The following is a 56,927-nucleotide window of genomic DNA, read 5'->3' as shown; positions in this document are numbered from 1 at the left end:
GCGCCGGGCGTGCGCGCTCATTGGCCTGAATCGCCGAACGTTCCGGCGGCCGGCGGCGCCTGACGCCGACCACGAAGTGCGGCAACGGCTGCGCGAGCTGGCACAGGAGCGGCCACGGTCTGGCTCGCCCCGCCTGCATGTCTTGCTACGCCGGGAGGGCCTGGTCCAGAACCACAAGCGCACTGAGCGGCTGTACCGCGCAGAAGGCCTATCGCTTCGCCTGAAACGTCGAAAGAAACGCCCGAGTCATCTACGCGTGGTCATGCCGACGCCCAGCGGCGCAGACGAAAGCTGGGCGATGGACTTTGTTGCTGATGCGCTGGTGCATGGACGACGCATACGCATGTTGACGATCATCGACGCGTGGAACCGCGAGTGCCCGCACATCGAGGTCGACTTCTCGCTAACGGGTGTACGCGTGGCACGTGTGCTCGAGCAATTGCGGCAACGAGGGCGGTGTCCCAATCTGATTCAGGTGGATAACGGGCCGGAGTTCGTCAGCAAGGCGCTCGATGCCTGGGCGCACGAACATGGCGTCAAGCTGCAGTTCATCCGCCCAGGCAAGCCGGTGGAAAACGCGCACATCGAAAGCTTCAACGGCCGACTGCGCGAAGAATGTTTGAACCAGCATGCGTTCGTCAGTCTCGACGATGCGCGCATGCGCATCGAGGCCTGGCGCACTGACTACAACTCAGTGCGCCCGCATAGCGCCTTGGGGCAGTTGGCGCCGGACCAATTCCGGCAGTTGCATCAACCGAAAACCGGCGAGCCCACTAACTTACGAATGGTGTACTCGGCGGGGTAAGGTCAGTCGAGGCAAAAAAAATCAGAAGTCCCCACACCAGCGGTCCAGCGTTATCACCAACGCCGTGCGCCGGCGAATCTTGGTGCTGCGTACGCGAACTCACGTCTCGACGACTTCAGCATTCTCACGGGACAGCCCTGCCGGAATTTTCCAATTAAGACTGGGACGGAAATTGGGCCAGCCTCAGGGATATTCCTGGACTAGGCATCGGCAGCGCAACGCGCGGGTCAATTGCAATGCTGCCAAGGGAGCAATCGACGGGTTGCCGGATCGGCACACCCGATTTGTCTCATTGCCGGACGCCGTATGCTGTTTGCCGGACACTCGGGTGATATCCGCTATTCCGAGACGCCGGGCCCACGCCGCAGGTCTGAAATTCCGGAGGCAGTTCTGCCAAGAACAAGACTATCAACGCACAAGAGGCGATAGTCAAACGCACTCAAAATGGGGCACTGAACCATACTTTCCCCCGCTGCTGCATACTTTGATGTTTCTGAAACTGCTCTTCTGCTTTGCTGCAGACTTTGATGTGCGCCGATAGGGAGAACGGGGTTTGCCGACCGGCTGATGAAAACGTTTATGCGCATAAACTTAAATTTCTTATATTTCTAATAGGCGCGACACAACGCGACGGTCGGCGTTGACGGCATTTTTACGCGGCCGCCCGATTTCTTTAGATCGAGCGATCCGGCAGCGCGCTACGCTGGAAACGTCTCGATTCCGGAGCGTCTTCCATGCTCAAGCTGCTGGTTCCTGTCGGTCATTCGCCCCGTTCGCTGCAGGCGGTGCGCCACGCGACCTTCCTGTATCGCGAACGCTGCGCGTCGGAGATCGTGCTGATCAACGTACAGGCGCCGCTCGAAGCGACGCGGCTCGAGGCGTTTCATCCGCTGTCGCGGCTGCGGTCGATCGAGGACAAGTTCGCGTGCAACGATCTGGCGATGGCCGAGCGGGTGCTGCGGGAGGCCGGCGCCCGGTACAGCGTCGTGAAGAAGGTCGGGCCGGTGGCCGACACGATCGCGGCCGTCGCGGCCGAGACGGGCTGCGACGAAATCGTCGTCGTCGCGCCGCGGCACGATCCCGTTCATACGATGCTGTCGATGTTCCGCCGCAGCGTGATGAGCCGGCTCGTGCGGATTTCGAATGTGCCGGTGACGGCGGTGCGATAAGCGGCTGATCGCCGCCGCGTCGCCGTCGTGTTGTGTCGTGTTGTGCGGCATCGCGCCGTCGACCTCGATGCGCACCGGCACGACGTGGTTGTCATGGCCCGCTCAGGCGGGTCGTTTCATTCGAGTCGACGCGACGACGTTTCCGGCACGGCGCACAGCCGCCGCGCGCCATGTATCGATACTGCGACGCGCACACGTGCGCCGTCGCGCAGCATCGACCTGTTTACTGGATGGCCTTGCGCCAGAACACAAGATAGGCCGCCACTGAAGACGCGCCCAGCAGAATGACCCACAACGGCGCCATGCTGATCAGGACCGAAGAGACGTTAAGCATTTGGATTCCTCACTAATTCGATAGCGATGTTCAACACGTACCCGCTGCATTCGGAACGGCCGCGCCCACCGCTTGCCGCGCATCGCGTTCCGCCAGAACATGCATTCATGCTATCGCTTCGACCGCTCGCGCGGCCGTCTCGCCCCGCCCGCACCCTGACATTCGTCAAACTCGCATCGATTGCGCGCCGGTCCGGCCAAACACCGCCCCTTTCCCCGCCGCGATGGGCGGAGAAAGGACGCGATTACCTCGACCAGCGGACATTTCAGCAGACGATTACCCGGGGAAGCCCCAATGCTTCGCACACCGTGTCCGCGTTACGCTTGAGCGACGAGGAGACGAATCATGAGACGAGTGGTACATATCGCTTTTTTCGCGCTGCTGGCCTACCTGATCGGCGATCGGGCGCTGCTGCGTGCGCAAGGCCGCGACGCCAGCCCGACGGCGTGCTCGCAAGGCGCCGAGCAGGTGAAATACGACGCACTCGGCCGCGGCTTCGGCAACGCGGCAGCCACCAGCCAGAGCGAGGCGTTCATGTCCGGCTGCCTCGTGACCGGGCGCGGCAATCAGGATGCCGCGATGGCGGCGCGTTGAGTTCGAACGGGCGCCGCCGTGCCGGCTGCGCCCGCGTCGCGCCGCGTGGCCGGGAGCGGTCGCGACCGGCGCTTTCCGTCCTTTGTGCTCCGCGCGACCGGCCCTGACCTCCCCGTAGCCGGCAATACGCCGTCAATGCCGCGCTCGACGAATCGATGAGCGGCCTGCCCGCCGCTTCACGCAAGTCCATGCCATAGCGGCCACGGCACTTAGTGCTCCGCGGGACCGGCCCTGACCTGCCGTTAGCCTGCAATACGCCGTCAATCCCGCGCTCGACGAATCGATGAGCGGCCTGCGCGCCACTCCACGCAAGTCCCTGCCATAGCGGCCGCGGCAAAAAGCGCCGGGCAACGCGCGTCGATGTCCCGATTGGGATGCTGCTGATTCCCCCGCGTGCCGTCCGCCCAGCCTCCCCTGTCCTCGCCACCCCGCGCGCCGCGCGCAGCGGCTTTCCGCTGCGCGCGGCTCCGCAACTGAAGCCCATCGTCCCGCCAACCCCGCCCGGGCACGCGGCTTGCGACTCCGTTGGCCTTCCTAACGGGCCGCCAACATGAACGACAACGAGTCCATCGATTCCGCACAACGTCGCCCGCGCGCGACCACGTGGCTCCGCCGCCTCGGGCCGGGCCTCGTCACCGGCGCCGCCGACGACGATCCTTCCGGCATCGGTACCTATTCCCAGGCGGGCGCGCAGTTCGGCTTCGAACTGCTCTGGTCGCTGCTGCTGACCTATCCGCTGATGACGGCCATCCAGCTGATCAGCGCGCGCATCGGCCGCGTGACGGGCAAGGGCCTCGCGTCGAACATGCGCACGCATTATCCGCCGTGGCTGCTCTATGCCACCGTCGCGCTGCTGACCATTGCGAACGTGATCAACATCGCGGCCGACCTGTCGGCGATGGGCGCGGCGGTCAAGTTGCTGCTGCACGGCCCGCAAGAGCTCTATGTCGTCTGCCTGGGTGGTGTGTCGGTCGTGTTGCAGATTTTCGTGCCGTACGACCGCTACGCCCGCCTGCTCAAATGGACCGCGCTGACCCTGCTCGCCTATGTCGCGGTCGCGCTCATCGTGCCCGTCCCGTGGCGCGAGGTCGGCCGTGCGATCGTGCTGCCGCATATCCAGTTGAACGCCGCCTACCTGACGACGGTCATCGCCGTGCTCGGGACCACGATCAGCCCTTATCTGTTTTTCTGGCAGGCCTCGCAGGAAGTCGAGGAACTGCGCGCGGCGCCGAACCAGCAACCGCTGCGAAGCATGCCGCACCAGGCGCCCGCGCAGTTGCGGCGGATCAGCGTCGATACCTGGGTCGGCATGGGCGTGTCGAACATCATCGCGTTCTTCATCACGCTGACGGCGGCGACGACGCTCCACATGCATCACATCGACGTGAAGACGTCGGCGGATGCCGCACGGGCGCTCGAGCCCGTCGCCGGGCACTTCGCGTACGTATTGTTCGCGCTCGGGATCATCGGCACCGGCCTGCTCGCGCTGCCGGTTCTCGCGGGATCCGCCGCGTATGCGGCCGCGGGCACCTTCCGCTGGCGCAACAGCCTCGCGTTGCGGCTGGGTGTCGCGCCCGAGTTCTACGGCGTGATCGCACTGGCGACCATCGGCGGCGTCGCGATCACGTTCACGCATTTCGATCCGATCCGGGCGCTCTACTGGAGCGCGGTCATCAACGGCGTGACGGCGGTGCCGATCATGTTCGTGATGATGCTGATGGCCGGCAGCAGACGCATCATGGGCGAATTCGCGGTCAGGGGCGTGCTGGCATGGGGCGGCTGGCTCGCGACGCTCGCGATGATGATCGCGGCGATGGGCGTGCTCGTGCCGGGTTGAACCGCACCGCCGCACCGCCCTGTCGGCGCGTCGCATCGCCCGAACGAACCGGCATCGCGTGGTGCACGCGCACCGGGAACGCATGCCGCGGATGGAAGGAGGACGCATCGTGGCCAAGAAAACCGCCGGATCGGCACGGCTGCCGGCCTGCGACCAGCGCGCGCGCATTCTCGCCGACCTGCGCAGCAGCAAGATGGCGCGCTCGATCCACACCTATACGCGCGGCAGCGCCGAGCACTTCTACGCATGGCTGGCGGACCATCGATCCGGAACCTTGCCCGACGGTCCCGCGATATGGATCGGCGGCGATTGCCATCTCGGCAATCTGGGCCCCGTCGCGTCGAAGACGGGTGAGGTCGCCGTGCAGATTCGCGATCTCGACCAGAGCGTGATCGGCAATCCGGTTCACGATGTGCTGCGCCTGGGGTTCTCGCTCGCCACCGCGGCGCGCAGCTCCGATCTGCCCGGCATCATCACGTGGCGGATGATCGAGGCGCTCGTCGACGGATACGAGCAGGCGTTCGACAGCCGGCGCCGCGACGAACTCAGCCACATGCCACGCCCGACCGAGGTGAAGATCGCGATGAAGGCGGCGCTGCATCGCTCGTGGCGCAAACTCGACCGGCAGACGATCAGCAACGCCGCGCCGCACATCCCGTTGGGCAAACGCTTCTGGCCGCTGTCGGAACGCGAGCGGAGCGCCATCCTCACCCTGTTCGAATCCGCGCCGGTTTCCACGATCGGCGCTGCGCTCAGCCGCTCGGCACGCTGCGACGCCGGGATGAAGGTGCTCGACGCCGCCTTCTGGGTGAAGGGCTGTAGCTCGCTGGGCCGGCGCCGCTTCGCGGTGATGCTCGATATCGACGACGCATGTTCCGATGGACATCCGCCCTACCTGATCGACATCAAGGAAGCCACGGCCGCCAAGGCGCCGAAATACCCCGGTGTACGCATGCCGAGCGATGCCGCACAACGGGTGCTCGAAGGGGCGCGGCACGTGTCGCCGATGTTGGGAAACCGGATGTGCGCGGCGCGCCTCGACGGGCGCTCCGTCGTCATGCGCGAATTGATGCCGCAGGATCTGAAACTCGAAGCGGAACGACTGTCGGAGGCTGACGCGGTGAAAGTCGCACGATATCTTGCGCTGGTGATCGGCCGCGCGCATGCCGCGCAGATGGACGACGCGACGCAACGCGCGTGGCGCGCCGAGCTGCGGCGCCAGCGTCCGAAGACCCTCGACGCGCCTTCATGGCTGTGGCGAAGCATCATCGAACTGATGGCCGCGCATGAACAAGCGTATCTCGAGCATTGCCGGCGCCATGTGCTGGGCAAGGCGGCCCGCTGAATCGACGCACCGGTCACGCACCGGTCACGCGCCGCGAACCATCCGCGCGATCAGCCGATGTCCGGGCGAATCACCAGCTCGTTGAATCCGGTGCCCGCATCGGGTTCGCGGGAGAAACGATGCGCGGGCAACAGCACGAGCAGTATCTCGGCGGTGGTACGCACCACGCAGCCGCTCGCGACATGCCCGCCCGATACGCGGCCGTGCGCGTCGGAAACCGACATATGCAGGTGCGCGCCGTCCGGCGAGACCGAACCGGCCAGCGTCAGGATTTCGAGGTCGCCGCGCAGTTCGGTCGGCGAGTCGACGCCTGCATAGCGCAACTGCGCGACGTTCAGGCTGCCGATGCCCTGGATCACGAATGCGGCGTGTGCGCCAAGCCCGCGCAACGCGTGCTCGATGGCGGCGCGCAGATCGTCGCCGGGGGAAAGACGCAGAGGATGGGCGTGCATGGTCGATCACCTGCTGGTGAGCCTGGGTGTCGACAAAGGGTACTTTCGGCCAGGCAATCCGGCAAGCTGCCGCCTGCCGGATGGAACGCTGTCGCCGCAACGATCGGCGCTCGCGTTACACGGTAAAGCGTTCGCTCGCGAACTGCGCGTCCGGCACGCCGGCGGCGACGGCGACTTCCCGCGCACCTTCGACGAGCGGCGGCGGCCCGCAGACATAGACATCCGGCAGCACCTGCGCGTGCGCCAGCGCCGCGCGCAACGCGTCGACCGGCGTGCCGCGCAGCCCGGTCCAATCCACGCCGGGCCGCCATACGCACACATCGACCCGCAACTGCGGCAACTCGGCCCGCAAGCGCTCCAGTTCGTCGAGCATGAACAGTTCGCTTTCCTCATTGACGCCGAAGAACAACCGCGCGTCGCCCGCCTCCTGATACTCGGCCATGCGCCGCAGCATCGACAGGATCGGCGCGAGCCCCGTGCCGCCCGCGACGAACCAGCGCGGCCTCAGGCTGTCGGCGAACAGGCCGAACCCGCCCATCGGCACCCGTACGGTCAGCCGATCGCCGGGCCGCGCGCGTTCGCGCAGATAGGTCGAGAACCAGCCGCCCGGCCGCAGCCGGATCAGGAACTCCAGCCGGCCATCCCAGTTGCTCGTGTTCGCGAGCGAATAGGGCCGGCGCAGGCCGCTGCCCGGCACCTCCAGTTCCGCGAACTGGCCGGCTTCGAACTCCGCCGCCGCGCCGAACGCGTCGTCGGGTTCGATCTGCAGCTCGACGCGCATCGTGTCGCGCGCGATCGCATCGAGCGCGGCGATCCGCGCCGTGCGCACGGGCACCGGCTGCAGCAGCACCTTCGCCCGGTCGTACGGCGCCGTAACCTGCAGATCGCCGAGCGGCGTCGTCCGGCACAGCAATACCGCGCCGGGCTGGTCGGCCGGCAACGCGTCGGCGCTGTGCGCCTGCATCTCGTACGGGCCGTCGACGACGGTCGCCTGGCATGCGCCGCAGCTCCCGCGCCGGCATTGCGATGGCAGCGTGATGTCGGCTTGCGCCGCCGCCGCGAGCAGATCCTGGCCGGGCTCGCAGTCGAAGCCGAACGGCGCGCCGTCACGCGTCGTGATCTCGATCCGGTAGCTCATCGAACGATCCTGCTCATGCCGCCCGGCGCGCGAGCGCCTCGGCGAGGTCCGCGCCGGCGTCGCCGATCGGCTGGATCCCGAACTGCTCGACCAGCACCGCGAGCACGCCCGGCGTGATGAACGCCGGCAGCGTCGGCCCGAGCCGGATGTTGCGGATGCCGAGCGCGAGCAGCGTCAGCAGCACGGCCGCTGCCTTCTGTTCGAACCACGAGATGACGAGGGACAGCGGCAGGTCGTTCACGCCGCATTCGAACGCATCGGCGAGCGCGGTCGCGATCCGGATCGCCGAATAGCTGTCGTTGCACTGCCCGACGTCGAGCAGGCGCGGGATGCCGCCGATATCGCCGAACGCGTGCCGGTTGAACCGGTACTTGTTGCAGCCGAGCGTCATCACGACCGTATCGTCGGGCGCCTGTTCCGCGAACTCGGTGTAGTAGTTGCGCCCCGGCGCCGCGCCGTCGCAGCCGCCGATCAGGAAGAAGTGGCGGATCTGCCCGGCCTTCACCGCGTCGATCACCTGGTCCGCGACGCCCAGCACCGCATGCCGGCCGAACCCCACGGTGATGGTCTCCTCCGGCGCCGTCGCCTGAAAGCCCGGCAGCGCCTGCGCGGCACGGATCAGCGTCGGGAAATCGTGATGTTCGAGATGGCGCACGCCCGGCCAGCCGACCGGCCCCGTCGTGAAGATGCGCTGCCGGTATTGCGGCAGCGGCTCGATGATGCAGTTGGACGTCATCAGGATCGGCCCGGGGAAACGCGCGAAGTCGCTCTGCTGGTCCTGCCATGCGCCGCCGTAGTTGCCGGCCAGATGCGGGAAAGCCTTGAGCGCCGGATACGCGTGAGCCGGCAGCATCTCGCCGTGCGTGTAGACCTGGATGCCGGTGCCCGCCGTCTGTTCGAGCAGCGCGTGCAGATCGCCGAGATCGTGGCCCGACACGAGGATCGCCTTGCCGGCCACCGGCGATACGCGCACGGCGGTCGGCTGCTGCGCGCCGAAGCGGCCGGTGTTCGCGCTGTCGAGCAGCTCCATCACCGTCAGGTTCAGCCGGCCGAGGTCGAGCGCGTGCGCGAGCAGTGCGTCGACGTCGTCGGGATTGCCCGCGAGGAACGCGAGCGCCGCGTCGACGCCTTCATAGATGTCGTCGCGCTCGTAGCCGAGCACCCGCGCATGATGCGCATACGCGCACACGCCCTTCAGGCCATACAGCACCAGCGCGCGCAGCCCGACGATATCCGAGCCCACCGTGTCGAGGCCCGCGTCGATGCCGACGCTCGCCGCCTGCTTCAGCAAGCCCGCCAGATCGTCCGCCGGCTGCCATTCGGCCGGCCCGTGCAGCACCGGCACCGCCGTGCCCGCGGTGCGTGCGTGCGCTTCGCAGGCGGCCTTCACGCGATCGCGCGTCTGCGCGGCTTCACGCAGCAGCGCGACGAAGCGCGCCGCATGGAAGTTCACGTTGGTCAGCGTGGTGAACATCGCGTACAGCACAAAGCGCTCGGCGTCGCGATCGGGCTCGCCCATCGTGCGCGCGATCGCGCCGTACTGCGCAATGCCCTTCACCGCATGAACCAGCAGGTCCTGGAGGTCGGCCGTCGTCGAATCCTTGCCGCAGTTGCCTTTCGCCGATGCACAGCCGGGCCGCGCGCCGGTCCGGTCGGTCTGTTCGCATTGATAGCAAAACACGGTGCTCTCCTTTGTCGATCATGGGGGCGCGGGTCGGTGCGAACGGCGGCCGGACGCGTGTTCCGGGCCGCCGGGCTTCTCGCCCGCTCAAGATGCGTTTCTTGTGCATCTTTTTCATGATGTTTCGGCACGCAGTTCGTGACCGTGACGCAGATCAAGAAACGGGACGCCCGCCGATGAGGCAACTTGTCGCTATGATCACCCGCCGGCTTCGCTCGACGGTGCGCTTGCGTCGTCGGCATCCGCGCACGCGATGCCCCAGTCGCCGTATCGATACCAGTCGTCGCCGAGCAGCTCGCTCGGGTGCTGGGTCCGGCTGGAGCCGTTGCCGCAACGCATCGCCTGCGTCGGGCAATAGTTGTCGCATCCCCAGCAGATCCGCTCCGGATGCACGGGATGCAGAGGAAATTTCTTGGCCATGATGCGTCGTCTTCCCGGTGTCGGTTCATTCGCTACCGTTCGACTCTAGTGCACCGGCAAGCGACGCCGATGCGGCATTCGTTCGCACCACCGCCGGCCTCGCCCGAAAACGAACAAGGCCCGGACATCGTCCGAGCCTGCCGTATCAGCGGTTGCAGTCGTATCAGCCGGCCGCGCTTATGCTTCCAACGCCTCCAGCACCTTGCCCTTCGTCTCGATCCCGACGAAGTGGACTGTCAGCGCAGCGATCAGCGGCACGATGCCGATCAGGTAGAACGCCGGCGCGAGGTTGCCGCCGATGATCGCGTGCGGCACGATCATCGGCGCGGCGAACGATGCGATCTTCAGCCATGCGCTGCCGAGCCCGCAGCCGGACGCGCGGATGCTCGTCGGATACTGCTCAGGCGTATAGACGTACGCGGTGATGAAGCCCGACGCCATCAGCCCCAGCGACAGCGAGCAGAAGATCGCGACGACATACACCGACGACGCGTGATAGACGCCCGCCAGCGCCAGCGACAGCGCACACAGCACGAACGACCAGACGATCACCGGCTTGCGTCCGAGCTTGTCGACGAGCAGCGCCGACGCGAGCGAACCGAGCACGCCCATCACCGAGCCGATCACCGCGAGATTCAGCGCGAGCTGCAGCGGCGCATGATAGAAGTTCTTGTAGATCGTCGGCAGCCACGTGGACAACCCGTACTGGATGAACCCGCAGGTTGCCCACAGCGTCGCCACCGCGAGCGTGCGCTTGCGATACGCGGCGCTGAACAGGTCGCTCATCCGGCGCTTCGGGTGCTGGCGCACCATCTCGTCGAACGCGGCCGCCTGGGTGGCCGGCGGCAGCTCGCCGCGCACCGACGCCTCGAACACGCCGACCGCACGCCCGGCTTCCGCGAGCCGCCCGCGCGACGCGAGCCAGCGCGGCGATTCCGGCACGAGGCGCGTGAGCACCAACGCGAGGATCAGCGGCAGCCCGCCGACGAAGTACATGATTTCCCAGCCGAAGCGCGGCACGAGCCACGCGCCGAGCGCCATCGACACCAGCAGGCCGATCGGGAACACGATCTCGTACAGCAGCACGAAGCGGCCACGGCCGTGCGCACGCGTGATCTCGTTGATGTAGGTCGCGGCGACCGGCAGCTCGCCGCCCAGCCCAAGCCCCTGCAGGATCCGCAGCAGCACGAAGATCTCGAACGTCGGCGCGAAGCCGCACGCGATGCTGGTGACGCCGATCACGGCGGAACTCCACGCGATCGCCTTCACGCGGCCATGCTTCTCCGCGAGCGCGGGAAACAGGAACGCGCCGATCAGTTGGCCGATCGCGCCGGACGCGATCAGCATGCCGATCTGCGTCGGCGACAGCCCCCACTTGTGAATCAGCAGCGGCAGCGTCGCCGCGATCGTGATCACGTCGAAGCCGTCGAAGAACGTCGCGGTGCCGATCAGCACGCGCGCGCGGATCTGCATCGCGTTGGCCGGAAGCCGCTCGAGCCGCGCGATGATCGCGCCGGGCGTGGAGGCGGCAGCTTCCATCGTGGCCCTGCCGGCCACGACGTTGTCGAAAGTGCTCATGCGGGGAGTCTCCTGGATCGTTCGCCGGTCAGGCAAGCGCTTTGGTCGTGTCCGCCAGGGCTTCCGTATCCACTGCCCGGCCCTGGTTCATCCACTTGCGTGCGAGCTTCAGCTCGCGTGCGTTGTTGATGGCGATGACACCTCTTACATGCCCATCGCCCAAGAAAAACAGCGTCGCGCGGCGCGCGGCGAGATCGCCGCGCACGACGAGCTGCGCATCGGCCGGCAGATCGCCGAGGATCTGCAGGTTCACGTCGTACTGATCGGACCAGAACCACGGAATTTCCGCATACGGCGCGCGCACGCCCAGCACGGCCTTCGCGGCCGCGATCGCCTGGTTCTGCGCGTTCGCCCACGATTCGAGCCGCACGCGCCGCTTCAGCCAGCCGTTGTGATGATTCGCGACGTCGCCGCACGCGAAGATCGCCGGGTCGCTGGTCGCGCCGAATTCGTCGACGACGATGCCGTCGTCGAGCGCCAGCCCCGCGTCGCTCGCGAGCGACGCATTCAGCGCGAGGCCGATGCCGGCCACCGCGAAATCGGCGTCGATCGTCGTGCCGTCGGCAAGCGTCGCGCGCACCTTCGACGCGTCGTCCGGCTGCGCGTCGAGCGACGCGAGCGCCGCGCCCAGACGCACGTCGACACCGTTCGCGCGATGCAGGTCGAGCAGGAAGTCCGACACGATCCGCGGCACCGAGCGGCCGCACAGACGCGGCGCGCCTTCGACGACGACGGCCTCGACACCGAGCTTGCGTGCGGTCGCCGCGACCTCGAGGCCGATCCAGCCGCCGCCGATCACGAGCACGCGCCGGCTCGCACGCAGCTTCTCGCCTAGTGCGGCCGCCTCGTCGAGCGTGCGCAGGTAGTGCAGGTTCGACGTCCTGACGATCGCTTCGGGCAAGCGGCGCGACGTGCCGCCGGTCGCGATCACGAGGCGGTCGTATTCGATCTCGCGGCCGCTTTCGGTCTTCACCACGCGGCGCGCACGGTCGATCGACGCCGCGCGTTCCGGCTGCCACGCCTCGACGTTCAACGCGTCGAATTCGTCCGGGCGCACGACGCGCACGGTCTCGATGTCGGCGTCGCCGGCCAGTACGGCCTTCGACAGCGGCGGACGCTCGTACGGCAGGTGCGGCTCGTCGGCGATCATCACGAGGCGGCCCGCGAACCCTTCCGCGCGCAGCGTCTTGAGCACCCAGCCGGCGGCCTGGCCGCCGCCGATCACGACGACCGTGCCGGGTGTGGCCAGCTCCCGCGTGTTCTTCTCGGTCATGATTTGCGCTCCGTCATGAACTTGCCTTCCGGCGCCTTCGCGTTCTTCTGCCGGCGCGTGTTGCCGTCGAGGCCGCCGTCGACGGCCCATTCGGCGAACACGGTCGGGCCCGGTTCGAATTCGCGCGGCCGCCATTCCGGTGTCAGCACGTCTTCATCCGCGTAGTACTCGATCAGCGCGCCGGCCGGATTCTGGAAGTACCAGAAGTACGCGGACGACACCGGGTGACGCCCCGGGCCGAGCTGCGTTTCCCAGCCGCAGCGGTCGATGTGCATGCCGCCGCCGAACACTTCATGGATGTCGCGCACGGTGAACGCGACGTGGTTCAGGCCGCGCTTGCCATTCGGCAGCGCGAGCAGGAACAGGTCGTGGTGCCCGCCGTGCGGTGCGCAGCGCATGAACGCGCCGCGGCCCGGATAGCGATCCGATGTCTCGAAGCCGAGCAGCGCGTGATAGAACGTTTCCTGCGCGTCGAGGCAGTTCGTGAAGAACACGACGTGCCCGACCTCGACCGGCTCGGCGCGCGCATAGATCGGGCTCGGCTGGTCGACGCGCATCGTTTGGCCCCACACGTTCGACGGCGAGCCGGTGATGTCGAGCGCGCGCTTGCGCGTCACCTCGATGCGGATCGCCATCCCGTTCGGATCGATGCAGCCAACCGCATCGTCCTGTGCGTAATAGCCGGGCTGGCCGGCCAGCTTCGGGCGCAGCGCGTCGAGTTCCTGCCGCGTCGGGACGCCCCACGTGACTTCACGCAGCGTCGGGCCCGCTTCGAACGCGGGCGGCAGCGACGGATCGTCGGCCTTCACGACCAGCACGGTGCAGCCGTTCAGCGTCTCGAAACGGGCGCGCGTGTCGTCGTGCGCGACTTCCTTCAGCCCCCAGTCTGCGAAAAAGCGCCGGCACGTCGCGAGGTCGTCGACACCGTACGTGATCTGCTCGATACCCAAGATGCTCATTGCGTCATTCCCCTTCGCTCAGTTCGCCCACGGCAGCGGCGCGTCGTTCAAGCCCCAGTAGAGGCTCTTCTGCTGCATGTACTCGCGGATCCCGAGACGCCCCTTCTCGCGGCCCATCCCGCTCTCCTTCCAGCCCGAGAACGGCGTGGAGATCGAGAACAGCTTGTACGTGTTGATCCAGACGGTGCCCGTCTCGAGCGCGCGCGCGATGCGCCACGCGCGCTTGTAGTCGCGCGTCCAGATGCCGGCGGCGAGGCCGAACACGCTGTCGTTCGCCTGCGCGAGCAGCGACGCTTCGTCGTCGAACGGCATCGCGACGAGCACCGGCCCGAAGATTTCTTCCTGGCAGATGCGTGCGCTGTTCGGCAAGCCTTCGAGAATCGTCGGCTGGTAGAAGAAGCCGTCCTCGCGCCCGTCGCCGGACGGCCGCTCGCCGCCGCACAGCAGGCGCCCGCCTTCTTCCAGCCCGAGCGCGACGTAGCGCTCCACCGATTCGCGATGCTTCGCGCTGATCAGCGGGCCCATCTGCGTGTCGGACCGCGTCGGGTCGCCCACGCGCAGCTTGCGTGCGCCGGCGACCAGCCGCCGCATGAATTCGTCGTAAATCGCGCGCTGCACGAACAGCCGCGAACCCGCGATGCAGGCCTCGCCCGACGAGCTGAAGATGCCGTACAGCACGCCGTTCACCGCGTGATCGAGATCCGCGTCGTCGCACACGATCGTCGGCGACTTGCCGCCGAGTTCCAGCGACACGGGCATCAGCTTTTCCGCCGCGATGCGCGCGATGCCGCGGCCCACTTCGGTGCCGCCGGTAAACGACACCTTCTTCACGAGCGGATGACGGACCAGCACGTCGCCGATCACCGAGCCCTTGCCCGGCAGCACGCTCAGCACGCCCTTCGGCACGCCGGCCTCCTCGCAGATGCGGGCCAGCGCGAGCGACACGAGCGGCGTGACCTCGGCCGGCTTGAGCACCACCGCGTTGCCGCCGGCGAGTGCCGGGGCCAGCTTCTGCGCGTCGGACGCGATCGGCGAGTTCCACGGCGTGATCGCCGCGATCACGCCGATCGGCTCGTGCACGCTCATCGTCAGGTAGTCGCCGCGTGACGGCGTCAGCTCCTCGTCGAGCGTCTCGAGGCATGCCGCGAAATAGCGGAACGTGTTGGCCGCGCTCGCGACCAGCACGCGCGTCTCGCCGATCGGCTTGCCGTTGTCGCGGCGCTGCAGGTTCGCGAGCGCCTCGTGACGCTGCATGATCAGCTCGGCGATCCGGTACAGCACCAGCGCGCGCTGGTGCGGCTTGAGTCCGGCCCAGTCGGCGCGGCGCCACGCGGCGTCGGCGGCCACGACGGCGTCGGCCGCGTCTTGCGCGTTCGCCGTCGATACTTCCATGTTCAGCGACTGGTCGGCCGGATAGATGCTCGTGTAAGGCGCGCCGCGGCCGCGCCGCCACTCGCCGCCGATCAGGATGTCGCCGTTGGGTACGAGGCTCGTATCGAATGGAGTCATGTCACAAGTCCCACAAATCTGTCTCTGCCAGCCGCCCGCGCCGTGGCGCAGGCGGCCGTTCAATGGCCCGAATGGCCCGAATGACCGGAATGGCCGCGTCGCCCGCTCAGATCACGCAGCGGGCCGCGCGGTTGCGCAGCGCGCGGATCGCGCAGTACGCGGTCAACGCGGACGTCTTCGGGTTGTCGGGCAACGGCTTGCCGCTCATTTCGAGCGACATCTCGCCGAATGCGCCGCGTGCGGTGATGCGGTGCACGTTGCGCGTGACGGCCGGATCGGCGATCAGGCGCACGCGCGTCGCGTCGAGGCCGAGGCCCGCGAGCGCCACCGTCGCCGCGACGTTCGCGTTCTTCGGATACAGCCGCGCGGCGTCGCGTGCGGTGCCTTCGAAGATCACCTTCTCTTCGGTCATCGCGCGCAGGTCGCACAGCGCCTCGGCGGGTGTGTCGAGCCAGCCGAGCGGCGGCTTGCGGCCGACGTACAGCACCTCGTCGAGGCCGCCCTGCCTCGCCGACGCCAGCGCATCGATCCCGCCGATCGCGCCGGACAGCAGCGTCAGCGTCGCGTCGCCTTCGTCGGCGGCCTGCGATAGCACGTCGAGCAGCGCGAGATCGGACAACGCGCCGATCGACGCGACCGCGCAGTCGGTGCCGGCCTTCAGCAGCGGCACGACGTGATCGACGAGCGCGCTGTGACCCGCGCATTCGAGCGCGAACTCGGGGCGGCGGGCCAGCGCGTCGACCGACGACACGACCTCCACCGCACCGCCGAGCTCACGCTGCACCGCGTCGCGCTGGTGCTCGGGCACGATCACGTGCGCGACGCGCAACGAAGCATCGTGCTCGACCGCGTGATACACGGCCGCACCGATCGCGCCGAAGCCGATCATCGCGACGTCGACGGGCGCATGCCCGTGTGCGTGTCCGTTACGCATATTGCCGCTCCGACGGTGCTTCCTTCTTCACCGGCGGGCCCGCGAAATTCGATGCGAACGAGCCGACCGACAGCATGTCGACCTCGACCATCACCGGCCCCTCCTTCGCGATCCCTTCGCGCACGATCGCTTCGGCCTGGTCGAGCGACGTGATCCGGTAGTGCGTGAGGCCGAAGCTCGCGCAGAACTGCGCGAAATCGGGCTGGTGCAGCTGCACGAAGCAGCGGCGGCCGCCGTACTGCGCGTCCTGGATGTTGCGGATCACGCCGTAGCACTGGTCGTTCATCAGCACGATCATCACGTTCGCGTTTTCCTGCACGGCCGTCACGAGCTCGCCGACGTTGACCATCAGGCCGCCGTCGCCGACGAGGCACACCGTCTTCGCGGCCGAGCCGGCCAGCGCCGCGCCGATGCCCATCTGGATGCCCTGGCCGATGCCGCCGCCGAGCGCATGCACGCCCGCGCGCGGCTCGAAGATCTTCAGCAGGCGATTGCCCCACGTGCTGTTCGAGATCGTCACGTCGCGCACCCAGTTGTAGTCGCGCCCGACCGCGCCTTGCAGCGTGTCGACGAGCTTCTTGTACGGCCCCAGGCCTTCCGCCACGCTGGCGACGGCCTGCTCGCGCGCCGCCGCGAGATCGAGCGCGAATTGCGGATCGACGGACAGGCGGCCTTCGAGGCGATCGGCCAGCTCGGCCAGCACGCGCTTCGAATCGCCGTGCACGAACAGCTCGTTGCGATAGCCGCGGTTGTCGGCGAGCGCATCGGCGTCGACGCGGAACAGCGGCTGCGGCAGCGCGAGCTTGTACTTCAGCGTCTCGTTGCCGCGCAGGCGCGAGCCGACCACGACGAGCGCGTCGCAGGTCTTGTAGAACGCCTCGACGCACGCATGCACGTTGAACGCGCCGAGCGTCGCCGGGTGATCTTCCGGCAGCACGCCGCGGCCCTGCACGCTCGTCACGACGCCGAAGCCCAGCTTCACCAAGCGTTCGACTTCCGCCCGCGCATGGCGCGCACCGCCGCCGAGCCACAGCAGCGGACGACGCTTGGCCGCCAGCGCATCGGCGAGCTTCGCGACGCGTGCGTCGTCGTGCTCGCGCACCGCGACGTGCGCCGGCGCGAGGTCTTCCGGCCATTCGATTTCGGCGGCCTGGATGTCGATCGGAATCTCGACCGACACGGGGCCGGTCGGCGCCGTTTGCGCGATACGCACCGCTTCGCGGATCGTCGGCAGCACGGTTTCGACGGTGCGCACGCGGAACGCGGCCTTCGAGATCGCGTCGAGCATCGTGAGCTGGTCCGGCGCTTCGTGGATGTAGGCCAGGTCCTGGTCGAGGTACGGCGTCTCGATCTGCCCCGTGATGTGCAGCAGCGCGGTGCCTGCCGTCAGCGCCTCGACCATCGCGCCGGCCGCGTTGCCCGCCGCCGTGCCGGTGCTCGTGAACGCGACGCCAAGGCCGCCCGACACGCGGGCCAGGCCGTCGGCCATGTTCACCGCGCCCGCTTCACCGCGCGCGCCGACATACCGGATGTTGCCGCGCGAGTTGATCGCGTCGAGGATCGGCATGTTGTGGATGGAGATGACACCGAATGCGGTCTTGACGTCGCACTGCTCGAGAAAGGCGGCAATCAGCTCGCCAACCGTGGTTTTTTTAGACATGGCGTGCAAAGCCTCCAGAAACGTCGATATGGCTGCCCGTCGTGTAGGACGACAGATGCGTTGCGAGATAAAAAAGGGCCCAGGCTGCCTCGTCGGGCTTGCCGAAGCGGTTCAGCGGAATGTTCTTCTTGCGGGCGAGCGCGCCCGTCCAGTCTTCCCAGCTTTCGCCGGCCTGCGCCTGCGCTTCGTAGCGGCGGCGCCACTGACCCGACTCGACGATGCCGATCAGGATCGAGTTCACGCGGATGCGCTGCGGCGCCAGTTCGGTCGCGAGCGACTTCACGAGGCTCAGCACGCCCGCACGCGCCGACGACGTCGCGACCATGTGCGGCTCCGGCTGCAGTGCGAGCAGCGAGTTCACGCAGGTGATCGTCGGCGCAAGCGCGTCGCGCAGCAGCGGCAGGAACGCGCGCGTCGGGCGGATGATGCTGAAGTACTTCAGTTCGAGCTCTTCGCGCCATGCGTCGTCGGTCGTGTCGGCGAAGGTCGACACGCGGCCCTGGCCCGCGTTGTTGACCAGCATGTCGGCGCGGCCGAAGCGGTCGGACACGGCCTGCGCGAACGCGGCCACGTCGGCTTCGTCGAGCACGTTGCAACGCACAGCCAGCAGTTGCGCGCCCGGGTATTTCTCGTCGAGCGTCGCTTCGGCGCGCGCGAGGCGTTCGCCGTCGCGGCCGCAAATCGCCACCGACGCGCCGGCCTGCAGGAACCGTTCGGCAGTCGCGAGGCCGATGCCGGACGAACCGCCCGTCACCACCGCCACCTGCCCGGTCAGATCGATCTGGATCATGTCGTCGGTCCTCGCCGGGCCGCCCCTAGAGGGCCGACAGCCCCCTCGGGGGGCAGTGAGCGAAGCGAGCGATGGGGGCGCTTCGTTAATCGCCGGGCCGCCCCAAGAGGATTGACCGCCCCCTCGGGGGGCAGTGAGCGAAGCATGCGTGGGGGTCTCATTTCAATCCTAAGGCTTTGAGAAACGTGTGCTCGTCATCCGAGCGGTAATTGAGGCGCCGCGACAGTTCCGCCGCCGCGCGCTGCACCTTGTCGAACAGGCCGTCGGCGATCAGCGCCGCGTCGATCTCCGGCCGCGGCACCGTCACCGTGATGCACGCGACGATCTTCTGCGTGTCGTTGCGCACCGGCGCCGTGACCACCGAGATACCGCGCTCGAACGACGAATTGCTGATGCCGTAGCCGCGTAGCGCATCCTCGCGGATCATTTCGTACAGCGCATCGACCGTTTCCGGCGTCGCGCTCGTCATCCGGCTCAGCGTGCCTTCCGGATACAGCGCATGCAGCTCCTTCAGCGACAGGTCGCCCATCAGCACGTGGCCGTGGGTCGTCGCATGCGCGGGCAGCCGCGTGCCGACGTTCACGCGAATCGCGCTGAACACCGGCGACTGGCACTGCGCCTTCGCGACGAACACCACGTCGCGGCCGTCGCGGATCACGATGTGCGTCGTGAAGCCGGTTGCGTCGCGCAGGCTCTCGATCACCGGCAGGCCGAGATCGGTCAACTCCAGCGAGCTCAGGTATTCGAAGCCGAGCCGCAGCACGGCGATGCCGAGCTTGTAGTTGCGGTCCTTGTCCGCCCGCTCGAGAAAGCCGAGCGATTCGAGCGTCTGCAGCAGACGGAACACCGTCGTGCGCGGAATGCCGAGGCGCTTGGACAGCTCCGGCGCGCCGAGCACCGGCTCGCGCGGCGAGAATTCGGCGAGGATCCGCAGGCCGCGTTCGAGGCCCGGCACCACGTAGCCGGCGTCGGCCTTGGTGCTCTCGGATTCGGGTTGTTGCAGCGGTTCGCTCATGCCATGCCTCGCTGCGTGTCGCACTGACGGCAGAACGTGTCGATGAGCGACGAATAGACGGCCGGCGCTTCCACGTAGCCGGCATGGCCGGCTTGCGGAATCACCTGCAGCTCGACCTGCGCGGCCGCGGCGATCCGCTCGCACGCGGCGGGCGGCGTGATCGCGTCGTTCGCGCCGACAGCCACGGCCGTGCGGCCGCGAAAGCCGGCGAGATCGGTTGCGAGATCGGCGTTCGCAAGCAGATGCGTGGCCTGCGCATAGCCGGCCGGCACAATGCGCGCCATGTTCCAGCGCACCCATGCACGCGCATCCTCGCTCGCGAAACCCGACAGCATGTTGCCGCTGCGCTGCTCCGCGAGCCCGGCCGGACCGAGTTCCGCGAGCATCGCGAGGCGCGCGTCGCGGCGCGTGTCGCGCGTTTCGGCGGGCGCGCTGCCGTAGCCGCCCGCCGGCGAGATCAGCAGCAGGCCGGCGATCCGCGCGGGCATCAGGCGGCACAAGCCGCCCGCGATGATCGCGCCGAGCGAATGCCCGACCAGCACGCAGCGTTCGATGCCGAGTGCCTCGAGCCACGCGTTCAGCGACGCCGCGTAATCGGCGGCGGTCGGCGACGCGCCATGCACGGGGGTCGACACGCCGTAGCCGGGCGCATCCCACGCGAGCACGCGTCGCGACGCGCCGAGCGTGTCGAGCTGGCACACCCACGATGCGGCGCCCGAGCCGATCCCGTGCAGCAGCACGACGGGCAGCGCGTGGCCCGCATGCTGCGCGCCCGCCTCGCCTGCGCCAGCCTCACGGTAGCCGATCGTGCCCGCCGCGCCGGCCGCGCAGCGCTGTTCGGGAAACTGCCCGAGCAGCGCGGCGTACGCCGCGGTGCGGTCGCGTTCACGTTTGTCGATGACACTCATTGCTTGGCTCCGCCCCGTCTCAGCGCTTGATCTTCGCGAGCGGCGAATCCGGCGGATAGGTCGGCGTGATGGGCTTCGCCGAACCCAGCATCACGCACATCAGCGCGTCTTCCTCGCCGATGTTGATTTCCGTGCGATACACGCCCGGCGGCACCGAGATCAGGTCGCGCTCGCCGAGGATCGCTTCCCAGGTTTCGCCGTCGCGCTCGCAGATCACCTTCATCTTGCCGCGCAGCACGAAGAAGATTTCCTCGACGTCGGTGTGGATGTGGCTCGGGCCGATGTTGCCGGCCGGGATGACCATCGTCGAAAACGTGAAGTTACCGGCCGGCACCGTGTTGACGTCCTTCGCGACGCCCGTGCCGCCCGTGCCGACGTAGCGCATCTGCGCACGGCGGTACTTCGGGTCGTAGTCGGCCTGGAACTTCAGCGCGTCCCAGTCGTAGCGCCGCGTCGCGTAGCGCGCGACGCGCCCTTCCATCCAGTCGCCGAAGCTTGCGTCTTCCGGCTGGTCCCACGACTTGCGTTCGAGATCTGCGTCCGCCATCGTCCTCTCCTTCATTCAGAGTGAAAACATCAAATCAATTCATCACGAAGCCGCCGTTCACCGGCAGCAGCTGACCCGTCACGAAGCGCGCGCCGTCCGACAGCAGGAACAGCACGGGGCCCGTCACGTCGTCGGGCACCTGCGCGCGCGTCAGCGCGCGGCCCTGCATGTAGAACGCATGCCGTTCGGCCGGCACGTAGGCCGTCGCCTCGACTTCGGTGAGCCCCGGCGCGATCGCGTTGACCGTCACGCCGTGCGCGCCGAACTCGCGTGCCTGCGCATGCGTCATCGCGATCACGGCGCCCTTGCTGGCGACGTACGCGAGCAGCTTCGGCGCGCCCCACAGCGCGGTGTCCGATGCGAGGTTCACGATCGCGCCGCGGCCCGAGCGCGCGAGGTGCGGCAGCGCCGCATTGCTCACGAGCCACACGCCGCGCACGTTCACGTTCATCACGGCATCCCAGGTCGGCACGTCGAGTTCCGTCGACAGCCTGCCGCCCGAGTTCGTGATCGCCGCGTTGTTGATCAGCGCGTCGATGCCGCCGAGCACCGCCGCGCCCTGCGCGACGAATGCGTCGACGCTCGCCGGATCGGTCAGGTCGAACGCGAAGAAATGCGCGGTGTGGCCGGCTTGCGCGAGCTGCGCGGCCAGCGCGCGGCCCTCTTCGGCGAGTACGTCGCCGAACGCGACCTGCGCGCCCGCTGCGACCAGCGCCTTCACGAACGCCGCGCCGAGACCGCGGGCGCCGCCCGTGACGAGCACGCGGCGCCCCGGCAGCGACACGACCGGTGCGAACTCAGCCATTCGCGGGCTCCGCCGCGGCGTGCGCCGCACGGTGCGCGTCGAGCGCGGACAGGTGTTCCTGCGCGCGCTGGCGCAGCATCCGGCGCACGCGCGTGATGCCGACGTCGTGCTGGTAAAGGTATTCGTGATCGCGTGCATGCGGCGCGAGGCTTTCGAGGACGTAGCGGTCCTGCTCGAGCACGTCCCAGTGCAAGCCTTCGAGGCGGTTGCGGTACATGAAGCGCCACACGTCGCGCTGCCAGCCGCTGACCTTGCGGGTGCGCCAGAAGTAGACCTGGCAGTTGTCGCCGTCGACCGGCGTCGCGAAGCCGATGATCCCGAAGTTGCCGCCCGGGCCGAACTTCTGCTTGTACGGAATCGCGAGGCGCATCCAAAGGCAGCCGGTTTCGCCGAGCTCGACCCAGTCGAAGTTCACGTCGCGCTGGCCGATCTTCTCGAACATCAGGCCCGTGTCCGTCTTGCGCACGCGCATGTCGGCCTGCTTGTCGCCTTCGGCCATCGAGTGCGACGTCGCGTGCAGGTACGCGCCGTGCATCGGGTCCATCACGTTGTCGATCGCGTACTGGTAATTGCACTTCCAGTTCGACACGCACAGGAAGTGGCCGTACTCGGCGTCGACCAGTTCTTCCGGCAGGTTCAGCGGCGCCGGCTCGCCGTGCGCTTCGTCGCCGAACCACAGGAAGATCGCGCCGGCCTTCTCCTCGACCGGATACGACTTCACGCACTTCATCCCTTCGAGCGGACAGTTCGACACGGCCGGCACGCGGTTGACCGTGCCGCCGCCGTCGATTTCGACGCCGTGATACCAGCACGCGATGTTGCCGCCGAGGTTCCAGCCGAGCGACAGGCGCGCGCCGCGGTGCGGGCAGCGATCCTCCAGCGCGTGGACCTTGCCCTCGTGATCGCGCCACAGCACGATCTGCTCGGACAGGCGCGTGAGGCCGACTGGCGCGTTCGACACCTGCCAGCTCGGGGCGACGGGATACCAGTAGTTCTTGATGCCGCGGTCGAGGTAATCGCGGACCGGGTCGTGTTGGACTTCGTGTTGTGCGGGGGACGTCATCAGTGTGCTCCGGATGCGGTTGTCGTCGGGCTGGCGGTCACGCGGCTCGCGCGCTCATTCCGCCAGCGAGGCCATTTCTGCGCGGAAGCGCTCAGGTGTCCACGCCGTGCCGTCCGGCGCACGAAAGCCGATGCGGTTCAGGCCCGCGACGACATCGTCCAGCTCGGTCGCGCCGCTCTCGAACACGCGTTCGAGCGCATCGCCGAGATCGTTCTCGTACTGGGTCGGCGCGGCCTTGCGGTTCTGCCAGACCTGGTTCTCGACCTGGCCGGGGATCTCGATCTGCCCCTTGCCGGCGACGTTGTTCGGCTGCGGCGCCACCCACGGCTTCAGGAAGGGATTGAAGTTGACGGTCGCTTCTTTCATGTCATTCCACCTTGATCTGGATTTCCTCGCCGGCCAGGCGCACCGCGTACTGCTTCAGCGCGCGCCCGCCCGGGCCCTTCAGGCATTCGCCCGTCTTGATGTCGAACACGGCCTCGTGCAACGGGCATTCGACGGTGCCCTCGTCGACGAAGCCCTGCGTCAGCAGCGCGTACGCATGCGGGCACACGTTCTCGAGCGCATATACCTCGTCGCCGACGCGGTAGATCCCGATTTCGACGCCGTCGGTCCGCTTGAACTCGATCGGCGTGTCTTCCGACAGCGCGCCGGCGTGCCCGGCGCAAACCCATTGTTCAGACATCTCAAACCCTTCCTTCTGATCGACTCTCGGTTCGCCCCGGAATTGTTCCATATCCGGAACAGCAGTTTATGGATGGTGATTATAGAAGCGACTTTCCACGAGCAAAACAAAAAGCTGCATGTCCTAGGGAAAACACCGACCGTTGCGTCGGCGCTGTCCGCCGCAACGCGCCTCAAATGTAATTTGTGTTTTCTGACGGGCATTTAAGTCCGTTTTTCCGGATTCTCGAACCCGTGTTGCGGATCATCCTCATCCCCATCCGGCCCGATAAATTTATTTTTGATACGGCGCGCGACACCTCTATACTCCATTCCATCAGAGGCACATTGTTCCTTATATGGAACATAAAGAATGCCCGCCCCGGTGGCACAAACGCGCGACGGCCGGCCGTCCTCGCGCCCGCCGCCTCGGCATGTTTCCGTCAGGTTTGGAGATTCAGGAGATCAAATGGTCAAGCAAGCGGTAGCAGCAGCAGTCATTGGAATGAGCGCCGCGTCCGGCGCGTGGGCGCAGAGCAGCGTGGTGCTGTACGGCAGCATGGATGCGGGTGTCGCGTACGTGAACAACGTCGGCGGCCATGCGAAGTGGGCAATGATCCAGGGCAACACGCAGCCCGACCGGTGGGGCTTGAAAGGCAAGGAAGACCTCGGCGGCGGCCTGTCGGCGGTCTTCCAGCTCGAAAACGGCTTCTATACGAACAATGGCCAGTTCGCGACCGCGAACACGATCTGGAACCGCGCGGCGTTCGTCGGGCTCAGCTCGGAGCGCTACGGCACGCTGACGCTCGGCCGCCAGACGCCGCTCACGTTCGACTATCTCGATCCGCTCAGCACCGCGTATCTCGCGATGAGCTGGTATGCGTTCCACCCCGGCAACATCGACGGGCTCGCCGCAACCGGCAACGTGCCGTACAACAACGCGGTCAAGTACCGTTCGCCGAGCTTCGGCGGCTTCTCGGCCGCGGCGACGATGGCGCTCGGCAACACGACGAACTTCTCGACCGGCAAGTCGGTCGGCGTCGCGCTGAACTATGCGAACGGGCCGTTCAAGGCGTCGGCCGTCTACTCGAACGAGCACGACCGCGCGATTCTCATCAGCCAGACGGGGATCACGTCGTTCCAGGGGCAAAATACCGCGAACGGCTATCTGGCGAACAAGGTCGAGAACATCGGCGCGGGCGCGTCGTACCAGATCGGCGACTTCCTCGTGCATGGCCTCTACACGCGCGTGAAGATGCAGTCGAACGGGTTTTCCGACACGTTCCAGAGCTACGACGCGGGCGTGAACTATCGCAGCAGCGCGTTCAACACGATCGCGGGCGGCGCGGCGACCACGACGCTGGCCGGCCGCCGCTGGACCCAGGTCGAGCTCGGCGACATCTATTCGCTGTCCAAGCGCACGCAGCTCTATGCGAACGTGCTGGTCGAGCACGGCTCGGGCGGTGCTAAGGCCGCGTTCTTCACGGCCGGCGCGTCAAGCACTGCGAACCAGGTGATCGTGCTGACCGGCATTCATCATTCGTTCTGAGCGGTTTCACGCGTTCGGCATCCGAAACGACAAGAGCGGCCCGCGGGCCGCTCTTGTCGTTTACCGGTTTTGCGATGCCGGGCGCGGCGCGCCGCCGGTGCGTCAGAACATCGCGACTTTGTGGCGCGCGTGCGCGAACGTCGGGTCGCTTTCGAGCGGACGGTAGTTCAGCCGCTGCGACAGGTCGACCGCCGCGCCGCACACGGCTTCGACGAGCCGTTCCTTCTCGCCGGCCTCGCCGATTTCCGAGCGCGGCACCGTCGCTGTGATCGCCGCGACGATCGAGCCCGAATGATCGCGCACGGGCGCGGTCACAGCCGAAATGCCGCTCTCGAACGCCGCCTCGCTGACCGCATAGCCGAGCCGCGCGTAGTAGCGCACGCGTTCGTACAGTTCGTCGACGGAGCCCGGCGTGCGCTCGGTGAACTGCTCGAGCCGCTTTTCCGGATACAGCTGGCGCAGCGCGTCGCGCGTGAGGTCGCCCATCAATACGTGGCCGTGCACGGTCGCATGCGCGGGCAGGCGCGTGCCGACATGCACCTTCACCGAACCGAACATCGACGCGTTGCTCTGGGCCTTCGCGACGAACACGACATCGCGCTGGTCGCGGATCAGCAGATGCGTCGACAGGCCCGTCGCGTCACGCAGCCGTTCGAGCACGGGCGCGCCGAGGTCGGTCAGTTCCAGCGAATTCAGGTATTCGAAGCCGAGCCGCATCACGCCGACACCGAGCCGGAAATAGCGGTCGCCGTTCACGCGCTCGAGAAAGCCGAGCGCTTCGAGCGTCTGCAGCAGGCGGAACGTGGTCGTGCGCGGAATGCCGATGCGCTTCGACAACTCGGGCGCGCCGAGCACGGGCTCGCGCGCGGAGAATTCGGCGAGGATTCGCAGCCCGCGTTCGAGCCCCGGCACCAGATAGGACGACGCGCCGCCGGACGATTCGTCGTCGCCCGCGCCCGGCTTCGACGCGTCGTGGTCGACGTCGTCGCTGGCTGTCGCGCGCGGCGCGCTTGCCGGCTTCGCCGGCGGTTTCGGTGCACCGCTCATCGTTGGATTGACCCTGTGCACATGGACGGAATGGAAGCGTTCACGAAAGACCCGCAATGTTTGATTATGGATTTTCGACCGGACCGGATCAACACGATACGGCGCGGGCGGCCGGGGCCCGTGCGCCCGGCCGGATAGCCGGACTGTCATATAGGCTGATGCGATCGAAAGAATAACAGCGATAGACAGGACTGCCCACCGGAACGTCGCCGGGTGCAGGGGTGGTGGGTGATCGATTCGATGACGCGCGGGATGGGCAGGCGCTCGTCACCCGCCGCACAGGATCCCGACCTCCAGCGTCGCGGCGCGTGCCGCATGCGGCTGCAGCGGTTCGAGTTGCGGCGCATCGGTTTCTTCATACGGAATGCCGTTGGCCTGCAGGAAGGTCTTGATGGCGTCGACCGGCACCGCGATCACGTAACGCGCAGCATCGGCTCGCGTCGCGATCGCGCGCGGGTCGCCGGCCGATACGTCGGCGCGGTCCGTAACGATGCCGATCACGTGGCCCGCTTGATCGAGCACGGCCGCGCCGCTTGCGCCGTGCGTCGCCGGCAACAGCAGCGTGAGGTCGTCGGCGCGCGCCGCACCGGGCCGCGTCATTCCGTTGAAAACCGCCGTCGTGCGGTCGGGCAACCGGCGCAGCGCGTCATAGCCGGCCGCGAAGACGAGTTGCGCGCCGCCGCCCGGCGGCGTATGCGCGAACGCGGCGGCGAGCAACGGCCGCAGCGCACTGCCGACGACCGCGAGATCGTGGTCGGTGCCGAGCACCTTGATCCGCGCTCGTGCGACGCGCGCGTCCTTGATCACGAACAGGCTCCGGCATTCGGCGACGACGTGCCTTGCGGTCAGTACATCGCCGGCGTCGTTGATGAAGATGCCGGTAGCGTTCACGTCGAGGGTGGTGGCGTCGAGGTGTGTGGGCGCCGTTGTCGGCACTGGCACGGGTGCTGGTGCTGGTGCTGGTGTCGGCACGGGCACGGGTGGTGATGCTGGTGCCGGTGTGGATAAGAATGCCGGTGCGGATGCCACGAGCAGCGCAGCCGGTTCAGCCCAGGCGGCCCGTGGCAACGGCGATCCGGCAGCCAACACGAGCGCTACCGCCATACGCACGACGCCCGGGATGCCGACCGGTCGCGCGCAAATGGCGACGCCCGTCCACGTCACGTCACGTCCGCGCGACACCTGCCGCACTATCGCCATTCGTCGACACGTTGAACCGCCGCATCCGCACCATCACGGCGTATGCGTCGCCGACGCCGGCGCACCGGCCGGCGCTTCCGGATTCGGCGTCAGCCGCAAGCGCACCCGCAGCGGCTGCAGCATGTCCGGCGGCGGCGCTTCGGTGAGCGGACTCGCGGTCAGCAACTGCCGCAGCGTCGCATCCGCGTCGGCCGAGCCGAGCGACGCGAACTCGATCCGTGTCACGGCGCCGTTCGCCCCGATCCACGCGCGCACGACGATCGCCGGCGGCGGCGCATCGGCGCTCGCGTTCAGCACGCGCGCTTCCAGATACCGATGCAGCCGGTCGGCCGCGTCGCCGTCCGCTTCGAGCCACGCCTGGAACTGGCGACCGACGAGCTGGGCGTAGCTGATCCACGGCTGCGGCACGTCAGTCGTCTGTGCGGCGACCGGCGCGCACGCGGCCAGCACGCATGCGTAAAGGCATGCGCGCAGCCATCCGGATATCGTCCCTTCCCGCCTTCGCGTCATCGCACCTCCCGTTTCCGGTTTCCCGTGTTTTGCTCGCGTGCCGCAACGGCGCACTCACGCCGTATCGCTTCACATCGCCGCGGCCCACTCATCCGATCTCGATCGGCACATACAGCCGCGTACCGCCGCGTTGCACGAGCAGCGCGACGTTGCCGTGCGCGGCGTCGATCTCGGCCATCAGCGCGCCGAGGTTCGCGACCGGCGTGCCGTTGACCGACAGCACGATGTCGCCGGGCTGCAGTCCCGCGCGCGCCGCCTGACCGCTCGCCTGTTCGACGACGAGCGCCTGGTTCACGCCCAGACGCTGCCGTTCCTGTTCGTTCGCCGCGCGCAGCGCGAGCCCGAACCGTGCAGGCCCCGCCACGCCACCGGCCGCGGCCGAACCGCTGTCGAATGCGCCGACCGTCGCGCCGACATGCATCGCCCGCCCCGCGCGCCACACGAGCAGTTCAACCTGCCGCCCCGCGCGCATGCCCGCGATCGTGCCGAGCAGGTCCACCGATTCAGCGACCGGCTTGCCGTCTACCGCGAGCACGACGTCGCCCGCCTGCAGCCCCGCCTGCGCGGCCGGACCGTCGGGCTCGACCATCGTGATCAGCGCGCCGTCGGGGTTCGCGAGGCCGAACGAGCGCGCGAGCGCCTGGCTCACCTCCTGCACGGCCGCGCCGAGCCGGCCGCGCGTGACCTTGCCGGTGCGCAGCAACTGGTCCTTCACGTCGAGCGCGATGTCGATCGGAATCGCGAACGCGAGCCCCTGATAACCGCCCGTCTTCGAGAAGATCATCGAGTTGATGGCGATCACGCGGCCGTCGAGATCGAACAGCGGCCCACCCGAATTGCCGGGATTGATCGGCACGTCGGTCTGGATGAACGGGATCGCTCGCTCGCCGGGCAACGAGCGCGACTTCGCGCTGACGATGCCTTGCGTGACCGTGTTCGCGAACCCGTACGGCGAACCGATCGCCATCACCCAGTCGCCAACCTCGGCGCGTGCGGGGTCGCCCGTCGCGACGACCGGCAGGTTGCGCGCCTCGATGCGGATCACCGCGACGTCGGACACCGGATCGCTGCCGATCACGCGGCCCTTGAACTGGCGCTTGTCGGTCAGCTTCACGTCGACGGCGGCCGCGTCGCCGACCACGTGCCGGTTCGTCAGGATCACGCCGTCCGCGCTGACGATGAAGCCGGAGCCGAGGCTCACCTCCTCGCGGTTGCCGATCACGCGCCGCGCGAGAAACGGTGCGAGCGGATGATCGGGCGCAATGCCGGGCGGCAGCTGGATGCCCATTTGCGTGACTTCGCGCGTGGCACTGATGTTGACGACGGCCGGGCCCACACGCCGCACGAGCGCCGCGAAATTTGGCAGCGCGACGGTGGCGGAGGCGGGACGGTCCGCTGCCGGTGCGGCGCGCTCGGCGGCCGTTGTCGCCGTCGCCGTCGCCGCCATGCAGATGCACGCGAACGCGAGCCCGCCGAAGATCATTCGCCGCATCCCTGCCCGGCCCATGTTCATGCGCGCGCTCATGTCGCCGCTCCCCGTCGGGTTCCGATACCGCGCGCCATTATGGCTTCGGCGGCACCGCGACCGGCGCATTCGGCCGCTGCGGCGTCACCGAGCGGCCCCAGTTCGCGCCGAAACGGTTCTGCTCGGTCGACAGGTTGAACGTGCCGAGGCGGTTCGACGGCTGCTTCGACAGCCGCTCCGAATCCGTCTGCGATGCGTCGCCGGGTTGCGCTTCGGCCGTCGGCTTCAGTTGCTGGCTCAAGCAGTCGTACGACAGCGCGCGCTTGCCGTCGACTTCCGCGTCGACGCATACCGGCTTCGCGGCCGAACCGGGCTCGGCCGTGGCCGCGCGATCGCCCTGTGCATGCGCGCCGGCCACCTGCAGCACGCAGGCGATCGTCACCGCAACCTCAAGTCGCCTCTTCATCTGGCCTCCGTTCGATCATGGCCAACTGTCCTTCGTGCACGCGTTCGCTCATGCACCTGCGCCGTGCGCCCGCGGCCGCGCCAGAAAACACTCGAACGCGGTGCGTTCGGCCGCTTCGACGGCGGGGTCGCGCGTGTCGGCGCCCTGCGCCCATGCGTCGCGCATCCCTTCGACCGCCTGCCACGCATGCACGTGCGCGCCGGTCGGATACGGCGTGACGACCGGCTCCCGATAGTCGACGCGAAAGAGCCGCGGCGCGGCGCTGCCGGCCGTCCACAGGTCGCCGACGTCGCGCACGCTCGCATCGAACCAGAACCGCACCCAGCGCACCGTCGGCGCGAGCGCGGCAACCCCGGCAACCCCGGTGGAAGTGGCGGCCGGCCCATCGGCGACCGGTGCATCCGGCACGCGCAGGAAACCGGCCAGCACGAGCAGCACGGCCGCAAGATCGTCGTCGTGCAGCATCCGGTACGACCAGAGATCCGCGACGTCCACGCATGCGATCACCGCGATGAAGCGCTCGATCGTCAGCGCGGGCCACGCGCGTCGCATCGACGCGTAGTGACGCGTCCAGTGCGCCACGAACCGCTCGCGATGGCGCGCCGCGACCTGCACGTCGTGCGAGCCGCGGATCGTGAGCTCGTCCGGCTGGTACTGCCGCGTCGTCAGCACGCACTGCGCGGAGCAGCGCGCGCTGCGGTGTCGTGCATGGCCGCCCGCGCCGGGTAGCGGCTCGAGCGCGCCGAAACAGAGCGGACAATGGGACGGCCATTCGCCGGGCGGCCCCGGCCACGGATTCGCCTTCGGCAGGCGCGGACGATCGGGCGCGGCGGCCGCGCGCCGCCGCCCCGGCAGGCGCGCATCGGGCGCCACGACGCGCGGCGTCGAACGGACAGGTGCCATGAGCGCCTACCGCGCAGCCGCGAGCGCTTTCTTCAGCGCGTCTTCGTTGATCGGCGCATTCGCGGCCAGCTTCGCGAGATACGCTTGCGCGTTCTGCTGCGTACGCTGCGCGCGCAGCATCGTGCGCACCTGCTCCTTCACGTCGGCCAGCGGGCGCGGTGCGGCCGCGCGCACCTCGAGCAGCTTCACGACATGGAAACCCGACGGCGTGCGGACCGGCCCGGACACCTGGCCCGGCTGCAGCGCATCGGCGGCCTGCCGCACGGCCGGCAGCATCAACGAATCCGGCACGAAGCCGAGATCGCCGCCGTTTATCGCGCTCGCCTTGTCCTGCGAATTCGCCTTCGCGAGCGCCGCGAAATCGCCGCTGCGCGCGCGGCTCGCGAGATCGGCCGCCTGCTTGCGCGCGGCGTCGAGCGTCGCCGTGTCCGCATTCGGCGGTACCGCGATGTAGATCTGCGCGACGTGCAACGCGCGCGGCGCGATGAATGCCGCACGGTTGCGCTCGTAGGCGGACTGGATCTCGGCGTCCGACGGATAGTCGGCCGGCGGCGCACTCACCGACGCGAGATAGCTGCGCACGACGATCTCGCGCCGCGCCTGCTCGACCGCCGTCTGCACCTGCGGCTCCTGATCCCAGCCCTTCGATTTCGCCTCGGCGAGCACCGCCTTCTGCGCGAGCGTCGAGCGCACGACCTGGTCCAGCACCGCCGGATCGGCCGCGAGCCGCTCGCGCCCTTCGGGGCTCACCGCCTTCAGCAGGCTTGCGATATCGGCCTGCGTGACCGACGCCTGCGCGGCGTTCGCGATCACGTCGTCCTGCGCATGCGCGACGAGCGGCGCGGCCAGCATCAGGCCCGCGCCCATCATGGCCAGGGTCTTCATCTTTCTCATCATGGTTCGACTGCCCTCTCGATTGCTGTTGAATCGCGCACGCCGCCGCTCGCGCGGCCTGTGCGTCGTCACGTTCGTCGCCGCATCGCGCTAGCGCAGGCCCGACAGCGTCATGCGCAGCACGATCGGCTGGGTCATCCCGGGTGGCGGTGCGGCGCCGACCGCGCGACCGACGAGCGTGTCGCGCAGCGCGGCATCGACCGCCGGATCGCTGGCCGGCGCGCTGTCCACGCGCGTCACGTGCCCACGCCGGTCGAGCCATGCGCGCACCGGCAGCATCAGCCGATCGTCGCCGGTGTCCGCCAGTCGGTCGGCCCAGCGCCCGACGTCCGCGCGCAGCCGGCACGCGGCCGCGTCGTCGCCGTCGATCGCCGCCTGCAGCCGCCGCGCGACGCCGTCCGCATACGCGAGCCAGCCGGCGGGCACGTCGGCGGCGGCCAGCGCGCGTGCGGCGGGCCGCGCTCGCGCCGGCAGCAGCGCGCGCAGCGCGGCGCCGATCCGGCGGCTCCCGGCGATCATGACTGGGCCGCGGCCTCGGACGGAGCCGCGGCGGCAGCCGATGCGCCCGTGTCGCCACCCGCTACCAGGCCGGCCGCCGCTTCCTGCTCGGCCATCGCCGGACGGTTGCGCAGATGCAGCAGGAATTCCTGGATCAGCCGATCCCACAGCTCGACCGTCGAGCGCAGGTGGCGCTCCGACACGCCGCCCGCGACCACCACGTCCATCTCCAGCGCGAGAAACGCCCCGTGGCTCGCGAGACGCGCGAAGCGCTTGGTGCGGTTCCAGTTCGCGACGAGCTCGGCCGGCAGGTCACCCTGCACCTGCAGCACGCACGACAGCGTGTAGTCGATGTACGGGATCGCCGCGGCATCCACGCCTTGCGGCACGAGCCCGGCGGCCGGATTGCCGAAGCGCACCGCGAAGCCGACGCCCTGGCTCGCGCTCATCAGTTGCATCGCGCCGTTCTGTTCGGCGATCGTCACGCGGTAGCCCGCGCGGCGCAGGATGTCGGCGAGGCGTTCCGCGCTGATGGCTTCGATCGGTGCGTCTTGCGCCGCGCGTTCGTCGGCGCTGTTCGGTTGCTTGTCTTGCATGTCTGTATTCCCGGTGTTCAATGAATCGATCGGTTCAAGGCCGGCTGCGGCCCCAGGTCATTGCGCGCTCGCGGATGCGGCCGACGCAGCGGACGCAGATGCCGGCGTCGCGGCCGGCACGCGTGCGGCCGGGTCGTACTTGCCCGCATACAATGCATCGCCGTAGCGTTGCGCGAGATCGTCGTACTGCACGCGTGCCGACTGCGCGAACGGCTGCCGCGACGCGAAGAACGTGCCGATCCCGACATGCTCGTACGCGTCGAGGATCTCGTGGCCCACGCGATACAGCTCCGCATTGTGTGCCTGGCAGGTTGTCAGTTGCGTGTCACGCGCGGCGACGTCCTTCTGCGCCTGCGCATGTTGCGCATCGCGGGCGCGCGACACCGCGAGCAGATCCTCGTAGGACGCCTTGTACTTCGCGAGCGACCGCGCATCCTGCTCGCGCCCCGTCCGCTCCGCCGCGAGCGCACGCTTCGCGGCCGCTTCGGCCCCCGAGTCGCCGCGCGCCGACGCGAGTTGCGCTTGCGCCGTCTTCAGTTGCGCCAGTGCGTCGTCGCGCTGCTTCTCGGCGGCGGCCTTGTCGGCCTGCAACTGCACCTGGTTGTCCTGCAGCTGGCGCAGCTCCTGCACGGTCGAGCGCAACTGGGTGCGCAGCTTGTCCTCGATGCTCTGCGCGTGCGCGCCGCCGGCCGCCAGCAGCAGCACGCCCGCGAGCATCGTGCGATAGGTCGTGTTCATCCGCGGCTCCGGTCAGAAGCGAGCGCTGAGCTCGAGCTGCAGCACGTCGATCGATACCGGCGGCCCATACACTTCCTTCGAGCTCAGGTAGCGGGCCGACACCCACGTGTCGCGTGCGACCGCATACGCGGCGCCGATCACGTAGCCGCGTGCGTTGGTGCCGCCGAGATGGAAGTCCGGGTCGTTGAATGCGTCGAGCACGGCGTCCGGCTGCAGGTACTTGTACGCGACCGAGAAGTTCCACTGCCCCTTCTCGCGCGGCTCCGGCTCGCCGATCGTCGCCTTCGCGAGGAAGCCGTTCGGGCCGCTGCGGTAATCGGCGCGCGTCGCGTTCACCGACGTCGATTCGTAGTTGTTGACCGGCAGCGACGCCGCGGCGAACGCCTTGTTGTCGTTGTACGCGAGGTTGCGCACGAATTCGCCGTCCAGGCGCACCTTGAAGCGGTCGGCGACGACCGTGTCCCACTGCGCCTTCAGGTCGAGCAGCCGGTAGTTGTAGGCGAGCCCGAACAGCTGCGGCTGCGGCGTCATGCCCGGTGCGAGGTTGGGGTTCTGCACGATGTTGCGCAGCGCGATCAGCGAGTTGCCGCCCTGCATGAACGCCGGCGCCTCGTTGTCGGTGTTGCAGCTCGTCGCGCCGGCATACAGCGCGCACGGCGACGACAGCGAGCCACGGATATTCTGGAAGTCGTAGTACGCAACCGCGCCGCGCAGCCGGTTCTTCGCGTCGATCTTCCAGTCCGCGCCGAACTGCGCGCCGAACATCCACTTCGTGTCGCTGCCGGCCTTGTCGGTGCTGTTGGACGGGAAGTTCTCGCTCGTGTACTGGATCGGGAACACGCCGAGCGTGCCGAACAGCGTGACGTCCGGATTCCATGGCAGCGCATGGCGCAGGTTCGCCGCGAGGCCGTCCATCATCAGGTCGTCGGCGAACACCAGGTCCGACTTGAAGAACGGGTTGTCGAAGCGGCCGGCCGTCAGGTTCAGCCACGGCGTCGGCCGGTAGGCGAAGAACGCCTTGTTCAGCCAGATGTTCTTCTTGCCCCAGCCGCCGCCGGCCGTCCCCGTGGTGGAAACCGGGCCGTTGTCGTTGCCGCTCGCGAGCTGGAGGCCGGCGATCATCTCGTCGGACAGCGTCGCCGTCACGCCGAGCCGCGCGCGATAGCGCAGCAGGTTGTTGCGGTTCTGCGTGGTGTTCTGCGTGGGGATCTGCGTGTTGTTGGTGTTCGGGTTGACATCGAACCCGCCGCCCTGGTTGATCGCCGCGAAGTTCGTCACGCCGTTGGTGTTGCCGCTGCCGTAGAAGTGATATTCGTCGCGCACGCGCATGTCGCCGTCGATCTTGATGCGCGACACCCAGTCGGGGAACGTGTTCGGCTGCGCCCAGTTCTCGGCTTTCGCCTGCGCGATCACCTCCTGCTTGACCTGGTCGCGGATCTGGTCGCGCACCAGTTGCGGCACGTACGGCACCGCGACGTCGCCGGGCTGCGTCGGCGGATTGACCATGCCGCCCGCCACGATCGATGTGCCCGATGCGCCGGATGCGCGTGCAGTGCGGGCCTGCGTGGCCTCGGTGCGCGCCTCGCTGATCAGTTCGTTCGCGTTCTGCTGCGTGAGCACGCCGCGCTTCACCAGCAGGTTGATCAGGTTGATCACCACGCTCTCGGTCGGCGCGGCCTTGCCCGTCGCCGCCTGCGCCTCGAGCGATTGCCCGTGAGCAGCCGACGCGCACGTCAGCCCCAGCGTCAGCACCGCCGCGCCGACGCGCGACAGGCGCGCGGGCAGCGCGCCACCGCGAGGCGCCGCACCCAATCCGTTCATCTTGTGAATCATCTATGCACTCCGAACAATTTCCGTTTCTTTTCCGGCAACATCCGTGCGACGGATGCCGCCCCATGATTGATTCGCCCTGCACGCCCGCCCGTCATGCCGGCTTGCGCCCCTGCAACCTGACGAGCACCGGATACGCGGTCGCGGGCGGCGGCGCCTCGTCGACCCGGCCGAGCGATTCCACCGCCGTGATGACCGCCGCGTCGAGCTTCGCGTCGCCGGTCGACTGCGCGACCGTCACCTTCGTGATGCGCCCGGACGCGTCCATCCACAGGTTCAGGCTGCCCGTGAAGCGCGCGCCACCGGCCTCCTGCACGCCCTTGTCCTGCTCGATCGCGCGCTGCAGCACGTACACCATGTATTGCGCGTAGCTCGCGTTGCCGAACTTGCCGCCCCCGCCACTGCCGACCATGCCCGAGCCGTCGCCCGCGCCGATGTTGAAGCTGTCGGTGCCGGCCTGCGCGGGCGCGTTCATCGTCATCTGCTTCGGCTGGTTATCCGACGGCTTCGGCGCCTCGGACGGCTTCGGCGCGATCGTCGGCCGCTCGACCGGCGTCTTCACCTCTTCCTTCACCTTCTCGGGCGGCGGCTTCTGCTTCGGCGGCGGTGGGGGCGGCGGCAGCGGAATCACCGTCGTCACCTGCGGCGCGCTCGCGCGCTTCACGCCGGCCGTGTCGCCCGCGAAATGCCAGATCAGCGCGGCGAGCGCCGCGAGCACCAGCGCGATCGCGACCGGCTTCACGTAGCGGCCGGGGCCCTTGTCCGGCGGGCCGCCGTTGTAGGTCATTTCCATCGCGTCAGCCGCCCTGCTTCGCCTTGCCGGTCACCAGGCCGACCTGCGACAGGTCGAGGCGCCGCAGCAGGTCGAGCACGTCCATCACCTTCTGGTACTGCACGCCCGCGTCGCCCTTCAACACGATCGGGAATTCCGGATTGGTCGCCTTCTCGGTGCGCAGCCGGCTTTCGAGCTCGTCCATCGTCACCGGGTACGCATCGAGGAACACCTGCCCCGAAGCGGCCACCGTGATCGCCTTCGTCTTCGGCTTCGCGAGGCTCGCGGACGAGCTCGCCTTCGGCAGATCGACCTTGATGCCCTGCACCGACGCGGTCGTCATGATGATGAAGATGATCAGCAGCACGTACGCGAGGTCGAGCATCGGCGTGATGTTGATGTCGTCGTACGGCTTGTCGTCGTCCTGAACCTGCATGGTGGTCTCCTGCGTGCGTTCAGTCGGCCAGCACCGCGTGATCCGGCGTGCGGTGCGCTTCGGCGAGGCGCGTGACGAATTCGTCGACGAACACCTGCATGTTCGCGGTCACGTTCTTGTTGCGGATCAGAAGGTAGTTGTAGCCGAACAGCGCGGGGATCGCGACGAACAGGCCGGTGACGGTCGCGAGCAACGCGGCCGCGATACCCGGCGCGATCGCGTTCACGTTCACATCGCCGGCCGCGGCGATCGCCGCGAACGTGATCATCACGCCGACCACGGTGCCGAGCAGGCCGAGGAACGGGCCGCCCGAAATCGCGATCGTCAGCAGCACCATCGATTTCGACAGCCGCTGGTTTTCCCGCACGAGCGTCGCGTCCATCGATGCGCGAATCGCCTCGATCGACTCGCTCGTGATCACCGTGCGGCCGTTGTCGTCCATCCGGCTGTGGATTTCATGCACGCCGGACTTGTAGAGCCGGTACAGCGACGACTGGTAGAGGCGCCGCCCTTCCGCGCTGCCTTCGTCGACGTGCGCGAGGCCCACCAGGTGACGTCCGGCCACTTCGCGAAAGCGCTGCACGAAGTACTGGTTCGCCTTGTCGACGGTGCCGACGTAGCGCGCCTTGGTCCACATCACGATCCACGACACGAACGCCATGCCCAGCAGGATCGTGATCACGACCCACGCGTCGACGGTCACCGACTGCACGATCACGCCGAAGTAGCCGAAGCCGAAGCCCGACTGCTTCTCGTCCGCGCCGTACGCGACCAGCTTCGATTCCGAGCCCTGGGCCAGCGCGTCGACCGCGATCGCCGCCGGCGAACGCGCGATCTTCGACAGCCGCAGCTCATCGAGCGCGCCCGTGTAGGCGGCGAAGCCCGCCGGTGCGCCGGCCGCATCCGCGCCGACCGTCGCGACGCCGTTCAGCGCGGGCAACGCCACCGCGACCTGCGCGGCCTGCTTGCCGTTGACGTAGACGGTCAGGTTCTTGCCGTCTGCCGTCACCGCGAGATAGGTCCACTGGTTCGCGGCGACCGGCGCCGCGGCCGGCGTGCGCACGGGGGCCGCGCTGCCGGCCGCGCCGTCGATTTCCGCGAACGGCACGCCGTTGTCGAGGCCGATCAGCAGCGCGTTCGCGCCGTCGCGGCGGCTGTAGACGAGCGTGTTCGGCGCGAGCGCCGCGGGCTTGACCCACGCGCTGAACGTGAAGCTGCCGCCGGCCGGCACGTTCAGCGCCGGGCTCGCGGGCAGCGTCAGCGACGCATTGCCGTCGAAGCGCGCGCCCTTGCCGACGATGCCGTCTTCAACCGCGCGGAACGTCGCGTTTTGCGCGTTGTTCGCATACGCCGTCGCGTCCTTCGGCGGCGTGCCCGACGCGCCGTTGAAGTGGTACACGAGCGTGTAGTCGGGATCGAACGTCTCGGCCGGCTTGCCGCCGTCCGGCGCCTTCTTGTTGCCGTAGTACATCCAGATCGATTCCGCGGCGCCCGCCGGCATCTTCGGCACGTCGACCCAGATCAGCGCGACGCCGAGCACCGGGTCGTATTGTTCGACGTGGTAGTTCAGCGGCGTCTTGTCGTTGGACGCGACGAAGCGGATATCCGCGCCGTTATCGGCCAGCCCGTCGAACTGGAAGTTGCCCGAATGCAGGCGCATCAGCAGCGGCACGCGGCCCGCCGAATCCGCGAGGTTCGCGCCCTTCGGGCTCGCGTCGATCGTGATCGCCTTCCGGTACGACCAGTCGTTCTGCCACCATGCGTTCGCGATGCCGGGCAGCACGCCGAGCATCACCGCCAACAGGAAAAACAAGACTCGCTTCACGATCCACTCCCCGAATGTGCGGGCGCTTCGCTCGTCGCGTCGCCCCGGCACGGTCAAAAAAAATCCGTCAGAACCCCAGCCGCACGTAGAAATCGAAACGCGGGCTGTACTGCCGCGTATAGACACCCGCCTTCAGCGGCCAGCCGGCCTCGAAATCCGCGCTGGCGTACTTCATGATCTGCAACCGCGTGCCGACGCCGACGCTCATCAGGTTGAAGCGCGACGTCTGCTCCGGCAGCGGGCTCAGCAGCCACAGGTGCGCCGCATCGAAGAACGCGTGAAAGCGCCACTCGTTCACGCGGCTGCCCACCGCGCCGCCGAGCCATTTCGACAGCGACGGGCTGCGCAGCTCGAGCGACGCGATCACGCCGCTGTCGGCCGTGTCTTCCGCCTGCATGTAGCCGCGCACGCTGTTCATCCCGCCGGCGGCGAACTGCTCGCTCGACACGAGCGGCGAATTCGAGATCTGCGCGCTCACGTGGCCGTTGGCCTGCATGTCGTTCGCGAAGCGCTGTGTGTGATTCACGTCGAACTTGCCGTACACGAAGTCGGGCGTCGCCTTGTAGCGCTTGTTGTCCCACGCGCCCCAGTCGCTGCCGAGGCCGCGGATGTTGGTGGTGAGCGACGCGGAGAACGACGTCTGCGAGTTCTTCAGGCTCAGCTGGCCGTTGTACGAGAACGTCACCGGCACGTAGGTCAGCGGCGCGGTGGATGTCTGGCCCACCAGACTCACGTTCTCGTCGTAATGCTTGCGGTCGATCTCGATGCTGACCGAGTGCGCGTAGGTTTCCGACGCGGGCAGCGCGTAGATCGCGGTGAAGCCGTAGGTCGTGCCCTTGCCGAGCACGTTGGTGCCGCCGACCGACGCGACGTTGCTGTCCGAGTGCACGACGGTGGCGAGGAAGCTCCAGCGCGTGTCCTTGATCGGCGCGAGATACGAGAACGCATAGACGCGCGCATCGTTCGGATGCTGCGGCGCGATCACGTAGGTGCCGGAAATCACGTGGCCGAGCTGCCACAGGTTCGAATAGCTGAGGCTCGCGCTGGTGCGCAGCGTCGACGTGCCGGGGCTGTTGTCGTTGTTCAGCTCCAGTGTGCCGTGCAGCGGGCTGTGATCGTCGACCTTGAGATCGACGTCGACCGTCTGCGGCATCGCGCCGGGCTTGAGCACCGGAATCACCTGGCGATCCGCCGAGCGGTTCAGGTCGGTGAGCTGCTGCTGCGCCTGATTGAAGTCGGGCACCTTGCCTTCGGCGAGCGCGGGCACCGCGTCGCGGATGTTGCGCGGCGAGTTGTACTGCGCGCCGTCGACGCGCAGCCTGCCCACCTTCGCCTCGACCACCTGCAGCAGGATCACGCCGTTCTTCACCTGCTGCTGCGGCAGCTCGACAACCACCGACTGATAGCCACGCTCCTGATAGGCCTTCTGCAGCGAATCGCGCGCCGCGTTCACGTCGGCGAGCGTGCGGCCCGGCCCTTCGAATGGATAGACGGCCTTCTCGATCTCGAGCGTCGGCAGCGTCGTGTTGCCGCGCACGACGAACGCGTTCACGTCGAACGTCTGCGGCGCCGGCGATCCCGACGCTGCCGCGTTCGCGGCCGGTGCCACGGCGGCTTCCTGCGCGCGCACGCCCGAGGCGACGCACAGCCCTCCGGCCAGCACGGCGCCGGCCAGGCATCGGCATTTCAGCCGCCATCGTTCGCGTGACTTGCGGTCTACTCTCGGCGGCATGCGCCCTTCCCCTTTGTTGTTCCGGATCGCGGAGCGCTCGCTGCACCAGCCGCCCGCACCGCTATCAAATGCGTGTTTCACTTCGATGACGATTTGTTCGTCATCCTTATCACGACGTGCTCGATGCTTCCTGCTGCTTGCCGCTTCTGCTTCAGTCGCGGCCCGCCTGCTCCGGCATTCCACCAGCCGGACAACCGAACTGCACGCACGCATACCGCATCAGCGTATCGACGCACACCGCGAGCGATTCCCGGTCGGTGTCGAGCACGAGATCCGCATCGACCGGCGGCTCGTACGGCGACGACACGCCCGTGAATCCCGGCAGCACGCCGCGCCGCGCCTTCGCGTACAGCCCTTTCGGGTCGCGCGCTTCGCAGCGGGCGAGCGGCGTGCTCACGTACACCTCGCGAAACGCCGCGCCGACGATCGACCTCGCCGCATCGCGCATCGCCGCGAGCGGCGAGATCACCGCGACGATCGCGACAGCGCCCGATCCGCTCGCCACCGCAGCAACCTCGGCGATGCGCCTCACGTTCTCGAAACGGTCCTGCTCGGCAAAGCCGAGATCCCGATTCAGTCCGGCCCGCATCCGGTCGCCGTCGAGCACCATCGCATGCGTCCGCCGCTCGCGCAGGCGCTGCGCCAGCGCATCGGCCAGCGTCGTCTTGCCCGCGCCCGACAGCCCCGTCAGCCACAGCACGCCGCCCGCAAGTTGCGGCGCCGCGCTGCGCGACGCGTTGGCCGCGTCTACCGATAAGGACGAAACGACCGCGGAAAACCCGCAACGATCGATGTTCATCGCGCTTGCCCCCCGACGTTCGCGGGCTCGTCGTCCTCGCGCGGTCGCGTTTGCCAGAATCCCCCCTGCATCGTGACGATCGACGGTGTCTCCGCCCATTGAGGCGCGCTCAGGATCTCGGCGCGCCGCACGTTCGGCAGCACCTGCACGTCGAATATCTCGTCGACACCGTTGAAGAACTGGAGGATGCCGAGCACCGCGCCGCTGTTCGCGTCGAGCGCGGCGACGCCCGCGACGATTGCATCGGCCTCGCTTTCGATCGGCAGCCCCTGCGGCCCGCGCTTGTCGCGCAGCTTCGACAGTCCGACGAACAGCACGCCGCCGTATTCCGCGAGACCGTGCGTGAAACCCGGCAGTGTCGCGAGCACGCGTCGCGCGCCCGACTGCGGATCGATCTGCAGCACCTGGCCGCGGCCACCTTCGAGCACGTGCAGGCGTCCGCCGATCACGCGCGGCGAATGCGGCATCGACAGCCCCGACGCGACGATGCGACCCGACGGCACCTCCATCACAACGCCGCCGTCGGCCATCCCGCGCCGCCAGCCGGACGGCTCGTCGGTCACCCCGAGCGCCGTCGCGAAGCGCACCTTGCCGTCGCTGAATGCCATCCCGTTCAGGTGACAGCGGTCGTCGGGCTTCATCGCGGTCACGAACGGCGGCTGCCAGATCGACGTGAAGTTGAAGTAGCCATCGATCACGCTGATGCACGAATAGCGGGTGTTGACCGCGAGCACGACGTGCTTGTCGAACGCCATGTCGTGCAGGTCCAGGTCTCCGGTGTAGTACGCCATGCGCGGCACGAACATCGCGTCGTAGTGGTCGGGGCGGCCGGGATAGAGCGGCGCGAGCGTCGACACGTTCGCGAACACCATCAGTTCGTGCATCGTCGCGACCGCAAGCCGGTTGCCGGATACGGCCATCCCCATCGAGCGCGGCAGCAGGCACGCGGACAGCGTCGGCACGCCCGCGTCGACACCGATCACCGCGACGCCCGACGGGCGGCGGCTGACGGCCAGCGAACAGCCGAGCGCCTCGAGCACCTGCAGAAAGCGTCCCGTGTCGCGCAGGTTGATCACCGGCGACATCGCTTCCGCTGCCCGTTCCGCTGCGGCGAGCGCGTCGCCGCCCTGCCGGCCTTCCTCGAACTGTTCCACTGTGATGCACCTGTCGGCTTCGCGCCGCGTGATGAATAAAGGTGAAGTCCGCACTCGCCCGTCCGCACGCACGGCATGCGCGCGCCGGCCACGAGCCGGATCGCGCGTGCCGGGTCGCGACACTCACCTACCTAGACGGAACGAAATGCGCATTGCCGCAAACTTTTTTGCGTGGACCGGCCGCTGCGCCGCGAGTGCGCGTGTACGCGCGGTCGGCGGCGCCGATCCAACGGCGTCGCCGACCGCGTGCGGCCTGCAATGCGCGCACGGCGCAACCCGCGCGCGAAAACGCGCGGAACGCCGTGCAGGAATGTGCGTGGCCCCCGTTTCGTGTGCATGTCGCCTGCCTGGCCCGTGTCGGATCTTCGGCGTCGCGCGTGCGCGAGTCGCCGGCAAACGTGTTGCCGCCATACGGGCACATCGCGAAAACGCGTCGCACCCGCGTGCGGCCCGACAATCGTCGGGTGCTATCGGGAAGTTTTTGTGACATTGCGCTGAAGATATTCACGAGACCGAGTGCGACACGCGCCCGATATCGTTTACGCGCGACCGGCCGCCGCTATCGCAGCGCCGCAAGCGCCCGAACGTCACGAAAAAACCTGCGGTTTCGCGCTGTCCGATCCGTCCTAGCTAATGAGAAAAACACATCGACGACGGGGTCCGATCCATGTCATTCGCCACGATGCTCGTTCGCTGGCTCGCCGGGAGGCTGTCCGGCGCGGCGGCACTGCCCGACCCGCTGCGCGCGGCCCCCGCCGGTCGTGCCGTGCCGCGCCGCCCGTTGCGCTGGCGCGCGCCGTGGCTCGCGTGGCAGTCGCTGTCATGGTGCGTGCTGACGCTGCTGGCGCCGCCGGTCTGGACGATCGGCACGCTGCTGCTGATCAATGCGTCGAGCGACCAGCCGCTGTTCTGGACGCTCGCGATGGCGATCGTGCCCGTCGCGAACGGCGTCGCGATCGTCGCGACCAACCAGCGCCATCATCGCGTGCCGTTCACGCGGCGCTCGACGGTCGCGCTGTTCACGTTCTTCGTTGCGATGGCCATCGGCTGCACGCTGTTCGTGCTCCTCCTGTGGCGCTCGCAATCGATCCCCGCGCTGGTCGGCCCGCTCGCGCTCGACGGCGACGGCATGCATCCCGCGATACTCGCGTTCTGGGTCGCGGGGCTCGCCGCGATGTTCGGTGTCACGTCATCCGCGCATGCGAGCATCGCGCATGCGTGGCTCGCGTTCGAGGCGTGAATGAGGCTGCGCCCACACAACGGGGGCATGCGAATGCATCGATACGGGAGATCCGGCGCGACACGCGCGACACGCGCACGCGGCATCGCGATCGTGACGGTGCTGCTCGTCGTCGCGCTGGCGGCCACGCTGGCGGCCAGCGTGCTGTGGCGTCAGCAGGTCGCGACGCGCGACGTCGAGAACCAGCGGCTCGCGACGCAGACGATGTGGGTCGAGCGCGCCGCGGTCGAATGGGCGCGGGCGACGCTGCGCGCGCAGAACGCGACGTCGAACGTGACCTTCGCCGGCCAGCCGTGGTCGGCCCCATTCTCCGATGTGCCGCTGTCCGACCTGCTGCCGCCGGATGCGGTCTCGGTCAACGCGGAACTTGCGCGCGCATCGATCTCCGGAAACGTCGAGGATGCGCAGGCCCGCTTCAACCTGATGAACCTCGTGTCGCGCATCGCGCCGGGCAAACCGTGGCAGGCAAACGCCGCAGGCGTGCTCGCGTATCGGCGGCTGCTCGGCGAACTCGCGCTCGATCCTGCGCTCGCGCAACCGACGGCCGACTACATGCTGCGCTCGCTGCGCGACACGAACGGCCCCGGCGGCTGGCCGCTGCAGCTCGTGTCGGTCGACGATCTCGCACGAATTCCCGGCTACGACGCGCATGCGATCGACGCGCTCGCGCCGTTCGTGACGGTGCTGCCCGACCTCACCGTCGTGAACGCGAACACGGCGGCCGAGCCCGTGCTCGTCGCCGCGATTCCGACGCTGTCGAAAAGTCAGGCGAAACGGCTCGTCGAGCGGCGCGGCACCGCGTATTTCGTCAGCACCGGCGATATCGCCGAGTATCTGCTGCCCGCGCAGGGCGGCAGCCCGACGCTGCCGGACGGCTCGGCCGTGGGCGTCAGCAGCGGCTATTTCATCGTGCACTGCCGCGTCCATTCGGCGCGGATCAACGCACGCATCGAAACGCTGATCGCGCGTTACGGCAGCGGCAATTTCACGTGGACGTCGGTGATCTGGGTGCGGCGGCTCACGAGTTGAATGCCGACCGCACGATTTGCGCACGTGCTTGCGGATCGACGACGCGCGATCCAACGAATCGCGCGTGAGCCGCAGCGCCGATCTAGATCAGCGACGACTCGCTCAATCCGAGCCCGCGCGCACCCTGCGGCTTCACCGCGCAATCGAACGTCAGCCGCGTGAGGCTCGTCTCGCGGACTTCGCCGAGCAGGCGGTTCCAGTCGTCGATCGATACGAGCAGCGCGATCGGCCGGTTGTATTTGGTGACCATCACCAACGCCTCGCCCGCATGCCGCAGCGCCTTCGACGGATTGCTGCTGAAGTCGCGCGTCGCCATCGCGATCGTGCGCAGGCTGAACACGTTCGTGACGGCATCGTCGCCGTCGTCGTGCAGCAGCCGCTCGAGCGTCGCCGCACGCAGCAGCGCCTGCGATTTCGCCGACAGCCGGTTGTCGCGGCGCTTGCGGCGCGCGCTGCGCGGATCGACGTGCACGGCCAGCACCCGCACGATCTGGCCGAGGGTGGTTGCGGGCAACTGGTCGTAGCGGCGCCACCAGTCGGGCGGCAGCGCGATCATCATCCCGGCGTAGATCGCCGCGGCGCCATCGGCGATATGCGACGGAAGACGCTCGGCGTCGCGCGCGTCGAGATCGAGCGCCGCACCGACCACCCGCGTCATCACGCTGAACGCGTTATACGCGAGCGCCACGATCCCGCAGGCGAGCAGCGACGCACGCGCCGGCGTGTCGCCGAACGGCGCGCCTGCCAGCACCGGTTCGAGCGGCAATGGCAACACGTCGCGCCAGCGTCGGCGCGATAGCTGCACGATCCGTGCCGCGTCGAACCGCTCGGCCGGCAAATCCGTCAGCAGCGCCACCGCTTCTCCGGGTTCACCGCCCGCCGCCGCGCGGCGCCATTCGATCCGCCTCAACGTACCGGTTGCGCCGCCGTCGCCGGTCATTCCCACCGGCTGTTCGCGCACGATGCCGTCGTCGCACACGCCCGCGTCATGCCATTCATCGAGCGGCCGGACCGTGCTCGCGGGACCGTACTCGCGCAGGATCAACGCACCGCCGCGGCGTGGCCATCCCGACAGAATCGCATCCGTATCGAAGCGCCCGTCGACGATCCACAGCTCGCCGGGCCGCACCGTTTCGAGCAGCGCGGCGACGAACGCACGCGCGTGCTGCCGGCCGCGCTCGACCGGCAGCAGGTCGACGATCAACCCCAGATCGGGATCGTAAACCGGCAGCACGCGCGTGCCGGCGCCGAGGGCAGCGTCGTACGCGGGGTCGTCGCAGGCCCGCCCGCAATCGCAGGCAGCCTGCCCGGGCGCACACGCGTCAGCCGCGCCGTCGAGCACGCGCAGCCGCATCCCGCCGAGCCCGCTCTCGTCCACACGCGCCGCCGCGATCGGCAGCAGCAGTTCCGCGCTGTCCTTCACGAGCGCGCGCCCCCACCCGGCACGCAACCGGCTCATCCCGTCGTGCAGCTCGGCGACGGCGGCCCCCACGCCGATCGGCGCGACACCGGCCGCAGCGGACGGCATGCGCATGTGCGCGGCGATCGCCGCGATCGCATCGACCGCGAGCGCGAACAGCGCCTCGCGAATCGGCTCGTCGTCGGGTTTGCCATCGGTGTCGGCGGTCGCGTCGAGCCAGTCGTCGTGCAGCGCGCACTGCAGCACGAGCCGCGTCATGATCGCCATCGGACTCTGTTCGACGAAACGTTCCACCACCGCGCGCATCATCGGGACACTCCATACCGTTCGCAATGCCGCACACGCAACCGGTCGCCACCGCACGATCGCACTTGACGGGCCGCAGTCGACGCCGCAGCATCGTGGACAACCGCAAGCGCACGACCGCACGCCGTCGCGATGCTCCCTCCGCAATCGACGCACGAGACACCGGCATGTACGTAGACCCCCGCGTGGCGCACGGCCGCGCCCGGTTCGACCTGAGCCGTTCCCCGCGCCTGCTCGCCGACGAGCGCCGCTGGGAGATCAGCGACCTCGTCACGCGCGGCCTCGAAGATTTCCGCGGCGTGCGCAACCGCCGCAACCTGATGCGGCTGCTCGGCCGCCAGATCGCGCCGAAGCTCGCGCGCCTCGGCCTCGATCCGTACGTCGGCGTGCTCGGCAGGATCGAAGGCCTGTTCGTCAACTTCTCGACGATGAGCGCCGAGCACGGGCTGCGCGAATTCCAGCTGCAATTGACGGTGCCCGACCTCGTGCTGCGCAGCTTCGCGTCGAATGCGATCCGGCCACACGCGGTCGCGCGCTGCATGCAGCGCAACGGCGTGTTGACGCTCGCGGACATCGAGCACGAGGCGAATATCGCGTTCGTCGCGGCGCGCGTGATGCGCTCGCTCGCGATCGCGGAACACTGGCGGCAGGTCGGCGTGCCGACGCCGTACGGGCTGTTCGTCGGCACGCTCACCGACGCGAACGACGTCGCGATGAACACCTATTTCCGGCCCGGCGACAACGATCGCCCGTCGCGCTGGAGCGGCTTCTCGGCCCTCTTCGCGACGATGCCGGACTGGCGCCCGGATCAGGTCCGGCACGGCGGCGAACTGCTGCAATGGATGGTCGACCATATCGTGGCCCTGCAAGAATCCGCCCCGTTCTTCGAACGCTTTCCGTTTCTGCGTGAACCGCTGCGCGACGCCGACGACCCGCTCGACGCCGCGTGGCGCGGCGCGCGCGCCGGTATCGACGGCGGCGCGACGTCCTGATCGCCGGCCCTCGCCGCACACCGCGCCCCGCCCCACGCCGGCGGCAATCCGGAAGCCGGCTTCGGCCCCGGTTCCGCTACACGGCCCCCTCGCTCTCTCGTATACAAGGTCGAAGCAAATGCGCGTAACCCGCAGAATTTCTTGCGATACCCGCGCGCGTGCCGATGAAAACGATTCCGTCGCATACCGGAACGACCACGCCTTCGGCGCGCTCAATGCATGCGCGGCGGCCCGCCCGGCTCCTGGCGACCGACCGCCTCCAGCACGGCCCACATCCAGATCAGTTCGCGCACGGTGCGCGCATGCTCGTCGCTCTGCGCACGCCAGCGCCGGAACGCGTCGAGTTCGTGTTCCGTCGTATCGCCGGTGCGCAGCCACAGCAGCCAGCGCACCGCGCCTTCGCGGATCGCGTCGGCGCGCGTGTTCGCGTCGCCGGAATCCGCATCCCGTTGCGATTCGTTCATGATCACGCCACCGCCCGAAGCTCCCTCGACACCCATCCCCCGCACCGCGCATCGCTGCGCGGCCGGGGCGCTTGCCACCCACGCCTCGGGTCCGACGACGCTCCACCGGGCCGCCACGGACGGCAGCCCGGCGTTTGCCGGCCCTCATTGATCAGGTCGTATCGGCGGACCGTAACCCGCAGCGCGCAGGCAGCCCGCGGCCGCACGAAAGGGCCGCTTGCAGGAGGAAGAAGAAAGGGAGGAAGCTCGCGGGAAGCCGGTCAGCTCAGCAGCACGATATTGCCGGGCAGGCGCGTGATGTGCGCGCCGTACAGGCGCCCGACCATGTCGATCACGTCGTCGAGCCGCGTGATCGGAAACTGCGCCTGCATCCGGTTCGCGCCGAGCGCGGCGCGCCGCAGGACAACCCTGCCCGGACGATAGCGGTTGATTTCGTCGATGACGTCGGACAGCGGCACGCCGTTGAACACCAGCATCCCGCGCCGCCATGCGCTGACCGCGCCCGGATCGGCCCGCGACACCGACTGCACGCCGCGATCGTCGTAGACGACCTGATCGTCGGCCTTCAGCGTGCGGGCGCCGCGCGGATGCGCGAGCGCGACTGTGCCCGACAGGCAGGTCACGCACACCTGCGACCCCGTACGCCGCACGTTGAAGCGCGCGACCGTCGCCTGCATCCGGCCGTCGCCCGCCACCACGGTAACGGGCTGGATCGGCGTCGCGCGGCCGGCCGGCGGCGTGGCCGCGTCGATCTCCGCCTCGCCGGCGACGACTTCGACACCGTGCGCGGCATCGCTCGCGGGCAGCACGTCGACGCGTGTCTGCGTGTTCATCGCCACCGTCACGCGCGACGACAGCGCGACGCTGCGCTGCTCGCCGGTGCCGGTGTGGTAATCGGCGGCCAGGTCGCCGAGCGACGGCCACAACTGCAGCGGCGGCCGCACCGCGAGCCACGACGCGCCGGCCGCCACCGCGAAGCCGATGAACGCGCGGCGGCCCGTGCGCATCGTGCGCTCGCGCTTGGCAATGTTTGCCCAGGCCGCGGCCGTGCGCTCTTCACCCGCGAGCTCGGCCGCCGCCGTGCGCAGCGAGCCCCAGGTGTCGCGCAGCAGCGCGGCCGCCTGCGGACGATCGGCGCACCAGCGCTCGAACGCGTCGGCCTCGGCCTGGCTCGCGTCGCCCGAGCGCAGACGCAGCAGCCACGCGCTCGCTTCGTCGAGTGCGTCGTGGGCGGGTTCGGCCTGGGCTTTCGTCATCGTCCGGGTACTCAAAATTTACGCGGCCCGCCTCGCGAGCCCGTGTACGAATCGCCGTCTTCCTGCATGCGCTGCAGGCAGTACTTCATCGCCGCGCTCAGCTCGCTTTCGACGAGCCGCAGCGAAATGCCGAACTGCTCGGCGATCTCGCGGTTCAGCAGGCCGTCGACACGAGCGGCCAGCAGGATCGCGCGGCGCCGCGGCGGCAGGCCGCGCAGCACGTCCTTCAGCGTATCGACCTTGCGGCGCGCCGCGATGATACGCTCGGGATCGGCCAGTTCGTCGGGTGTCTCGAGCAGCGTCTCGACATCGTCGTCGTGCAGATGGCGGCGCTCGCGGCGATGCTGGTCGATCGCGACATTGTTCGCCATCCCGAGTATATAGGCGTCCGCGTTCGTCACCTGCGTGGACACGTTCGCATTTTCGAGGCGCAGCCAGGTCTCGTGCAGCGCGTCGGCCGCGCCGTCCTTCGAGCCCGTCACGCGTTCGAGACGCCTGACCAGGTACGCGTAGCGCGTCGCCAGCAGCTTCCTGAGCCCGGTGCGAGTGGTATCGGACATGGCGTGCTAGTTCCGGACGGCTGTCGTCGGACAGCGAAAGTGCACGCCGTTGCCGGCCGGCCGCAACAGGATCGTGACCGGCTGCGGCAGGTCCGCCGGCGGCGCATCGTCCAGCTTCAGCGCGCACAGCGCGCGCATCACCGCCGCGTCGCGGGCGGCCGAACCGCTCGATGCCACCATGTTGACCGCCACCACCGCCCCCCTGTTGTCGATGCGCACCTGCGCGACGAGTCGATAGCTGCCCGGCACCGCCGCCGGCTGCGCGCACAGCGCATCGATCAGATGCGACTGCAGCGTGCCCGCGAACGCGCGCCGCTCGCTGGAATCACCGATCCCGTCGATCGGCAGCGCGGCGTCCGCCGGCGCGTCGACCGTGGCGGGCACCGCCTCGGCGGCCGGCCGCGCGACGATGATCGCTTCGTCCGGACGCGAGAATTCCGCACGCAACCCCGTTCCGGCCAGCAACCGCTCGAGCGCGTCGCGCGGCACGTAGTCGCCCTGCACCGGCGCGCTCGTGCGCCCGTCGAGCAACGGCGCCGGTGCCAGCACGATTAGCTCGGTGAGCCGCGCGAAGTCCTGCAAGGCCTTCGCGAGCGGCTGCGCGGGCAGCTCGAAATGCGCGACGCTGCCCGGCGGGCGGCCCGTGGAACCGGTCTCCTGCGCGTGCGCGCCGCGCATGCACAGCACGACGAACGCGAGCCACGCGACGAGCGCCAGGACACCGGTCGGCGCCCGTGAACGAGTCATGAATCCCTGGTCGGAAGTGGAGTTGCACGCCGCGGGCCGGAATGCGCCCCCCCGCGGGCGGTTCCGTCGCAAGCGAACGTCAGATTGTGAGCGGGCACTGTGACAGTCAGGTGAAGCGTGCCGCGGATCGAATCAATGCGGCGTGCCACGTTCGCGCGCCGCGCGCTCACGGCCAGCGCACGACGAAGTTGCCGATGCCCGTGCCGACAACCGCCATCCGCACGTCGCCCGACCACAGCGTGATCGTCACCGGCACGTCGATGCCTTCGCTGCCGAGCACGACGCGCGACGGTGCGTCGCCGCCGCCGGTGTAGCGCACCGACACGGCCGTCACCTCGGTGCCCCAGCGGCGCGCCCGATAGAGGTCGTCGCTCATCGGCGCCCACGCGCCGTTTTCGGTGCGCTGCACGAACCGGTAGCCGCCGCCGACCGGCTGCCATGCGATCGGCATCGAGCGCACCTGCGCCTCGTCCCCGGCCGATTCGAGCAGGTTCGCGAGCCGCTGCGCTTCCTCGGCGAGATCGGTGCGGCGATTGCGCGACGGCGCGAGCGTGACGACCGCGACCAGCATCCCGACGATCACGAGCACGACCAGCATCTCGAGCAGCGTGAAGCCGCGCTGCAGGCGGCGATACGTGCTTGCGTGACGTCGCCCCGCGTGCGAGGTGTGCGCTTCGTCGTGCCTCGTCATCATGCATTCACCCTTGCGTCAAAGAATGGAGCGGGTCTTCCGTTCTGTTTTCCATCATCCGTTATCCGAACCGATCGTCATGAAACCGCTCGCCCTGCTCCGCACCGTTCCGTCCCGCCTCGATCTCGCGCCTCTCGCTGCGACGCTCGCCGCCGCGGCCGCGCTCGTCGCCGTGTCGCTCTGGGCCGTGCACGTGCTGAGCGCGACCGATGCGCCGGTGACGGCACCCGCGCCGCCCGCACCAGTCGACGTCACGGCCGGTGCACGCCTATTCGGCGCGAAACCCGACGACGGCCGCGACGCGATCCAGTTGCTCGGCGTGCTCGCGTTCGACGCGCGCCGTGCCGCCGCGATCGTCAGCGTCGGTGGCGATGCATCGCGCGTCGTGTCGCTCGGCGCCGCGATCGGCGAAGCCGCGAAACTCGCCGAGGTGCGCACGCGCTCGATCGTCGTCGACCGCAACGGGCTGCACCGCGAGATCGCGCTGCCCGCCACCGAGAAAGCCAACGCGTTCGTGCGCTGAGCCGCGCGTCACTGCACCATGTTGTTCAGCTCGATGATCGGCATCATCACGGCCAGCACGATCACGAGCACCACCCCGCCCATCGCGAGGATCAGCAGCGGCTCCAGCAGACTCGTCAGAAACATCGTGCGGCGCTCCAGCTCGCGCGACTCGCCTTCGGATGCGCGATCGAGCATCGTCGTCACGTCGCCGGTCGCTTCGCCCGAGCGGATCAGGTGCACCAGCACCGGCGGGAACGTCTTCGTATGAGCCACCGCGCGCGACAGCGCGGAGCCTTCGCGCACGCGGACGATCGCATCGTCGACGTTCGCACGCATCGCGCGGTTCGACAGCGTCTCGCCGGCTGCCTGTAACGCGCGCAGGATCGGCACGCCGGCCGCCGTGAGAATGCCGAGCGTGCTCGCGAAGCGCACCGTGTTGTAGCCGCGCACGAGCTTGCCGGCGAGCGGCGCGGTCAGCAGCCAGCGATCGAACCTGAGCCGCGGCCCGTCCTGCGACAGCACCTTGCGGATCGCGAAGACGATCGCAACCGTCGCCAGCAGCGACGCCCACCACCAGTGACGGACGAAATCGGACAACGCCATCATCACGACCGTGAGCGTCGGCAATTGCTGCTTCGTGCTGGTGAACACGTTGGCGACCTGCGGCACCACGTAGCTCAGCAGGAACGTGACGATGCCGAACGCGATCAGCGTGACGATGCCCGGGTACGTGAACGCGAGCAGGATCTTCTGCTTCAGCGCGTTGCTCTGTTCGATGTAATCCGCGAGACGCGACAGCACGAGGCCGAGCTTGCCCGTGTGCTCGCCGGCCGCGACGAGCGCGCGATAGATCTCCGGAAAATCGCGCGGATGCTCTGCCAGCGCATTCGCGAACGAATGGCCGCCGACGATTTCCGCGCGGATCGACGCCATCAGTTCGCGCACGTATTCGCGCTCGGCCTGCTCGCTCAGCACCGACAGCGATTCGTCGAGCGGCAGCCCGGCAACCAGCAGGCTCGCGAGCTGGCGCGTGATGATCGCCTGTTCGCGCTGCGACAGCTTGCGGCCGAGCGACAGCCGCTGGTGGCGCTCGCCGTGCAGGCGTTGCGCGGCCAGCTCGACGACGAGCGGCGTGAGGCCCTGCGTACGTAACTGGCTGCGACCGGAGCGCGCGCTGTCGGCTTCGAGCACGCCCTTCAGCGTGCGGCCGGTGGGATCGATCGCTTCGTAGCGGAATGCCGACATGTCAGTGCCCTCGTGTCACGCGAACGATTTTTTTCGGCGACGTCGTGCAACGCGCCAGACGGAGTCGCCGGGGAAGTCTAAGGAGGTGACCGGCGCAAATTTGTGACGGATGTTGGGCTACCTTTTTGGCGGGGTTTATTACTGGGCGGCGTCTTCTTTATATCTTAAGAACGATTTCATCCTTGTCGAGATGATGGATCAATCCACATTAATGATATGAGACACACTTCGCTCATTCATTTACATCATTTCCGGATAGATGGAGGAAATACATCGAATGAGCGGATATTCATCGACGCCCGGAATGTTCCGTAACATCCGCCACAAAATCGCCTTGGAACCACGATAGCGCTGCTCGGCCTGCCGGCTGAACCCGATATCTGGACGCCCAGCCCGCGCCGAATAACGGTTGAATCGCCGCTTTATCAACCCGAATAACGCAATGATTTATTCAACGAAAATGTTACGCACCATTCGTTATGAAAAATTCACACGCGTAATTCGGATTTCCCCCTACATTTACCTGGCGGTCCATAAGTACTCCAACCGCAGTAGCAGGGGTTCCCGTTTATCTTCGTTCAAGGAAATTTCTCATGAAATCCAGCAAGCGCAAGATCTGTCAAGTCCTCGCTCTCGTTGTTTCGGGCATGGGCGCATCGCTCGCGATGGCCGCAGGCCCGGTGATTCAAGGTGGTGGCTCGTCGCTCGTCGCCCCGACCATCGGCGCCAATTCGCCGGCTTCCGGCGAAATCGGCCTGTACGGCACCGCCAACGCCACGTTCACGTACTACTCGGTCGGCTCGGGCGCCGGCCAGAACGCGTTCCTGAACAACCAGCCGACATTCTTCGGCGCGGGTGTCACGGGCACGGTCCACTTCGCGAACAGCGATGCAGCACTGTCGGCCACCCAGCTCACGTCGTACAAGGCCGGCCTCGGCACGACCAACGGCCCGCTGATCCAGATCCCGTACATCGTCACGCCGATCACCGTGCCGGTCGTCAATGGCCCGGCCGTGACGAGCACGACGACCCCGCAAACGACGCCGGGTCAAGCGCATAGCATCGCGCTGAACGACGACGATCTGTGCGGCGTGTTCTCGGGCAAGCTGACGAACTGGAACCAGGTCACGAATCCGGAAACGGGTTCGGCCTACGCGCTGAATGCGCCGATCAAGGTGATCTATCGCTCGGACGGCAGCGGCACGACCGAACTGCTGACCCGCCACCTGGCCGCTGTCTGCTCGACCGGAAATACGGCTGCGGGCGTGACGTTCGTCGATTCGCTGACGTTCACGGCTTCGTTCCCGAGCGGCGTGCCGGCGAACTTCACGGCGGCCTCGGGTAGCGGTGGCGTGCGTACGCAACTGGTGAGCTACCAGTCGGCCGGTACGGCCGCTGTCGCTTACCTGAGCCCGGATTACACGAACACGTTCCTGGCTCCGCAAAGCACGGTCGTGACGTCTGCCGGCGCATTCCAGCTGCCGATTGCGAGCCTCGTGAACAAGGTCGACAGCAAGTACTACGCACCGACGTACGCAAATGCTTCGACGGCCCTCGGCACGGTTGCTCCGCCGGCGACCAAGGTCGCCGCGTCGAATCCGGCCAACTGGGTGCCGAACGCAGGCAACCCGGCGGCCGGCTATCCGGTTTCGGGCACGAGCCAGATCATCCTGAGCCAGTGCTACGCGAACTCGGCCGTCAAGACGAACGTTCACGACTTCCTGAACAACCACTTCACGAACGCCAGCTACGCGTCGGTCGTTCATGGCAACGGCTTCGACACGGTTCCGTCGTCCTACCAGACGGCCATCTCGAACGACTTCCTGAGCAACGCGAGCACGTGGAACCTCGATATCGGCAACGCGAGCGTCTGCACGGGGACGGTGGTCGGCCGCTAAGCGGTCGGCACACTGCTCGACTGACCGTTCAAGCGACTGCGCCCTTGGGAGTCCAAGGGCGCAGTTTTTATTTATGCACACGGGTCGCACAATTCGCGTCGCTCTTCAGCGCATGATTCACGGCAAGCCTGCACAAAAAACACCGTCTGGAACACTGCCGCCCTGCCTCACGCAGCGACTCACGTGAATCAGATCTTGCCAAGCTTCGTACGCTCCCCCTCCGTCAATGCCGCACGTTGTGCAGCCCCGGCTTTTCCAAAGCCGATAATCGACACGGAGTTCGAAGGGTCATAGCCGACCTGTTGCCGGTGTTTCTTGGATCCGTCACCACCTGCATCACCGAACCCCTCGACCTGCACCGAGATCGTCCAGCGTCGTGCCGTCCCGCCGGATGCATTGTTCTTCGCGATATCCTGCGCGACCTGAGTCGCAGCCGATGCAGCCGCACTCGCGGCGGTCAATGCACCGGTGTTCACCGCCTGCACCAACGGAATGCCTGTCGCATTGCCCGTCACCTGTATGTTGTCCGCGTTCACCACGTGCAGCGCAGCGACGTTGAGGTTACCCGCGCGGATACCGGCATCGCCGGCATCAACGGTGCCGCGAGGCGCGATCAGGTTAATCGTGCCCAACGGGATACCGGGCACGCTCTGCAGCGTGGCAATCCCTGCACCGGTCACCTGCCCGCGTGCATCTACCGTGCAGTAGTGATTCGGGTCACACACATATTGCGGTGCCGGTGTATCGGCCGACGATTTCGCGCCCTTGCCGGCGTTGATGTCGCCGTTCGAGCTCCAGATCGTCATGTCGCCACCCTGCTCGGTGAATATCCGGCTTTGTGCGAGCAACACGCTGCGGTCCGTGAAAATATTCACGTTGCCCTTCTCGAGCGTCAGGATGCCCATTGCCCCTGGGCCGACGACCACATTGCCGCTGCTGTCCGTAATCTGCGGCGGCGCCGAGGCACTGCCGACCAGAGCCTGTCCGCCCGGGCCCAGGATCGAGATATTGCCGCCCTGTTGCGTCTGGATCGTCGTGTTCCGGATATCGAGATCACCGGTATCGATCGACTTGTTCGTACCGTTGCCACCGCCCCCGCGATTGTTCGCCGTATAGCCGAACGACGCAGGGAACAATGTATTGATCGCGTCGTAGCCGCGTGCGTACTTCTGGAAATAGGGACTCGCGGCATTGTTGTAATCTTCACCGACCCGAGTCAGCACGTTGAACAACACCTGTTCCGCGAAGATCTGCTGAACGTACGAAGGCAGGTCCTTGAATTTGGACCACGCCTGCATCGCATCCAGCGGTTCGCTCGCACGTTGGTCCTTGACTAGCCCCGTATCTACCACCTTGCCTGCTTCGTACTGTTGTACGAAGGCAATAAGATCGGACGCCGTGCTCGGCACGCCCGCGATCGACCCGGCCGGATCAATGTACTTCGAGATAAGCGTGCCGGTATCAATTCCCGGACTGACGCCGAACAGGATGTTTACGTTCGCGCTGTCGTGTGGCAGGTTCGGGTTCGATGCATTTCCGGTCGCGTTAATGCCCGTCAACAACCCGGTCTTGGGATACGCGCTGCTCAACGCGGCGTAGGCCTCGGACTGGCTCGTCAGCGGACCGATATTTCGGCCGGCCTCGATATCGAAGTACCCCGGTCCGCCCAGCGTCAGCGCAGGCACTACGGCTGCATTGCGAACCAACGGCGTATCGTGAATGTCGCGTCCTGCCACGATGCGGGTGACATCCGATTTGCGCAGATTCTGCCCCTGGAACGACAAGTTCACGATGTCCTGCCCGGCCTGGATCATCGCCGGCTTGTCGATCACGATCTGCATGAGCTTGTCGTAGAATCCTGCGCCTCCTCCAGTCGACTGTAGTGCACCGTTGACGATATCGCCGTTCAGGCTGTAGATGCGTGCCGGTACCGGATCGTCCGCATGCAACGCATTGGCGGCGTGGGCAGCCGTCGTCGGATCGGTGAGCACGGCTATCGTTGCAAACGGATTCGTGGCGGACGGCATCGACGATGGATCGCTATCCGACATACCGAATACCGAGCCCATCGCCCCGCCCCCGGCCACATTCGCAAGATTGATGGAGCGATCGGCAATGAGACTCAGATTGCCTGACGTCGACGGGAAAAGCGCCCCGCCTGACGCAACGTCGATGCCTCCGGAAAAGGCCGTCGCATTCACGGTCGCGGGCAATACGGACGATGGATCGATCACCCCGTCGCCTAGAAAATTCCCCCTGAGCACTTGTTTCGACGCCAACGAGTTCAGCACCACATCGCCCGTTGTGGTCAGGACATTGACGGCCGAATCGGGTGAATAAGCTTGTGCGTCGGCATACCGCGCGTACTGAGTTTGAAGAATACTGCTGCCGATCTGAAGATAGGAAGGATTGAATACGCCCCCGATCTCCGCGCCTTGGCGCGCAACGACGTCGATGATGCCGTCCTGAGTGGCCAGCAAGGTCGATACGGACACCGGGACTTGCCCCGCGGCCAACCATGGCTGCACGACAACGTCTGAACCGATGCGCCCTCCAGCCGTAAGCGCCCCGGTTCCCTTCGCAACGAAATAGTCGCCGCTCAGGATGTCGCCCCCCGCACGCACCGTCAGATCGCCGCCACCAACCGTAACCGGTTTTCCTGTGGCGTCGTTGTACCAGGTT

Annotated in this window: 54 protein-coding genes (2 of these 54 cut by a window edge); 11 read left to right on the top strand and 43 right to left on the bottom strand. The window is 67.8% G+C overall.

Going from position 1 to position 56,927, the window contains the following annotated elements; translation table 11 throughout:
* From SB786_RS20300 to SB786_RS20280, 5 genes are all read left to right on the top strand, one after another.
* The gene (locus SB786_RS20300) for an IS3 family transposase (protein WP_410729018.1) occupies nucleotides 1–805 on the top strand (it extends 325 nt beyond the left edge of the window). Within the gene, nucleotides 1–805 belong to an annotated coding region that runs on past the window's edge; the region does not span the whole gene.
* A gap of 734 nt (nucleotides 806–1,539) precedes the next feature.
* Entirely contained in the window at nucleotides 1,540–1,974 is a 435-nt protein-coding gene (locus tag SB786_RS20295; protein ID WP_410729016.1) for a universal stress protein, read from the top strand.
* A gap of 679 nt (nucleotides 1,975–2,653) precedes the next feature.
* Complete coding sequence (locus SB786_RS20290) at nucleotides 2,654–2,902, top strand: adhesin (RefSeq protein ID WP_410729015.1); 249 nt, start codon at nucleotides 2,654–2,656, stop codon at nucleotides 2,900–2,902.
* 550 nt (nucleotides 2,903–3,452) lie between these two features.
* Complete coding sequence (locus tag SB786_RS20285; protein WP_410729014.1) at nucleotides 3,453–4,739, top strand: NRAMP family divalent metal transporter; 1,287 nt, start codon at nucleotides 3,453–3,455, stop codon at nucleotides 4,737–4,739.
* Nucleotides 4,740–4,821: 82 nt separating this feature from the next.
* On the top strand, nucleotides 4,822–6,084 hold the full coding sequence (locus SB786_RS20280; protein ID WP_410729013.1) for a DUF2252 family protein: 1,263 nt from the start codon (nucleotides 4,822–4,824) through the stop codon (nucleotides 6,082–6,084).
* A gap of 50 nt (nucleotides 6,085–6,134) precedes the next feature.
* Here SB786_RS20280 and SB786_RS20275 read toward each other — a convergent pair whose 3' ends face one another.
* The 18 genes from SB786_RS20275 to SB786_RS20190 all read right to left on the bottom strand — a co-directional run bounded on the left by SB786_RS20275 (nucleotide 6,135) and on the right by SB786_RS20190 (nucleotide 23,501).
* Nucleotides 6,135–6,536 (bottom strand): PPC domain-containing DNA-binding protein, encoded by a 402-nt coding sequence (locus SB786_RS20275; protein WP_410729012.1) that lies wholly within the window; start codon nucleotides 6,534–6,536, stop codon nucleotides 6,135–6,137.
* A gap of 115 nt (nucleotides 6,537–6,651) precedes the next feature.
* Nucleotides 6,652–7,674, bottom strand: coding sequence for a 2Fe-2S iron-sulfur cluster-binding protein (locus SB786_RS20270; protein WP_410729011.1), 1,023 nt, complete (start codon nucleotides 7,672–7,674; stop codon nucleotides 6,652–6,654).
* A gap of 13 nt (nucleotides 7,675–7,687) precedes the next feature.
* Complete coding sequence (hcp, locus tag SB786_RS20265) at nucleotides 7,688–9,355, bottom strand: hydroxylamine reductase (RefSeq protein WP_410729010.1); 1,668 nt, start codon at nucleotides 9,353–9,355, stop codon at nucleotides 7,688–7,690.
* Between the two features lie 198 nt (nucleotides 9,356–9,553).
* Nucleotides 9,554–9,775: a DUF3079 domain-containing protein gene (locus SB786_RS20260; protein WP_410729009.1), complete on the bottom strand. Its 222-nt coding sequence runs from the start codon at nucleotides 9,773–9,775 to the stop codon at nucleotides 9,554–9,556.
* 177 nt (nucleotides 9,776–9,952) lie between these two features.
* On the bottom strand, nucleotides 9,953–11,353 hold the full coding sequence (locus SB786_RS20255) for an MFS transporter (protein ID WP_166723284.1): 1,401 nt from the start codon (nucleotides 11,351–11,353) through the stop codon (nucleotides 9,953–9,955).
* 28 nt (nucleotides 11,354–11,381) lie between these two features.
* On the bottom strand, nucleotides 11,382–12,626 hold the full coding sequence (locus tag SB786_RS20250) for an NAD(P)/FAD-dependent oxidoreductase (protein WP_410729008.1): 1,245 nt from the start codon (nucleotides 12,624–12,626) through the stop codon (nucleotides 11,382–11,384).
* Nucleotides 12,623–13,585, bottom strand: a complete 963-nt coding sequence (locus SB786_RS20245; RefSeq protein ID WP_410729007.1) for a VOC family protein — start codon at nucleotides 13,583–13,585, stop codon at nucleotides 12,623–12,625. Before SB786_RS20245 ends, SB786_RS20250 begins: the two co-directional genes overlap by 4 nt.
* A gap of 18 nt (nucleotides 13,586–13,603) precedes the next feature.
* The gene (locus tag SB786_RS20240; protein ID WP_410729006.1) at nucleotides 13,604–15,094 is read right to left on the bottom strand and encodes an aldehyde dehydrogenase; all 1,491 of its coding nucleotides are present in this window, start codon (nucleotides 15,092–15,094) and stop codon (nucleotides 13,604–13,606) included.
* Between the two features lie 106 nt (nucleotides 15,095–15,200).
* Nucleotides 15,201–16,028, bottom strand: coding sequence for an aspartate dehydrogenase (locus tag SB786_RS20235; RefSeq protein WP_410729005.1), 828 nt, complete (start codon nucleotides 16,026–16,028; stop codon nucleotides 15,201–15,203).
* The gene (locus SB786_RS20230) at nucleotides 16,021–17,688 is read right to left on the bottom strand and encodes a thiamine pyrophosphate-binding protein (RefSeq protein ID WP_410729004.1); all 1,668 of its coding nucleotides are present in this window, start codon (nucleotides 17,686–17,688) and stop codon (nucleotides 16,021–16,023) included. Before SB786_RS20230 ends, SB786_RS20235 begins: the two co-directional genes overlap by 8 nt.
* Nucleotides 17,681–18,478, bottom strand: coding sequence for an SDR family oxidoreductase (locus SB786_RS20225; RefSeq protein WP_410729003.1), 798 nt, complete (start codon nucleotides 18,476–18,478; stop codon nucleotides 17,681–17,683). Before SB786_RS20225 ends, SB786_RS20230 begins: the two co-directional genes overlap by 8 nt.
* A 157-nt stretch (nucleotides 18,479–18,635) precedes the next feature.
* A complete protein-coding gene (locus tag SB786_RS20220; RefSeq protein WP_410729002.1) occupies nucleotides 18,636–19,493 on the bottom strand; it encodes an IclR family transcriptional regulator in 858 nt (285 codons plus the stop codon).
* On the bottom strand, nucleotides 19,490–20,401 hold the full coding sequence (locus SB786_RS20215) for an alpha/beta fold hydrolase (protein ID WP_410729001.1): 912 nt from the start codon (nucleotides 20,399–20,401) through the stop codon (nucleotides 19,490–19,492). Before SB786_RS20215 ends, SB786_RS20220 begins: the two co-directional genes overlap by 4 nt.
* A gap of 19 nt (nucleotides 20,402–20,420) precedes the next feature.
* Nucleotides 20,421–20,948, bottom strand: coding sequence for a cupin domain-containing protein (locus tag SB786_RS20210; protein WP_012366322.1), 528 nt, complete (start codon nucleotides 20,946–20,948; stop codon nucleotides 20,421–20,423).
* Nucleotides 20,949–20,982: 34 nt separating this feature from the next.
* Entirely contained in the window at nucleotides 20,983–21,753 is a 771-nt protein-coding gene (locus SB786_RS20205) for an SDR family oxidoreductase (RefSeq protein ID WP_410729000.1), read from the bottom strand.
* Nucleotides 21,746–22,816: a Rieske 2Fe-2S domain-containing protein gene (locus tag SB786_RS20200; protein WP_410728999.1), complete on the bottom strand. Its 1,071-nt coding sequence runs from the start codon at nucleotides 22,814–22,816 to the stop codon at nucleotides 21,746–21,748. Before SB786_RS20200 ends, SB786_RS20205 begins: the two co-directional genes overlap by 8 nt.
* A gap of 54 nt (nucleotides 22,817–22,870) precedes the next feature.
* The gene (locus SB786_RS20195; RefSeq protein ID WP_006758061.1) at nucleotides 22,871–23,182 is read right to left on the bottom strand and encodes a recombinase-like helix-turn-helix domain-containing protein; all 312 of its coding nucleotides are present in this window, start codon (nucleotides 23,180–23,182) and stop codon (nucleotides 22,871–22,873) included.
* A gap of 1 nt (nucleotide 23,183) precedes the next feature.
* A complete protein-coding gene (locus SB786_RS20190; RefSeq protein ID WP_006758060.1) occupies nucleotides 23,184–23,501 on the bottom strand; it encodes a non-heme iron oxygenase ferredoxin subunit in 318 nt (105 codons plus the stop codon).
* A 447-nt stretch (nucleotides 23,502–23,948) separates the two neighbouring features.
* Here SB786_RS20190 and SB786_RS20185 point away from each other — a divergent pair, with 447 nt between their 5' ends.
* The gene (locus SB786_RS20185; protein WP_410728998.1) at nucleotides 23,949–25,028 is read left to right on the top strand and encodes a porin; all 1,080 of its coding nucleotides are present in this window, start codon (nucleotides 23,949–23,951) and stop codon (nucleotides 25,026–25,028) included.
* Between the two features lie 102 nt (nucleotides 25,029–25,130).
* Here SB786_RS20185 and SB786_RS20180 read toward each other — a convergent pair whose 3' ends face one another.
* From SB786_RS20180 to SB786_RS20100, 17 genes are all read right to left on the bottom strand, one after another.
* Nucleotides 25,131–26,075: an IclR family transcriptional regulator gene (locus tag SB786_RS20180; RefSeq protein ID WP_410728997.1), complete on the bottom strand. Its 945-nt coding sequence runs from the start codon at nucleotides 26,073–26,075 to the stop codon at nucleotides 25,131–25,133.
* A gap of 267 nt (nucleotides 26,076–26,342) precedes the next feature.
* Nucleotides 26,343–27,239 (bottom strand): serine protease, encoded by an 897-nt coding sequence (locus tag SB786_RS20175; protein ID WP_410728996.1) that lies wholly within the window; start codon nucleotides 27,237–27,239, stop codon nucleotides 26,343–26,345.
* 69 nt (nucleotides 27,240–27,308) lie between these two features.
* Nucleotides 27,309–27,785: a YbaB/EbfC family DNA-binding protein gene (locus tag SB786_RS20170; RefSeq protein ID WP_410728995.1), complete on the bottom strand. Its 477-nt coding sequence runs from the start codon at nucleotides 27,783–27,785 to the stop codon at nucleotides 27,309–27,311.
* 88 nt (nucleotides 27,786–27,873) lie between these two features.
* Nucleotides 27,874–29,310 (bottom strand): Do family serine endopeptidase, encoded by a 1,437-nt coding sequence (locus SB786_RS20165; protein ID WP_410728994.1) that lies wholly within the window; start codon nucleotides 29,308–29,310, stop codon nucleotides 27,874–27,876.
* Between the two features lie 37 nt (nucleotides 29,311–29,347).
* Nucleotides 29,348–29,716 (bottom strand): hypothetical protein, encoded by a 369-nt coding sequence (locus tag SB786_RS20160; protein WP_410728992.1) that lies wholly within the window; start codon nucleotides 29,714–29,716, stop codon nucleotides 29,348–29,350.
* A gap of 48 nt (nucleotides 29,717–29,764) precedes the next feature.
* Nucleotides 29,765–30,619, bottom strand: coding sequence for a hypothetical protein (locus tag SB786_RS20155; RefSeq protein WP_410728991.1), 855 nt, complete (start codon nucleotides 30,617–30,619; stop codon nucleotides 29,765–29,767).
* A 6-nt stretch (nucleotides 30,620–30,625) separates the two neighbouring features.
* Nucleotides 30,626–31,516 (bottom strand): peptidylprolyl isomerase, encoded by an 891-nt coding sequence (locus tag SB786_RS20150; RefSeq protein ID WP_410728990.1) that lies wholly within the window; start codon nucleotides 31,514–31,516, stop codon nucleotides 30,626–30,628.
* Between the two features lie 87 nt (nucleotides 31,517–31,603).
* Nucleotides 31,604–32,032, bottom strand: coding sequence for a hypothetical protein (locus tag SB786_RS20145; RefSeq protein WP_410728989.1), 429 nt, complete (start codon nucleotides 32,030–32,032; stop codon nucleotides 31,604–31,606).
* A complete protein-coding gene (locus SB786_RS20140; RefSeq protein WP_410728988.1) occupies nucleotides 32,029–32,607 on the bottom strand; it encodes a YbjN domain-containing protein in 579 nt (192 codons plus the stop codon). The genes SB786_RS20145 and SB786_RS20140 overlap by 4 nt, the downstream gene beginning before the upstream one ends.
* A 57-nt stretch (nucleotides 32,608–32,664) precedes the next feature.
* Nucleotides 32,665–33,345 (bottom strand): hypothetical protein, encoded by a 681-nt coding sequence (locus SB786_RS20135; RefSeq protein ID WP_410728987.1) that lies wholly within the window; start codon nucleotides 33,343–33,345, stop codon nucleotides 32,665–32,667.
* A 12-nt stretch (nucleotides 33,346–33,357) separates the two neighbouring features.
* Nucleotides 33,358–35,178, bottom strand: coding sequence for a putative porin (locus tag SB786_RS20130; protein ID WP_410728986.1), 1,821 nt, complete (start codon nucleotides 35,176–35,178; stop codon nucleotides 33,358–33,360).
* 91 nt (nucleotides 35,179–35,269) lie between these two features.
* Nucleotides 35,270–35,968, bottom strand: coding sequence for an energy transducer TonB (locus SB786_RS20125; RefSeq protein WP_410728984.1), 699 nt, complete (start codon nucleotides 35,966–35,968; stop codon nucleotides 35,270–35,272).
* A gap of 4 nt (nucleotides 35,969–35,972) precedes the next feature.
* Complete coding sequence (locus SB786_RS20120) at nucleotides 35,973–36,383, bottom strand: ExbD/TolR family protein (RefSeq protein WP_410728983.1); 411 nt, start codon at nucleotides 36,381–36,383, stop codon at nucleotides 35,973–35,975.
* 19 nt (nucleotides 36,384–36,402) lie between these two features.
* Entirely contained in the window at nucleotides 36,403–38,208 is a 1,806-nt protein-coding gene (locus SB786_RS20115; RefSeq protein WP_410728982.1) for a DUF2341 domain-containing protein, read from the bottom strand.
* A gap of 67 nt (nucleotides 38,209–38,275) precedes the next feature.
* Nucleotides 38,276–39,940 (bottom strand): ShlB/FhaC/HecB family hemolysin secretion/activation protein, encoded by a 1,665-nt coding sequence (locus tag SB786_RS20110; protein ID WP_410728981.1) that lies wholly within the window; start codon nucleotides 39,938–39,940, stop codon nucleotides 38,276–38,278.
* A 151-nt stretch (nucleotides 39,941–40,091) separates the two neighbouring features.
* Entirely contained in the window at nucleotides 40,092–40,739 is a 648-nt protein-coding gene (gene cysC, locus SB786_RS20105) for an adenylyl-sulfate kinase (RefSeq protein ID WP_410728980.1), read from the bottom strand.
* Entirely contained in the window at nucleotides 40,736–41,893 is a 1,158-nt protein-coding gene (locus SB786_RS20100; protein WP_410728979.1) for a TIGR03032 family protein, read from the bottom strand. Before SB786_RS20100 ends, cysC begins: the two co-directional genes overlap by 4 nt.
* Nucleotides 41,894–42,560: 667 nt before the next feature.
* On the opposite strand from SB786_RS20100, the gene SB786_RS20095 reads away from it, so the two are divergent.
* Both SB786_RS20095 and gspK read left to right on the top strand, forming a co-directional pair.
* On the top strand, nucleotides 42,561–43,133 hold the full coding sequence (locus tag SB786_RS20095) for a hypothetical protein (protein ID WP_410728978.1): 573 nt from the start codon (nucleotides 42,561–42,563) through the stop codon (nucleotides 43,131–43,133).
* 33 nt (nucleotides 43,134–43,166) lie between these two features.
* Complete coding sequence (gspK, locus tag SB786_RS20090; protein WP_410729033.1) at nucleotides 43,167–44,162, top strand: type II secretion system minor pseudopilin GspK; 996 nt, start codon at nucleotides 43,167–43,169, stop codon at nucleotides 44,160–44,162.
* A gap of 82 nt (nucleotides 44,163–44,244) precedes the next feature.
* Here the strand turns inward: gspK and SB786_RS20085 are convergent, their stop codons facing one another.
* A complete protein-coding gene (locus SB786_RS20085; protein WP_410728977.1) occupies nucleotides 44,245–45,891 on the bottom strand; it encodes a type II toxin-antitoxin system Phd/YefM family antitoxin in 1,647 nt (548 codons plus the stop codon).
* Between the two features lie 164 nt (nucleotides 45,892–46,055).
* Between SB786_RS20085 and SB786_RS20080 the strand changes: the two genes are divergently transcribed.
* Nucleotides 46,056–46,880, top strand: coding sequence for a hypothetical protein (locus SB786_RS20080; protein WP_410728976.1), 825 nt, complete (start codon nucleotides 46,056–46,058; stop codon nucleotides 46,878–46,880).
* 212 nt (nucleotides 46,881–47,092) lie between these two features.
* Here SB786_RS20080 and SB786_RS20075 read toward each other — a convergent pair whose 3' ends face one another.
* From SB786_RS20075 to gspH, 5 genes are all read right to left on the bottom strand, one after another.
* A complete protein-coding gene (locus tag SB786_RS20075; RefSeq protein ID WP_410728975.1) occupies nucleotides 47,093–47,344 on the bottom strand; it encodes a FecR/PupR family sigma factor regulator in 252 nt (83 codons plus the stop codon).
* Between the two features lie 260 nt (nucleotides 47,345–47,604).
* Nucleotides 47,605–48,600, bottom strand: a complete 996-nt coding sequence (locus SB786_RS20070) for a FecR family protein (protein ID WP_410728974.1) — start codon at nucleotides 48,598–48,600, stop codon at nucleotides 47,605–47,607.
* An 11-nt stretch (nucleotides 48,601–48,611) separates the two neighbouring features.
* Entirely contained in the window at nucleotides 48,612–49,160 is a 549-nt protein-coding gene (locus tag SB786_RS20065) for an RNA polymerase sigma factor (RefSeq protein WP_410728973.1), read from the bottom strand.
* Nucleotides 49,161–49,166: 6 nt separating this feature from the next.
* A complete protein-coding gene (locus SB786_RS20060; RefSeq protein WP_410728972.1) occupies nucleotides 49,167–49,907 on the bottom strand; it encodes a secretin and TonB N-terminal domain-containing protein in 741 nt (246 codons plus the stop codon).
* A 166-nt stretch (nucleotides 49,908–50,073) separates the two neighbouring features.
* A complete protein-coding gene (gene gspH, locus SB786_RS20055; protein WP_410728971.1) occupies nucleotides 50,074–50,601 on the bottom strand; it encodes a type II secretion system minor pseudopilin GspH in 528 nt (175 codons plus the stop codon).
* Between the two features lie 76 nt (nucleotides 50,602–50,677).
* Between gspH and SB786_RS20050 the strand changes: the two genes are divergently transcribed.
* On the top strand, nucleotides 50,678–51,121 hold the full coding sequence (locus SB786_RS20050; protein ID WP_410728970.1) for a hypothetical protein: 444 nt from the start codon (nucleotides 50,678–50,680) through the stop codon (nucleotides 51,119–51,121).
* An 8-nt stretch (nucleotides 51,122–51,129) separates the two neighbouring features.
* Here the strand turns inward: SB786_RS20050 and gspF are convergent, their stop codons facing one another.
* Entirely contained in the window at nucleotides 51,130–52,347 is a 1,218-nt protein-coding gene (gene gspF, locus SB786_RS20045; RefSeq protein WP_410728969.1) for a type II secretion system inner membrane protein GspF, read from the bottom strand.
* Nucleotides 52,348–52,940: 593 nt separating this feature from the next.
* Between gspF and SB786_RS20040 the strand changes: the two genes are divergently transcribed.
* Nucleotides 52,941–54,245 (top strand): substrate-binding domain-containing protein, encoded by a 1,305-nt coding sequence (locus tag SB786_RS20040; RefSeq protein ID WP_410728968.1) that lies wholly within the window; start codon nucleotides 52,941–52,943, stop codon nucleotides 54,243–54,245.
* Between the two features lie 188 nt (nucleotides 54,246–54,433).
* On the opposite strand, the gene SB786_RS20035 is transcribed toward SB786_RS20040, so the two are convergent.
* A protein-coding gene (locus SB786_RS20035) for a filamentous haemagglutinin family protein (RefSeq protein WP_410728967.1) crosses the window boundary here: on the bottom strand, nucleotides 54,434–56,927 show its final stretch. Its footprint extends 10,187 nt past the window's final position; 2,494 of the gene's 12,681 nt are visible here — the last part of the coding sequence; its start codon lies beyond the right edge, outside the window; its stop codon occupies nucleotides 54,434–54,436.

Source organism: Burkholderia sp. SIMBA_062 (assembly GCF_046534765.1).
GTDB lineage: Bacteria > Pseudomonadota > Gammaproteobacteria > Burkholderiales > Burkholderiaceae > Burkholderia > Burkholderia ambifaria.
Note: the sequence above shows the minus strand (reverse complement) of the source record. Positions and strands in the feature narration are given on the sequence as shown.

Bases quoted from the DNA above. Each gene is read 5' to 3' on its own strand.
- SB786_RS20140 (WP_410728988.1), bottom strand. From the start codon at position 32,607: ATGCAAGACAAGCAACCGAACAGCGCCGACGAACGCGCGGCGCAAGAC.
- SB786_RS20210 (WP_012366322.1), bottom strand. From the start codon at position 20,948: ATGGCGGACGCAGATCTCGAACGCAAGTCGTGGGACCAGCCGGAAGAC.
- SB786_RS20155 (WP_410728991.1), bottom strand. From the start codon at position 30,619: ATGGCACCTGTCCGTTCGACGCCGCGCGTCGTGGCGCCCGATGCGCGC.
- SB786_RS20260 (WP_410729009.1), bottom strand. From the start codon at position 9,775: ATGGCCAAGAAATTTCCTCTGCATCCCGTGCATCCGGAGCGGATCTGC.
- SB786_RS20255 (WP_166723284.1), bottom strand. From the start codon at position 11,353: ATGAGCACTTTCGACAACGTCGTGGCCGGCAGGGCCACGATGGAAGCT.
- SB786_RS20220 (WP_410729002.1), bottom strand. From the start codon at position 19,493: ATGAGCGAACCGCTGCAACAACCCGAATCCGAGAGCACCAAGGCCGAC.
- SB786_RS20225 (WP_410729003.1), bottom strand. From the start codon at position 18,478: ATGATCCAGATCGATCTGACCGGGCAGGTGGCGGTGGTGACGGGCGGT.
- SB786_RS20110 (WP_410728981.1), bottom strand. From the start codon at position 39,940: ATGCCGCCGAGAGTAGACCGCAAGTCACGCGAACGATGGCGGCTGAAA.
- gspF (WP_410728969.1), bottom strand. From the start codon at position 52,347: ATGTCGGCATTCCGCTACGAAGCGATCGATCCCACCGGCCGCACGCTG.
- SB786_RS20075 (WP_410728975.1), bottom strand. From the start codon at position 47,344: ATGAACGAATCGCAACGGGATGCGGATTCCGGCGACGCGAACACGCGC.
- SB786_RS20150 (WP_410728990.1), bottom strand. From the start codon at position 31,516: ATGATGAGAAAGATGAAGACCCTGGCCATGATGGGCGCGGGCCTGATG.
- SB786_RS20080 (WP_410728976.1), top strand. From the start codon at position 46,056: ATGTACGTAGACCCCCGCGTGGCGCACGGCCGCGCCCGGTTCGACCTG.
- cysC (WP_410728980.1), bottom strand. From the start codon at position 40,739: ATGAACATCGATCGTTGCGGGTTTTCCGCGGTCGTTTCGTCCTTATCG.
- SB786_RS20270 (WP_410729011.1), bottom strand. From the start codon at position 7,674: ATGAGCTACCGGATCGAGATCACGACGCGTGACGGCGCGCCGTTCGGC.
- SB786_RS20290 (WP_410729015.1), top strand. From the start codon at position 2,654: ATGAGACGAGTGGTACATATCGCTTTTTTCGCGCTGCTGGCCTACCTG.
- SB786_RS20235 (WP_410729005.1), bottom strand. From the start codon at position 16,028: ATGCGTAACGGACACGCACACGGGCATGCGCCCGTCGACGTCGCGATG.
- SB786_RS20170 (WP_410728995.1), bottom strand. From the start codon at position 27,785: ATGACGCGAAGGCGGGAAGGGACGATATCCGGATGGCTGCGCGCATGC.
- SB786_RS20240 (WP_410729006.1), bottom strand. From the start codon at position 15,094: ATGACTCCATTCGATACGAGCCTCGTACCCAACGGCGACATCCTGATC.
- SB786_RS20205 (WP_410729000.1), bottom strand. From the start codon at position 21,753: ATGGCTGAGTTCGCACCGGTCGTGTCGCTGCCGGGGCGCCGCGTGCTC.
- SB786_RS20245 (WP_410729007.1), bottom strand. From the start codon at position 13,585: ATGAGCATCTTGGGTATCGAGCAGATCACGTACGGTGTCGACGACCTC.
- SB786_RS20135 (WP_410728987.1), bottom strand. From the start codon at position 33,345: ATGAACACGACCTATCGCACGATGCTCGCGGGCGTGCTGCTGCTGGCG.
- SB786_RS20180 (WP_410728997.1), bottom strand. From the start codon at position 26,075: ATGAGCGGTGCACCGAAACCGCCGGCGAAGCCGGCAAGCGCGCCGCGC.
- SB786_RS20195 (WP_006758061.1), bottom strand. From the start codon at position 23,182: ATGAAAGAAGCGACCGTCAACTTCAATCCCTTCCTGAAGCCGTGGGTG.
- SB786_RS20200 (WP_410728999.1), bottom strand. From the start codon at position 22,816: ATGACGTCCCCCGCACAACACGAAGTCCAACACGACCCGGTCCGCGAT.
- SB786_RS20050 (WP_410728970.1), top strand. From the start codon at position 50,678: ATGAAACCGCTCGCCCTGCTCCGCACCGTTCCGTCCCGCCTCGATCTC.
- SB786_RS20130 (WP_410728986.1), bottom strand. From the start codon at position 35,178: ATGATTCACAAGATGAACGGATTGGGTGCGGCGCCTCGCGGTGGCGCG.
- SB786_RS20040 (WP_410728968.1), top strand. From the start codon at position 52,941: ATGAAATCCAGCAAGCGCAAGATCTGTCAAGTCCTCGCTCTCGTTGTT.
- SB786_RS20125 (WP_410728984.1), bottom strand. From the start codon at position 35,968: ATGGAAATGACCTACAACGGCGGCCCGCCGGACAAGGGCCCCGGCCGC.
- SB786_RS20160 (WP_410728992.1), bottom strand. From the start codon at position 29,716: ATGAAGAGGCGACTTGAGGTTGCGGTGACGATCGCCTGCGTGCTGCAG.
- SB786_RS20285 (WP_410729014.1), top strand. From the start codon at position 3,453: ATGAACGACAACGAGTCCATCGATTCCGCACAACGTCGCCCGCGCGCG.
- SB786_RS20145 (WP_410728989.1), bottom strand. From the start codon at position 32,032: ATGATCGCCGGGAGCCGCCGGATCGGCGCCGCGCTGCGCGCGCTGCTG.
- SB786_RS20065 (WP_410728973.1), bottom strand. From the start codon at position 49,160: ATGTCCGATACCACTCGCACCGGGCTCAGGAAGCTGCTGGCGACGCGC.
- SB786_RS20165 (WP_410728994.1), bottom strand. From the start codon at position 29,310: ATGAGCGCGCGCATGAACATGGGCCGGGCAGGGATGCGGCGAATGATC.
- SB786_RS20215 (WP_410729001.1), bottom strand. From the start codon at position 20,401: ATGAGTGTCATCGACAAACGTGAACGCGACCGCACCGCGGCGTACGCC.
- gspH (WP_410728971.1), bottom strand. From the start codon at position 50,601: ATGATGACGAGGCACGACGAAGCGCACACCTCGCACGCGGGGCGACGT.
- SB786_RS20185 (WP_410728998.1), top strand. From the start codon at position 23,949: ATGGTCAAGCAAGCGGTAGCAGCAGCAGTCATTGGAATGAGCGCCGCG.
- SB786_RS20120 (WP_410728983.1), bottom strand. From the start codon at position 36,383: ATGCAGGTTCAGGACGACGACAAGCCGTACGACGACATCAACATCACG.
- SB786_RS20275 (WP_410729012.1), bottom strand. From the start codon at position 6,536: ATGCACGCCCATCCTCTGCGTCTTTCCCCCGGCGACGATCTGCGCGCC.
- SB786_RS20060 (WP_410728972.1), bottom strand. From the start codon at position 49,907: ATGACTCGTTCACGGGCGCCGACCGGTGTCCTGGCGCTCGTCGCGTGG.
- SB786_RS20190 (WP_006758060.1), bottom strand. From the start codon at position 23,501: ATGTCTGAACAATGGGTTTGCGCCGGGCACGCCGGCGCGCTGTCGGAA.
- SB786_RS20230 (WP_410729004.1), bottom strand. From the start codon at position 17,688: ATGTCTAAAAAAACCACGGTTGGCGAGCTGATTGCCGCCTTTCTCGAG.
- SB786_RS20085 (WP_410728977.1), bottom strand. From the start codon at position 45,891: ATGATGCGCGCGGTGGTGGAACGTTTCGTCGAACAGAGTCCGATGGCG.
- SB786_RS20070 (WP_410728974.1), bottom strand. From the start codon at position 48,600: ATGACGAAAGCCCAGGCCGAACCCGCCCACGACGCACTCGACGAAGCG.
- SB786_RS20250 (WP_410729008.1), bottom strand. From the start codon at position 12,626: ATGACCGAGAAGAACACGCGGGAGCTGGCCACACCCGGCACGGTCGTC.
- SB786_RS20295 (WP_410729016.1), top strand. From the start codon at position 1,540: ATGCTCAAGCTGCTGGTTCCTGTCGGTCATTCGCCCCGTTCGCTGCAG.
- SB786_RS20095 (WP_410728978.1), top strand. From the start codon at position 42,561: ATGTCATTCGCCACGATGCTCGTTCGCTGGCTCGCCGGGAGGCTGTCC.
- gspK (WP_410729033.1), top strand. From the start codon at position 43,167: ATGCATCGATACGGGAGATCCGGCGCGACACGCGCGACACGCGCACGC.
- SB786_RS20280 (WP_410729013.1), top strand. From the start codon at position 4,822: ATGCCGCGGATGGAAGGAGGACGCATCGTGGCCAAGAAAACCGCCGGA.